We start from the raw sequence: 56,988 nt of genomic DNA on the forward strand, positions 1-56,988 counted from the left end.
CTGTGATGAAGGTCGTCGCCGCGATGTCGGGCGGCGTGGACTCCGCCGTCGCCGCGGCCCGCGCCGTCGAGGCCGGGCACGACGTGACGGGCGTCCACCTCGCGCTGAGCCGCAACCCGGCGTCGTACCGCTCGGGTGCGCGGGGCTGCTGCACGATCGAGGACAGCAACGATGCCCGGCGCGCGGCCGACGTGATCGGCATCCCGTTCTACGTGTGGGACCTCTCCGACCGCTTCCACGAGGACGTCGTCGAGGACTTCATGGACGAGTACGCCGCCGGCCGGACGCCGAACCCCTGCCTGCGCTGCAACGAGAAGATCAAGTTCGCCGCGGTCCTCGACCGGGCGCTCGCCCTCGGCTTCGACGCCGTCGCCACCGGCCACTACGCCCGGCTGCGCACCGGTGCCGACGGCCTCATCGAGATGCACCGCGCGACCGACCACGGCAAGGACCAGTCCTACGTCCTCGGCGTGCTCGACCAGGACCAGCTGCGGCACTCGCTGTTCCCGCTGGGTGACACGGCCAAGCCCGACGTGCGGCGCGAGGCGGAGGCGCGCGGCCTGCTCGTCGCGGGCAAGCCCGACTCGCACGACATCTGCTTCGTGGCGGACGGCGACAACGCCGGCTGGCTGCGCGAGAAGCTCGGTGACCGGGCGCCCAACCACGGCGGCGACATCGTCGACGTGACGACGGGGGAGACGGTCGGAAGGCACGAGGGCACGTACGGCTTCACCATCGGTCAGCGGCGCGGCCTCCGCCTGGGCGTGCCGGCCGCGGACGGCAAGCCTCGTTTCGTGCTCGACATCGAGCCGGTCAGCGGCACCGTCACCGTCGGCCCCCGCGAGCGGCTCGCGGTCGGGCACGTCTCGGGGATCCGGCCGCGGTGGTGCGGCACGGTCCCCCAGCGGGTCGACGGGACCGTCCAGCTGCGCGCGCACGGCGCCGAGCACCGCGCCACGGTGGTCGTTGACGGCGACCGGGTGGAGATCGACCTGCACGAGCCCGCCGAGGGCATCGCCCCCGGGCAGGCAGCGGTGATCTACGACGGCACGCGTGTCGTCGGGTCGGCCACGATCGAGGCGACCCGCCCCGTCGAGGTCGTCACCGCATGAACACCCCACGACGTTCCTCTCCTCCGCTGCGCTCCTCCGAGCAACGCCGCAGGGACCCCGCATGAGCGCCGCCACGGGCGTCGGGTCCTTGCCCGGCACGGACTTCGCCGAGGCCGTACGCCTCGTGCTGGGCGGGCTGCCCCACCTGCCGCACGTGCCCGAGCTGCCGGCGCGGGGGGTCACCGCCGCGATGACCGGCCGCGGCCTGGCCGTGCTCGACGGCCTCGCCGCCGACCTCCAGCCCGCCGGCTGGCGGCTCACCGACGTCAGTGGCGTCGACCACCGGCGCGCACGGTCGCTGCTCGCCCAGGACCTCGACACCGTCGAGGAGCAGGCGCAGGGCTACACCGGCGCCTTCAAGACCCAGGTCGCGGGCCCGTGGACGCTGGCCGCCACCGTGGAGAAGCCGCGCGGTGACAAGCTGCTCAGCGACCACGGCGCGCGCCGCGAGCTCACCCAGGCGCTCGCCGCCGGGTTGGGTGCCCATGTCGCCGACCTCCGGCGCCGTCTCGGCGGGGTGGACCGCCTGGTGGTGCAGGTCGACGAGCCCGCGCTGGCCGCCGTCGCCCACGCGCAGGTGCCGACCGCCAGCGGGTTCGGCCGGCACCGCCGCGTCGACCCGCCGGAGCTGTCCGCCCACCTGGAGTGGGTCGTCGCCGCCATCACCGAGGCCGGCGCGGAGGCATGGGTGCACTCCTGCGCCCCACGGACCCCGTGGGCGCTCGTCGCCGGCACCGGCGCTGCCGGGCTGTCGGCGGACCTGTCGATGCTCGGCCCCGAGGACCTCGACACCTTCGCGGAGGCGCTCGAGGGCGGTCGGACCGTCGCCTTCGGCATCGTGCCGTCGACCGACCCCGAGGCGCCCTTGTCGGACGTGTCCGACGCCCGGCTGACCGAGCGGGTGCAGCGGTGGTTCGACATGCTTGGGCTCGACCTCGAGGCGCTCGGCGGGTCGACCGTCGTCACCCCGACCTGTGGGTTGGCCGGGGCCACCCCGGAGTGGGCCGCGCGCGCCGTCCGCCTGTCGGCGACGGTGGCGCGCAACCTCTGACCCCCACGACGAGGCTCAGTGGTCCGGGAACAGGCTCCGGTCGAGCACGTCGAGGGTGGACTCGATGGCGACGTCGTGCCACCGCGCGGAGGCCGTGAGCATGTAGTGGCCGAGCGCCCCCATGTCGCGCAGGTCCGCGCTGTCGGCGACGGCCTGCGCCCGCTCGACGTAGCGGGCGGTCTCGCCGAACGAGGTGATGCGGTCGCGTCGCCCGTGGGCGGCGTGCAGCACGCGACCGGCCAGCGTGTCGACGGGGTCCTGCGCCGACCACCACGGTGCGAGCGCGACCACGCCGCGCACCGACGGGTCGTCGGCGACGTGCACCGCGACGCGGGCCCCCATCGAGTGGCCGAGGAGGACGACCGGCAGGTCGCCGTGCACGGCGCGGACCCGGTCGAGTGCCCAGCGGGCGTCCGCCAGCCGCGCGCCGGCGTTCCAGCCACGCTCGCGGTAGCGCACCAGCCAGACGCTGGCGCCCACCTCGTGCGCGCGGTGCGCGATGCTGCGCTGGAGCCACAGGGCGCGGCGCCACGACGCGCTCCGCCCGTCGACCGCCTGCCGCGAGCGGGGCTTGCCGCCGTGCAGGACGAGGACCACGGCGCGCGGGCTGCCCGGGGCGTCGTACGTCGTCAGGTGCGGGTCGCTCACGTGTCTCCTTCGGAGCGGGTCGGGGGACCGGATGGGAGGAGCCGGTCGGTGGATGCGCGGAAGGAGGACCTCCGTCTCCGGAGATCCTCCCTCGGCGTGGGTGGGGGCGGGCTCAGTGCACGCCCACGCCCTCGGGGGCCTCGTCGGTCGCGAGCTCGTCGTGGTGGACGTTGAGGAAGATCCACACGATGGCCGAGGCCACCAGCATCATGACCGAGCCGACCAGGAAGGCGTGGGTCGCGCCGTCGGCGAAGCCGACCAGACCGGCGATCGGACCGACCTGGTCCGGGGTGAGCTGGCCCTGAGCTGCGGCCCCCAGCTGGGGAGCGACCTCCTCGGCGCGGGCGCTGGAGAAGTGCAGCGCGACCGTGCTGAGCGTCGCCAGGCCGAGCGCGCCGCCGACCTGCTGCATCGTGTTGAGCACGCCGGAGCCGATGCCGGAGTCCTGGGCGCGGAGGCGGTGCACGGCGACCAGGGTCAGCGGGACGAAGTTGAGCCCCATGCCGAAGGCCATCAGGACGATGAACGGCAGGATGTGGGTCCAGTAGTTGACCCCGTCGCCGAGGTAGCCGCCGTTGGTGGCCGCCAGGATCGCGGACGCCTTGTCAGGCACGTCGAGCCGGCTGAAGCCGAAGAGCGCCGTCGCGGACAGGAGCGTGCCGATGCCGGAGAGGAAGCGCGGGTCGACGGTGCTGACCAGCTTGGACGCCGCCGTGGCGGAGATGATCATCGCGATCGAGAACGGCAGGAACGCGAAGCCGGTGTGCAGCGGGGAGTAGCCCACGACCAGCTGGATGAACAGCGAGAGGAAGAAGAACATCGCGAACATCGCCGCCGGGACGATCATCATCACGGCGAAGGCGGCCGCGCGGTTGCGGCTCGCGAAGATGCGGAACGGCAGCAGCGGGTGCTCGACGCGCGACTCGATGATCATGAACAGGGCCAGCAGGGCGACGCCGAGCGCGAGGCTGGTGATGGTGCTGGTGGCACCCCAGCCGTACTCCTCCTGGCCGGCGCGGCTCAGGCCGAAGACGATGGCGAGCAGGCCGGCGGTGCCGGTGATCGCACCCGGGACGTCGAGCTCGCCCTCGTGGCGCTCGGACTCGTCGAAGAAGCGCGGCGCGAAGAACGCGGCGGCCAGGCCGATCGGGACCACGATGAGGAACGTGTAGCGCCAGCCGGCGATGCCGAGCGGCGAGTCGAGACCGGTCAACCAGCCACCCAGGATCAGGCCGACGGCGGCACCCACGCCGGCCATCGCGGCGTAGACGGCGAAGGCGCGGTTGCGCTCCTTGCCGGCCGGGAAGGTGGTGGCGATCAGGGCGAGCGCGGCGGGCGAGGCCAGCGCGGCGCCGAGGCCCTGGAACGCACGGGAGCCGAGCAGCATCGCCTCGTTCTGGGCCATGCCGCCCACCAGTGAGGCGACGGCGAACAGCAGCACACCGGCCATGAAGATCAGGCGGCGGCCCATCAGGTCGGCCAGGCGGCCGCCCAGGAGCAGGAAGCCACCGAAGGTCAGGGCGTAGCCCGTGACGATCCACTGCAGGTTGGCCTGGTCGATGGACAGGTCGTTGCCGATGAACGGCAGGGCGATGTTGGCGATGGTGCTGTCGAGCACCACCATCAGCTGCGCCAGGGAGATGAGCACCAGTGCCCATCGCAGCCTCTTGTGCTGCTCGGGGGTCACCTCGTCGGCAACCGGAGCCAGGTCGGTCATGGGATTCCTCAGGAGTCGTGGGTCGGGTTCGAGTGAAGCTGAAGGGTCAGACAGTGGGTCAGGCAGTGGGATCGGCGCGCTGGTCACGCAGGGGTCCGCGGAGCGCGGCCGGCAGGATCACCTCGTCGAGGATCCGGCCGACCATCTCGGGCGTGACGACCTCGCCGAGCAGGAACGCCCGGTGCAGGACGATCCCGGCGAGGGACGGCGCGAGGATCGTGAGGTCGGCGTCGGGGTGGACCTCGCCGCGCTCGCGGGCGCGGTCGTAGATGGCGCGGGAGACGGCGACCTTGGGGCCGATGAAGTCGCGGCGGTAGACCTCCGCGAACTCCGGGTCGCGGCCCATGGCGGTGACGACGGCGGAGAGGACCGACTGGGCCAACGGGTCATCGAGGCCCCCGTTGGCGCCGCAATAGGCCGCGAGCAGGTCGCCGCGCAGCGAGCCCGTGTCGGGCACCACCGCGTCCCCCTTGTGGGCCATGATCGCGGCCACGACGAGCTCGGGCTTGCCCTTCCACCGGCGGTAGAGGGTCGCCTTGGAGGCCTTCGCACGGGTCGCGACAGCATCCATGGTGAGCAGGTCGTAGCCCACCTCGTCGAGCACCTCGAGGGTGGCCTGGAAGATCTCGAGCTCGCGCTCTCCCTCCACGCGGGGGCGGGTGCCGGCTTCGGTCGGGGTCATGCGTCCTCTCCGGTGACGTGTCGGAACGATGAAACGAAACGGTTTCGTTCCGTGCAACCCGAGGCTAGGCGCAGGTATTCCGATGGAACAAATGTGTTTCGTCCGGTCCAGACCTGTGGACGAGCACCGGTGCCGGGGCAGGGTGTCCGGCAGGTGTCGGAGGCGGGCGGCAGACTGTGCCCATGACTCCCGCCGACGAGCCCCAGGTCGCCAGCGCCACGCCGGAGGCGCGGGAGCGCCACCAGGAGCTCAGCGAGCAGGTGGAGGACGCGCGCTGGCGCTACTACGTCCTCGACGACCCGACCCTCTCCGACGCCGACTTCGACGTCCGGCTGCGCGAGCTCGAGGCCCTCGAGGAGAGCTATCCCGAGCTGCGCACGCCCGACTCGCCGACCCAGAAGGTCGGCGGCGCGGTGTCGACCGAGTTCACCGCCGTCGACCACCTCCAGCGGATGGAGAGCCTCGACAACGCCTTCTCCTACGACGAGCTCGAGGCCTGGCACGCCCGGCTCCAGCGCGAGGGGCTCGCGTCGCCGGCCCTGCTGTGTGAGCTCAAGGTCGACGGCCTGGCCATCAACCTCCTCTACGAGGACGGCCGGCTGGTCCGTGCGCTGACCCGCGGCGACGGGCGCACCGGCGAGGACGTCACCCCCAACGTCAAGACCATCGAGTCCGTGCCCCACCGCTTGAGCGGCACCGACGAGTTCCCCGTGCCGGCGCTCCTGGAGGTCCGGGGTGAGGTGTTCCTGCCGGTCGAGGCCTTCGAGCGCCTCAACCTCTCGATGACCGAGGCCGGCCGCCCGGCCTTCGCCAACCCGCGCAACGCCGCCGCCGGGTCGCTGCGGCAGAAGGACCCGCGGGTGACCGCCAGCCGCGCGCTCGGGATGGTCTGCCACGGGATCGGCGAGCGGCGCGGGTTCGAGCCGGTCGCGCAGTCCCACGCCTACGAGGCGCTGGCTGCGTGGGGGCTGCCGACCTCCGACCAGGTGCGGGTCGTCCCGACGCTGAAGGACGTCGAGGCCTACATCGAGAACGCCGGAGAGCACCGGCACTCGATCGTCCCCTACGAGATCGACGGCGTCGTGGTGAAGGTCGACGAGGTCACCCTGCAGCGCCGGATGGGCTCGACCTCGCGGGCCCCGCGCTGGGCCATCGCGTTCAAGTACCCGCCCGAGGAGGTCAACGCCAAGCTGCTCGACATCCGGGTCAACGTCGGCCGCACCGGCCGGGCCACCCCCTACGGCGTCATGGAGCCGACCAAGGTGGCCGGCTCGACCGTGGAGAACGCCACCCTCCACAACCGCTACGAGGTGGAGCGCAAGGACGTCCGGCCCGGCGACACGGTCGTGCTGCGCAAGGCCGGCGACGTGATCCCCGAGATCGTCGGGCCGGTGCTCGGGCTGCGTCCCGAGGGCCTCGAGAAGTGGGTGATGCCCGAGGACTGCCCGTCCTGCGGCACGCGGCTGGCCGAGCAGAAGGAGGGCGACAAGGACCTCCGCTGTCCCAACCACCAGCACTGTCCCGCGCAGGTGCGCGAGCGGGTCTTCCACGTGGCCGGACGCGGGGCCTTCGACATCGAGGGCCTCGGCTACGAAGCTGCCTCCGCCCTCCTCGACGCCGAGGTGATCGCCGACGAGGGCGACCTGTTCTCCCTCACCCGCGAGCAGCTGGTCAGGGCGCCCCTGTTCACGCGGGCGCCCAAGAAGGGCGAGGAGGGACCGCAGCTCTCGGCCAACGGCGAGCGGCTGGCCGCCAACCTCGACCGGGCCAAGCAGGTGCCGCTGTGGCGGGTGCTGGTCGCGCTGTCGATCCGGCACGTCGGTCCGACGGCCGCCCGCGCGCTGGCCCAGGAGTTCGAGTCGATGGCGGCCATCCGCGCCGCCAGCGAGGAGGAGCTCGCCGCGGCCGAGGGGGTGGGTCCGACGATCGCCGAGGCCGTCATCGCCTGGTTCGACGTCGACTGGCACCGCGCGATCGTCGACCGGTGGGAGGCCGACGGGGTCTCGATGGCCGACGAGCGTGACGCCTCGATCGCGCGCACCCTCGAGGGGCTCACCATCGTGGCCACCGGCTCGCTGCAGCACTACACCCGCGACTCGGTGAAGGAGGCGATCATCAGCCGTGGCGGCAAGGCGGCCGGCTCGGTGTCGAAGAACACCGACTACGTCGTCGTCGGCGAGAACGCCGGCTCCAAGGCCGACAAGGCCGAGCAGCTCGGTCTCCCGATCCTCGACGAGGACCAGTTCACCACGCTCCTCGACAAGGGCCCGGACGGCCTGGCGACCGAGTCGTGACCCGCGTGTGCGCGGGACCCGGCTGGCGCGCGGGGTTTGAGCGGCGCTGGATGCGGTAGGAGACCCAGAACGACTAATCCTTGGGAGTCAGCATGCGTCTCGTCCGATCATTCGTCCCTGCGCTCGTCGCCGCTGCCGGCCTGGCCGCCCCGGTGGCCATTGCGCCCCTCGCCCAGGCGGCCGCCCCCTCGTGTGCGGGCCTCAAGGCCACGATCGTGGACAACAACTTGGGCAACACGATCAACGGCACCCCGCAGCGCGACGTCATCGTCGCCCGCGGCGGCAACGACACCATCCGCGGCGGAAGCGGCAACGACGTGATCTGCGGGGGCGACGGCGCGGACGTCATCGTCGGCGGGGAGGGCAACGACCGGCTCTACGGCGGGGCGGACCTCGCCAAGGTCGACCAGTTCGGTCGCACGGTGATGAAGGGGGACACCATCTCCGGCGGCCTCGGCGACGACACGATCGACCTCGGCTTCGACTTCCGGCAGGCCAGCGAGGGGACGGTCCGGGTGCTCGACGGGGTCTCCTACGCCGATGCCCCGGCGCCGGTCGTCGTGGACTTCCGGGCCGCGTCCACCGTGGCGATCGCCGCCAACGGCAACGACACCGTCACCGGCTACAGCCACGGCATCCGGATCGCCGGCTCTGAGCTCGGCGACACCATCAAGGGCACCAACGGCGACGACGCGATCTACGCCCGCGGCGGCGACGACGCGATCTTCGGTCGGGGAGGCGACGACACGATCGTGGCCGACACCAGCAGCACGCTCGGCAACGACCGGCTCTACGGCGAGGCGGGCGACGACTCGCTCAGCGGCTCTGTCGGCTCCGACATCCTCGTCGGGGGCACGGGTGAGGACGCCCTGACCTCGACCTCCGAGCTGCACCAGGTGCTGCGCGGTGGCGGCGGCGTCGACACGATCACGTTCCCGATCCCGGTGGAGTCGGGCTTCGTGGCCAAGGGCTACGGCGGCCAGGACAAGCTGCGGCTGCTGCCGAGCTCCAACCCGGCCATCAAGCCCACGGTCCGCATCGACCAGCTCAAGAAGAGCACGGTCCGCGACCTCCAGCCCTACACGCTCGAGGGCAAGATCACCGGCTTCAGCGACATCGTCCTGCCGGCGCGCACCCTGTCGATCTTCAAGGGCAGCAACGACTCGGAGGTCATCACCGCCAACCCCGACTACCGCGTGGAGATCTACGGTCGCGGGGGCGCGGACGTGATGACCGGCTCGCGCCAGCCCGACCGCCTCGACGGCGGCAAGGGCTTCGACATCGCGCGCGGCCGTGGCGGCAACGACACCTGCAAGGCGGCGGAGAAGCGCTCCAGCTGCTGACGCCGCCGAGAAGGCTGGCCGGCGCTCCCACTTCCGCGGGCCTGTGCCGCGCGGGACGATGCCCCCATGTCCCGCACCGGCAGGCTGCTCGTGCTCGTTGCGGCCTGGGTGCTGCCGGTCGGCTGGCTGTTGCTCGCCCTCTCGGCCGGCCCGTCCGACGGCACCAGCCTGTCGTCGTCCTTGCTGCCCGACGGCACCCGGTCCACGGGGTCGGTCACGGTCGCGCGTACGTTCGGGTCGACGCCGTTGCTGCCCGGCGACGAGGTGCAGCAGGTGGACGGCCGCACGGTGGACGCCTGGCTGGCCGGGGGCGCCGCGGGGCGTGAGGTCGGCGACGTCCTTCGCTACGAGGTGCGGCGCTCCGGCGGTGCCCTCGACCGCATCCAGCAGGTCGACGTCACGCTCGTCGACTACCCCGTCGCGGCTGCGCTGCGAGCCGAGTGGCGCGCGGTCGCTGCCGCCGTCGCGGTCCTGCTGGTGGGCTCGGCGGTCTACTGGGCCCGGCCCCTGGCCGGGTCGGCGCGGGCGTTCCTCACCGCGGCCGCCCTGCTGCCGGCGGCCCTGACCTCGGCCCCGTTCGGCCCGGGCGTGGTCGACCTCGTGGGCTCGCGCGGGGTGTGGCCCGAGGCGCTCGGTGAGGCCCTGGCCGCCATCGGGCTGGTGGCCCTCGTGGTCGCCGTCGCCCTCCTGGTGCGCCTCCCCGGGGCCTCGCGCCGGTGGGTGCCGGCGTCCGCTTTGCTCGTGCCGGCCCTCGGGTACGCCGCCTGGCTGGGGCTCGCGCGGAGCGGTGCCGACTCCCGCCCAGAGCGGCAGGAGGTGCTGGCCACCGTCGCCGTACCGACGCTGTGGGCGACCGTGCCCGCCCTGTTCCTCGCTGCCACGCTCGTCCACGCGCGCGCCGAGCAGAGGGTCGACGTGCTGGCCACCCGGCTGGTGCTCCTCGGCCTCGGCGCCGGGCTCGGGACCTGGGTCCTCCTCGGCCAGGTGCCGCTCTGGCTGACCGGCGACTCACCGCTGCGATGGGACGTCCTGGCCACCCTGTCCGCAGGCGTCCCGCTGGCGTGCGTCGCCGCCGCGGCGGCGCACTTCCACCTCGACGAGATCGAGCCCCGGGTGCGGCGCGGGCTGGTCCAGGCGCTGGTGCTGGTCGTGGTGGGGGCGGCGTTCGTCGCACTGGTGCGCGCTGTCGATGCCGCCGCCGACATCTCGGTCGGCTCGATGCTGGTGGGCGGCCTGCTGGCCCTGCTCCTGCTCCCCGGCGCGGTCGCGGTGCAGCGCGTCGTGCGCCGGCTCGTCTACGGCGACCGGGTCTTCCCCGACCGGGTCGTGTCCGACCTGCGCCGCCTCGACCCGGTGACGGCCCCCGAGGACGTGCTCCGCGAGGCGCTCGAGCTGCTGGCCCGGCGGCTGCACCTGTCGTTCGCCGCGGTCGACGTGTTCGCGACGGCCGGCTCGGAGCCGATCGCCGCCTCGATCGGGACGTCGTACGGCACTCCGGCGACCGTCGACCTCGCCGTCGGCGGCACCGCGCTCGGCCGGCTCCGGGTGGAGGTCGACGTGGGCCGGGACCCGTTCGGCCCGGGCGACGCCCGCCTGCTCGAGGACGTCGGCAGCCAGGTGGGGGCGCTGGTCCAGGCGATGACCGCCAACCGCGAGCTGCAGGCGTCGCGCCAGCGGCTCGTCGCGGCCCGGGAGGAGGAGCGGCGGCGGCTGCGTCGCGACCTCCACGACGGGCTGGGGCCCTCGCTCGCGACCCTGGCGATGCGGCTGGAGTCTGCCTCGGACCTCATCCACGAGGACCCCGGCCAGGCCTCCGAGCTGGTCGCCCGGCTCTCGGACCAGGCCCGCGAGGAGATCGCGGAGGTACGCCGCCTCGTCGAGGGGCTCCGGCCGCCGGCGCTGGACCAGCTCGGTCTGGTCTCCGCGCTGCGCCACCGGGCCGCCGAGCACGCCACCGCGGGCGGTCCGGTCCGGGTGCCGTGGACGGTCGAGGCAGCCGACGACCTCGAGCCGCTGCCGGCGGCGGTCGAGGTGGCGGCCTACCGCGTCGTGACGGAGGCGGTGAACAACGTGCAGCGGCACAGCGGCGCCGACCGCTGCACGGTCGTGCTGGTCCGCGAGGACGGGGACCTGCGCGTCGAGGTCGCCGACACGGGCTCGGGTCTGGCCCCCGACCGGCGCGCGGGTGTAGGCCTGTCCTCGATGCGCGAGCGCGCCGAGGAGCTCGGCGGGTCGTTCGAGGTGGTGCCGCGACCGGGCGGCGGCACCGTCGTACGGGTCAGGCTCCCGCTCGGCGAGGGATGACCGGGGGATGACCGAGGGAATGGCCGGGGGAATGGCCGGGGGAGAGAGGTGCGGGCGATGGACACCCACCGCGTGCTGATCGCCGACGACCACGAGGAGTTCCGGCGGGGCCTCGAGGCGCTCCTGGCCGCCACGCCGGCGGTGGAGGTGGTGGGCACGGCCGGCGACGGAGCGATGGCGGTCGCGCTGGCCCTCGACCTGCAGCCCGACGTCGTGCTGATGGACCTCCACATGCCCCGCGTCAACGGCATCGACGCGACCGCGCAGATCGTCCAGTCCTCGCCGCACATCGGGGTGCTCGTGCTGACGATGATGGAGGACGAGGAGTCGGTCTTCGCGGCCGTCCGCGCCGGGGCCCGCGGCTACCTGCTCAAGGGTGCGCGACGCGGGGAGATCACCCGTGCGGTGCAGGCCGTGGGCGCGGGCGAGGTGATCTTCGGGCCGGGCATCGCCGACCGCGTGATGGGCTACTTCGCCGGTGCCCGCGGCCGCCCTGCCGGGGAGGCGTTCCCCGACCTCACCGACCGGGAGTGTGTCGTGCTCGGTCTCATCGCCGAGGGCAAGGAGAACGGCGAGATCGCCCGCCAGCTCGGGCTCTCGGTCAAGACCGTGCGCAACCATGCGAGCAACATCTTCACCAAGCTCCAGGTGGCGCACCGCGCCCAGGCGATCGTCAAGGCACGCGAGGCCGGCCTCGGCTGACGTGACGCCTCAGGAGCCGTCGCGACAGCCGCCCTGCAGGCGGGCGTCCTCCCGCGCGTCCGCGCCGACGGCGCGTGCCTGCTCCTCGTCCGGGTAGACGACGGCCGCCCCGCCCTCCACGCCGAAGGTGCCCCGGATGATGCACGCCGTCGTGCGGCGGGGGTCGATCGTGGTGAGCGCCTGGACGAGGCGGTAGACCTCGCTCGGACCCATGTCGGTCTGCAGCCCGGCGAGCGCGGAGAGGGCGACGCGCTCCATGAACCCCTCCTCGTCCTCGGCGCTGCGCAGCCGTTCGAGCACGCCGAGCAGGAGCCGTTGGTGGTTGGCGACCCGCTCGAAGTCGCTGCCGCCGGGGAGGGTCTGGCGGGTGCGGGCGTAGGAGAGCGCCTGCTCGGCGTCGAAGGTGTTGCGGCCGCGCCTCACCTGCACGCCCCCGTCCTCGGTGGTGAAGGCCAGCGGGGAGTCGACCCGGACCTCGCCGACCGTGTCCATCGTGGACACGAAGCCGTCGAAGCCGGTGACCAGCACGATGTCGGGCTGGATGCCGACCAGCTCATCGACCTCGCGGGCGACCCCCTCGGTGCCGTGGTCCCGGAGCGTGGTGTTGAGCCGTGCGGACCCCCCGGGCTGCTCGACCCAGAGGTCCCGGGGCAGGCCGATGGCCACGGCCCGGCCGGAGCTCGGCTGCACGCCGATGAGCTGGATGGCGTCGGTCAGGCCGCGCGTCACGTCCTCGCCGGCGGCCGCCTCCGAGCCGAGCGCCAGCACCCAGAGCACGTCGTCCCCGTTGCCGGCGTCGACCGCCTTGGCCGTGCCGATGGTCGTGAGGCTGATCGTGGTGGGGTGCACCGACCCCGTCGGGACGGCGAGCGCCACGCCGGCGAGCAGGGCCAGCCGGACGCAGACGCGTCGCAGCCACGTCACCGGCCCACCTCCGGCTCGGCGGCCGACTCCGCCTCGGCATCGGTCCCGACGCCGTCGTCGAACGACACGTCGTAGCCGAAGATCCGCCACGTGTCGGACTCGGCCTCCATCATGATCCGGCCGTCGAGGACCAGCTCCCGCGTCGACCCGTCGTCCATCGTGGCCTCGAAGGCGAAGTCCACCGCGGCCGTGCCGGCGTACGCCGTGCCGGAGCGGGTCAGGAACGAGAGGCGGGCGTCGAGCCGGGTGGCGCGCACCGCGGTGGCGTCGGCCGCGCTCGCTGCCGTGAGCCGGTCGATGTCGCGCGCTGCCGTGCGGGCGGCCTGGCTGGTGAAGGAGCCGAAGGACTGGACGAACTCCTCGCGCGGGAAGGGTCCGAGGAAGGCCTCGACGACGTAGTCGGACAGCACGTCGCCGACCGCTCCCTCGAGCTCGGTGCGGGTCTGCTCGTCGAGCCGCTCGGCCCCCGACACGGTCTCCACCCGCAGCGCCGCCGACTCGGCGTCCGGCGTCCCGTCGTCCTCCGGCGCCCCGGCCGTCGAGCACCCGCCGGCGAGCACCGCCACCCCCACCCACGCCCCGACCCGCGCCGCGACCACCGCGGCGGCCCGCACGGGGCGGGCCGGGAGGGCGTGGCGTGGTGGGTGGCCCATGTCGCTCATCATGGCCGACGGCGTCCCGTGCTGTCTCAGCTCGCAGGGACCGTGTTGACGCTGGAGAGGTCGAAGTCGGCGACGTTGTCCCGGGCGGGGTGGCGGGTCCCGACGGGGCCGCGGGCGAACTCCTGCAGCAGGGTGCCGGTCACCGTCCGGGTGAAGTCGGCAGTGGCGTCGCCGAGGGGACGCTCGCAGCGGTCGACCATCGCGCAGCCCCAGCGCAGCGTCCCGGCGTTGAAGACACCGGCGCCCGAGCGCGAGGTGTAGTAGACCGACTGGGTGGTCGTGGTGACGCCCCGGCAGGAGTACGGCGAGTGGCTGAGCACCTGCAGCGGGCGAGGGAGCCGGCCGTCCGGGTAGACGCGGTCGGCCTCGGGGCCGACCAGGCCGTGGACGTGGTCGCCGCGCCGCACGCCGGTGCCGCGGAAGCCCCACCAGCCGGGGCTGGCGATGACGTAGTCGGTGTCCACGGGGTAGCACTCGTACTGCATGCCCAGCAGGTCGTGCTCCGGCCGGGGGACCGGCGGCTCGCGGAACAGCCCGGTGGTGTCGACCGAGCCCTGCGCGTAGAGCGGGTCGAGGTGGGCGGAGTGCCGGTAGCCGACGACCACGCGCGCCGGGTCCTCGGCGCCGGCCTCGAGGCGGATCCGCCAGTACATGGTGTTCGCGCCGAGGAAGGCGAGGTTGGTGCCGGCGTCACGGGCGCCGAGCACGACGTCGCGCATCGTGTTGGTCCAGTACTCGTCGTGCCCCATCGAGACGTAGCCGCGCGCGCCCCGCAGCGCCGTCGGCGTGCTGTGCAGGTCGACGTTGGTGAAGTAGGACAGCGGCACGCCGGACTTCTCGGCGCGGACCACGATCGGGATGGCGGCGGTGCGGTAGTCGTTGGCGCCCGTGGCCCCGTTGTAGGGCCGGTCGAAGCTGACCGCCCGGCTGGGGGTGTCGCCGTTGGCGCCGGCGTACAGGCTGTAGCCGCCCCACTCGTTGTAGGCCTGCCAGGTGGTGACCGGCGCGACCAGGGCGACGGTGCCCCGCGCCGAGGGCGAGGTGACGACGTAGGGGACCTGCGTCTCGAACCCGGTGTCCGTGTGCAGCCGGAACACGTAGAACCCGGGCAGCCAGGTCGCGGTGTCGATGGTGAGGTCGCGCTGCCAGGGGGCGACCACCGTGCGCCGCTCGTACGACGAGTAGCGCGGGCCCGACTGCTCGCGACCGCGCCGGAACCCGGACTCCCAGACGAAGGCGCCGGTGCCGCCCGGGTAGGACCCGATCCGGTAGGCGGCGGCCTCCCAGCCGCCCTGGGTGGTCGAGACCTTGAGCCCCACGCGCGTGCCCGGGAGGCCGCTGGCGCGGGTGGTGTAGGCCGCGAGCTCGCCGTGCGTCCCGGACCGGCTGATCCGCCAGTCCTCCGAGCCGCGCGGCTCGGGTGCGGGCTCCTGCGCGCGGGCCGCCGCGGACGTCCGCGGCGCGGGGAGGACCGCCCCCACCTCCTGCCCCGCGTCGCGGACCGGGAGGTGTGACGCCGTCCCGCACCCCACCAGGAGCGGCGCCAGCACCAGTCCGAGTGCCCCGCCCCACGTCAGCGTCCGTGTGCCCATCGTGATCGCCTCGCCCTGTCGCCTGATCGGTGGCGACGGACCCTCCGACGCCGTGGCATCGACGATTCGCCGGAGGCGGGTCCCGGCACATGGGGCCGCGATCCCGGGCGCCCGGGACGCTCAGGACGCCGGTCCCGACCGGGCGCCTGTGCGGGTGAGACGTGCACCTAGGATTGCCCGCATGCCTGAGATCTCCCGGGACGAGGTGGCGCACCTCGCCACGCTCGCCCGCATCGACCTCTCCGACGCCGAGCTCGACCACCTGGCGCCCCAGCTGAGCGTCATCCTCGAGTCCGTCGCGTCCATCAACGGTGTCGCTGGGGACGACGTGCCGCCCACGTCGCACGCGATCCCGCTGACCAATGTGTTCCGCGAGGACGTCGTGGTGCCCAGCCTGACGCCGGAGGAGGCGCTCTCGGGCGCCCCGGCCGTGGAGGACCAGCGCTTCTCGGTCCCGCGCATCCTCGGCGAGGAGGCCTGATGAGCACCGTGCGCGACACCGCGGCCGACCTCGCTGCCGCCCTCGCCGGTGGCGAGACCACCAGTGTGGAGCTGACCCAGCTGCACCTCGACCGGATCGCCGAGGTCGACGAGCGGGTCCACGCGTTCCTCCACGTCGACGGCGAGGGCGCCCTCGCCGACGCTGCCGAGTCCGACGCCCGTCGCGCCCGCGGCGAGGCCCGCGGCCCGCTCGACGGCGTACCGATCGCGGTCAAGGACGTGCTGACCACCCGCGGCCTTCCGACCACGTGCGGCTCGAAGATCCTCGAGGGCTGGGTCCCGCCCTACGACGCGACGGTGGTCGCGCGGCTGCGCGAGGCCGGGCTGCCGATCCTGGGCAAGACCAACATGGACGAGTTCGCGATGGGCTCCTCCACCGAGCACTCCGCCTACGGCCCGACCCGCAACCCGTGGGACCTCGACCGGATCCCCGGCGGGTCCGGCGGTGGCTCCGCCGCCGCGGTGGCGGCCTTCGAGGCGCCACTGGCGATCGGCACCGACACGGGCGGTTCGATCCGCCAGCCCGGCGCCGTCACCGGCACCGTGGGCGTGAAGCCGACCTACGGCGGGGTCTCGCGCTACGGCCTGGTCGCCCTGGCCAACAGCCTCGACCAGGCCGGTCCGGTGACCCGCACCGTCCTCGACGCCGCGATGCTGCACGACGTGATCGGCGGGCACGACCCGCGCGACTCGACGTCCATCGACCAGGCGTGGCCCTCCTTCACCGAGGCGGCCCGTGCCGGAGCCACCGGCGACCTCACGGGCGTGAAGATCGGCGTGATCACCGAGCTCGCCGGCGAGGGCTGGCAGCCCGGCGTGATGGCCCGCTTCGACGAGTCGGTCCAGACCATGGTCGCGGCCGGCGCCGAGGTCGTCGAGGTCTCCTGCCCGTCCTTCGCGCACGCCCTCGCGGCCTACTACCTGATCCTGCCGGCCGAGGCGTCCAGCAACCTCGCCAAGTTCGACGCGATGCGCTACGGCCTGCGGGTCACCCCCGAAGGCAACCCGAGCGCCGAGGAGGTCATGCGGGCCACCCGCGACGCCGGCTTCGGCGACGAGGTCAAGCGCCGGATCATCCTCGGCACCTACGCCCTCTCGAGCGGCTACTACGACGCCTACTACGGCCAGGCCCAGAAGGTGCGCACCCTGATCAGCCGCGACTTCGACGCCGCGTTCGCGCAGGTCGACGTACTCGTCTCGCCGACCGCGCCGACGACGGCGTTCCGGCTGGGGGAGAAGCTCGACGACCCGATGGCGATGTACCTCAACGACCTCGCCACCATCCCGGCCAACCTCGCGGGCGTGCCCGGCATCTCGGTGCCCAACGGCCTCGCCGACGAGGACGGCCTCCCGGTCGGCCTCCAGGTCCTCGCCCCGGCGCTCGCCGACGACCGCGTCTACCGCGTCGGCGCGGCCGCCGAGGCGCTGCTCACCCGGGCGTGGGGCGGCCCGCTGCTCGACCAGGCCACTGGACTCACCTCCTCCGCGACCGAAGGGGTCACGCGATGACCGACATCCTCATGCCCTTCGACGAGGTGCTCGCCGCCTACGACCCGGCGCTGGGCCTGGAGGTCCACGTCGAGCTCAACACCGCCTCGAAGATGTTCTGCGGCTGCCCGGCTGTCTTCGGCGGCGAGCCCAACGCCGGCGTGTGCCCGACGTGCCTGGGCCTGCCCGGCGCGATGCCCGTGGTCAACGGCAAGGCCGTGGAGTCGGCGATCCGCATCGGCCTCGCGCTCAACTGCGACATCGCGGAGTGGTGCCGGTTCGCCCGGAAGAACTACTTCTACCCGGACATGCCGAAGAACTTCCAGACCTCCCAGTACGACGAGCCGATCTGCTTCGACGGCTGGATGGACGTCGACATCCAGAACGAGGCCGGGGAGACCGAGACCTTCAGGGTGGAGATCGAGCGGGCCCACATGGAGGAGGACACCGGCAAGTCGCTGCACGTCGGCGGCTCGACCGGTCGCATCCACGGCGCCGACTACTCCCTGGTCGACTACAACCGCGCCGGCATCCCGCTCATCGAGATCGTCACCCGCCCGATCGTGGGCGCCGGGGAGAAGGCGCCCGAGGTCGCGAAGGCCTACGTCGCACAGCTGCGCGAGCTGATCGTCGCGCTCGGCGTCTCCGAGGCACGGATGGACCAGGGCAACCTGCGTGCCGACGTGAACCTGTCGCTCGCGCCCAAGGGCAGCGGAGTGCTCGGCACCCGCACGGAGACCAAGAACGTCAACTCGTTCCGCTCGGTCGAGCGGGCCGTGCGCTACGAGATGCAGCGCCACGCCGCGATCCTCAGCGGCGGCGGCTCGATCCTGCAGGAGACCCGCCACTGGCACGAGGACACCGGCATCACCACGAGCGGACGCGAGAAGTCCGACGCCGAGGACTACCGCTACTTCCCGGAGCCCGACCTGGTGCCCGTCGCACCCAGTCGCGAGTGGGTCGAGGAGCTGCGCGGCACGCTGCCGGAGAACCCGACGGTGCGTCGTTCCCGCCTGCAGGCCGAGTGGGGCTTCACGGACATGGAGATGCGCGACACCGTCGGTGCCGGGGCGCTGGGGCTGGTCGAGGAGACGATCGCCCAGGGCGCCGCGCCGCAGGCCGCGCGCAAGTGGTGGCTCGGCGAGCTCGCCCGGCGCAGCAACGAGGACGGTGTCGACCTGGTCGACCTGCCCATCACGCCGGCCGACGTGGCGCGGATCCAGGCGCTGGTCGACGACAAGACGGTCAACGACAAGCTGGCCCGCCAGGTCTTCGAGGGCGTCCTCGCCGGCGAGGGCACCCCGGACGAGGTCGTGGAGAAGCGCGGGCTGGCCGTGGTCTCGGACGACGGGGCCCTGGGTGCGGCCGTCGACAACGCGATCGCCGCCAACCCGGACGTCGCCGACAAGATCCGCGACGGCAAGGTCGCCGCGGCCGGTGCGCTCATCGGCGCAGTGATGAAGGAGATGCGCGGCCAGGCCGACGCCGGCCGGGTGCGTGAGCTGATCCTGGAGAAGCTCACCTGATCCTTCCTCCCGCGCGGACCCCCTACTTTTGGCTGATTCGGGCCCCCGTGGCCCGGTCTAGACAACTTGTTATGGTCGACGCGAGTCACATTGGTCACATCACCAACCAACGCTCGCGCCACACGGGGGACTGACGGCTCTGCTGTCGTGGGGTCCCGGGGCGAGCGGGAAGGAAGTCATGCACCATCGCAATCGACCCATCCGATCGGCCGCGGTCGCTCTCTCGACCGTCGCACTGGGAGTCGGCGTGCTCGCGGCTCCGCCCGCATCGGCGGACCAGTCGTCTGCCCTCCGGAGCGCGAAGGCGGGCATCCAGACCGACAGCACCCCGTCCAACGTCGCCGCCGACTGGATCACCGGGGAGCTCGCCAACGGGCTCATGATCACCAACGGCAAGGCCGACTTCGGGCTGACGCTCGACACCGGTCTCGCGCTGCACAGCGTGCCTGGCCACGAGACCGGAGTCGCGGCGATCAACGCCGCGTTCGAGCCTCGCGTGGACGAGTACGTCGGTGACGGGGCCAAGGAATCCTACGCCGGAGCGCTCGGCAAGGCGGCCGCCTTCGCCCGCGCGGCCGGGGAGAACCCCATCGACTACGGCGGCAAGAACCTCGTCGCACGGCTCGAGGAGCGCACGGCCGACGTGCCGGCCGACCCCGCCAAGGAGCCGCAGGCCGCCGCCATCGCCGGCCGCATCTTCGACAAGTCGGAGTCCGGCAACCACGCCAACGTCGTCGGCCAGTCCTACGCCGTGCGCGAGCTGTCGCTGGCGCGGTCCACCGAGGCGGCCGCTGCACGCGACTTCCTGCTGAAGCAGCAGTGCACGTCGGGCTACTTCCGGCTCAGCTTCGACAACGCCGACCTGCCGAACCAGTCGTGCACCGAGGGTCTTTCCGGCAGCGAGGCTGACCCGGACGCCACCGCGCTCGTGATGATCAACCTGATCGAGTCGCACGACAGCTCCCCGGCGGTCAAGACCGCCCTCGACAGGGCCGGCGCCTGGCTGGTCGACCGGCAGCGCAACAGCGGTGCCATTCGCAGCTCCGGCGACAACGCGCAGATCAACACCAACACCACGGCCCTCGGCGGCTACGCGCTCGGCCTGATGCGCCAGTCCGACGCCGCGCAGAAGGCGGGGCTCTGGGTCCGCAAGAACCAGCCGGTCGACAAGTACAAGTGCCGCACGGCACTGACCAAGGACACCGGTGCCGTCGCCTTCCGCAAGGACCGGTCCAAGGCAGCCAAGGCCACCGGCATCCCTGCCGACGGTCGCGACGAGTGGCGCCGTGCCACGGCCCAGGGGATCCTCGGCCTGCAGTTCGCCCCGGCGAGCCAGGACACGTTCCGCATCGAGTCCGTGCGGCAGCAGGCCCGCGCCGGCGAGCGCGTCCAGTTCCGCGTCTACGGCATCGCTCCCGGCGAGAGCGCCTGCATGCAGGTCAAGGGTGACTTCCGCCGCGTGAAGGGCAAGACGAAGGGCACCAGGATCGTGCGCAAGCTCCAGCTGCCCACGGGCAACCAGCGTCGCGTCGGTCTGGTGAAGACCTCGGACGACGAGGCGCGTACGTGGATCCGAGTCCGCAACTGACCCAGTAGCACCACCGTCAGCACCACGTTCCGGCCCGGCGTCGCCAGACGCCGGGCCGGCGTGCGTCCCGGGCCGGCCCGGGGTTACGCTTCGCGGGCCGCACCCATCCGGGTCGGCACCACACACGCACGAGCTGGGGAAAGCCGGTCCAACGCCGGCGCTGACCCGCAACCGTGGGCACGGGAGCGATCCCGTGCGAGCCGGAACACCCGCCTCGACGCGTCTTGATCACCATCGCTGTCGAGGAATGCAGCGGGGTCGACGGGTCACACCGGCGCCCTCGCTGTGGCAGTGAGGGAAGGGACCATGAAGCTCCTCTCCGGGCTGGCCGCCGTCGCGCTGGCCACCACCACGTTCGTGCCGGCGCTCACGCAGCCGGCGTCCGCCGCGCCGCTGCCGGGCAGCCCGACGGCCGACCGCGCCGTCCAGGCCGGCGCCACCTGGCTCACCGGTCAGCTGACCGACGGGGTCGTGCACAACGACGAGTACGACTTCGACGACCTCGGGCTCTCCGCCGACGTCGCTTTCGCGCTGAAGGCCGTGGGCAAGGACTCTGCCGCCTCGGGCATCGCCGACGCCGTCGAGCCGCTCTCGGAGTCGTGGGTCGCCGGCTTCACCCCGGGGCGCGTGTACGCCGGCAGCCTGGCCAAGCTGGTGACCCTGGCGCAGGCGACGGATCACGACGCGACCGCCTTCAACGGCACCGACCAGGTCGCCCGCCTCGAGGGCCTGGTCTCCTCCTCGGCCCCGCTGACCGGCCGCCTGGAGGACGCAGGCGTCGACACGAGCGACCCCTACGATGCCGACTTCGTCAACGTGATCGGCCAGTCGTTCGCGGCCCGCGCGCTGACCACCGCAGGCTCGCCCCGGGCGGCGGACACGACCGCCTTCCTGCTCGCCCAGCAGTGCGACGCCGGCTTCTTCCGCGCCCAGCTGAACGGCGACAAGGCCGACTCGCAGCAGGGGTGCACGAGCGCCGACACCGGCAGCGTGGACACGACTGCGCTGGCCGTCGTCAACATCCTCGACACGGAGGGCGCCTCGAAGACAGCCCGTGGTGCAGCCGCCCTCGCCGCAGACTGGCTGAAGGGCCAGCAGGCCGCCGACGGCTCGTTCAGCGCGGGTGCGACGGAGGGCTACAACGCCAACACCACCGGTCTCGCCGGCTGGGCCCTGGCCCGCGCGGGCGAGACGGCTGCAGCGGCGAAGGCCGCCACCTGGCTCCGGGCCGTGCAGGTCGCGGACCTCGCGCCCTGCGCCACCACGCTCGCCGCCGACAACGGTGCCGTCGCGTACCAGCCGGGCATCCTGGCTACGGCCCGGACGTCCGGCATCACGCTCGGCGCTCGCGACCAGTACCGACGCACGACCGCCCAGGCCCTTCCGGCCCTTGCGAGCGCCCCGGCCGCGGACGCCGCGCTCCGCATCTCCGCCCCGGCCACCGCGGTCGAGAAGAGCACCGTCACGGTCACCGTGCTCGGTCTGGGCGCGGGCGAGGCGGCCTGCGTCAGCACCGGGAACGCCTCCAAGTCGATCACGGGGACCGGCGGCTCGGTGAAGGTGACCTTCGACCTGCCCGCGGGCGCCTCGACCCACACCTTCCGGATGACCACGCTCGCGGGCAGCTCGACGGCCGCGACCGTCGCGACCGTCACCCCTCCGGTCCCGGCGCCGGCTCCCACCGTGGGCGAGCTCGACGCGGCCAAGGTCGAGAAGGTCCGGAAGAACCGCTTCAGGCTGGCGGTGTCGTGCGACTCGACCGTCGCCTGTGCGGGCACCCTCACCGTCCGCACCGCCGGCAAGGTCAGGGTCCCCGGGAAGGTCCGCAAGAAGGTCGTGACGGTCTCCGAACGCGCCTACACCGTGGCCCCCGGCGGCGAGAAGCGCCTGGTCCTCAAGGTCACGAAGACCGCGCGTGCCCTCCTGGCCGGCGGCCCGCTCAAGGTCCGTGCGGTGCAGAGGGCCACGGGCGCGCAGCGAGCGGTCACGACGTTCCGGCTCAAGGCCGCCAAGGGTTGATCGGTCGATGAGCTCCTCCTGGATGCGGTCCCTCGCTCGCGCGCTGGCACTCGCCGTGGTGGGCGGGGGATCGGTCCTGCTCGCACCGACGGCGTACCTCGCAGCAGCCGGGGCCGCCACGTGCACCTCGGCCGGCGGCGTGAGCGTCATCGTCGACTACCGCGAGCTGGGCGGCAGCACCGTCACCGCGTGTGCACCGGACGGCGGCGGGAAGAGCGCGGCCGCCGTCTTCGACTCGGTCGGCGTGAGCATCTCCTACGCCACCCGCCAGCCGGGCTTCGTGTGCCGGGTCAACGGCGTGCCTGCGAGCGACCCGTGCGTCAACGCGTCGCCGGCCGACGCCTACTGGGGCCTGTGGTGGTCCGACGGCACGACCGGCACCTGGACCTACGCGTCGTCCGGCGTGGGCGGCCAGACCGTCCCCGCGGGTGGCTCGATCGGCTGGTCCTGGCAGCAGGACCGCCCCAGCGGCTCGACGGTCCCGCCGTCGGTCGCCCCGCCCGTCGCGCCGGCGGCCACCCCGACCCCGTCGCCCACGACCTCGACGCCGTCCCCGACGTCCTCGCCGACGCCCACCGGCGGCAGCGGTGGCTCGGGCGGCGGGTCGGGCGGTGGCGGCGGCTCGAACGGCGGGTCCGGCGGTGGCACGGGTGGCGGCAAGGCTGGCGGCAAGAGCGGGGGCACCTCGCCGTCGGCCACGCCCACCCCGACGACCTCGGGATCGCCCGCGGCGTCCCCGTCCGGCACGCCGAGCAGCAGTCCGTCCGAGTCGTCCCTCGACGCTGAGTCTCCCAGCGACTCAGCATCGAGCAAGCCCTCGAAGACGCCCGCTGTCCGCCCTGAGTCTCCCAGCGACTCACCGTCCAGCGAGCCCTCCGAGGACCCCACGGTGGGCAGTGAGTCGCCCAGCGACTCAGCGTCCAGCGCGGCGCCGGGAGCGGGCGAGGCCGCCCCCGACGAGCCGGCCCGGATCCCGGCCGTCGTCACCTGGGGCGTCGTCGGTCTGCTCGCGATCGCGATCGTGTCCAGCGCGGTGGTGGCGCGCCGGCGACGGGGGTCCGGCACGCCGTGACCGGACCGGTGCCGTCCCTGCGGGGACTGCCGCGTGACCTGCACCCGATCGCCTGGTGGACCTGGGCGGTCGGGCTGGCCACGGCAGCCTCGCTGACCACCAACCCGCTGCTGCTGCTCCTCGTCATGGGGTCGGCCACGGTGGTGGTCATGGCCCGCAGGTCCGGGCACCCGTTCGGCCGCTCCTTCCGGCTCTACGCGCTGCTCGCCGCCGTGACGGTGGTCGCGCGCGTGGTGTTCCGCATCCTCTTCGGTGGCCAGGAGGTCGGGCACGTGCTCCTCGACCTGCCTGAGGTCCCGCTCCCGGACTGGGCGGCCGGGATCCGGTTGCTGGGCCCGGTCACGAGTGAGGCACTGCTCGCCGGGCTGTACGACGGCCTCCGGCTCGCCGCGATCATCCTGTGCGTCGGCGCCGCCAACTCGCTCGCCAACCCCAAGCGTCTGCTCGCCTCGGTGCCGCCGGCGTTGTACGAGATCGGCACGGCGATGGTCGTCGCGGTCACGATCTTCCCTCAGCTCGCCGACAGCGCCCGCCGGGTCCGCGCCGCCCAAGCCCTGCGCGGCGGCACCACGACGGGCGTGGGCCGGCTGCGCCGCTTCCTGGTCCCGGTCCTCGAGGACTCGCTCGAGCGCTCCCTGGCCCTGGCGGCGGGGATGGACACCCGGGGCTACGGCCGCTCCGGCGGAGCGACACCGCGCGAGCGCTGGGTCACCGGATCGCTGCTGCTTCTCGCGCTCACCGGCATCTGCGTCGGCACCTACGCCTGGCTCGACCCCACGGCCCCGCGGGTCCTCGCACTCCCGATGCTGGCCGCCGGCGTGGTCGTGGCCGTGCTCGGACTGGTCAGCGCCGGTCGCCGGGTCGAGCGCACCCGCTACCGGCCGGACCCGTGGCGCGCGGCCGAGCTGGTCACGGTCGCCACCGGCCTCGCGGTCGCCGTCCTCGGCTGGTGGTTCGCCCGCGAGCAGGCGGCCGTGGCCTATCCCGGCGTCGACGTGGCGCCGTACCTCTCCCCGCTCGCCCTCGTCGTGGGCCTGGTCGGCCTGCTGCCCGCCGTGGCCACGCCGCTGCCGTCCACCGCGCTCTCGCGTGAGGTGGCCGCATGATCGAGCTGCGCGGGATCGGCTTCCGCTACGACCGCCACCAGGTGCTCCGCGACGTGGACCTGACGCTCGAGGAGGGTGAGCTGGTCCTGGTCTCCGGGCGCACCGGCGTCGGCAAGTCGACGCTCCTCGGCGTGGTCACCGGCCTGGTGCCGCGCTTCACCGGGGGAGTCCTCACCGGCGACGTCCTCCTCGACGGCGCCAGCATCGTCGACCAGCCACCCCGGGAGCGGGCGCACCTCGTCGGCTACGTCGGCCAGGACCCGCTGGCCGGGTTCGTGACCGACACCGTCGAGGAGGAGCTCGCCTACGGCATGGAGCAGCTCGGGATCGCGCCGGAGACCATGCGCCGCCGGGTGGAGGAGACCCTCGACCTGCTCGGCATCGCCGACCTGCGGGCGCGCGACCTGCGGACCCTGTCCGGGGGCCAGCAGCAGCGCGTCGCCATCGGGTCGGTCCTCACCACGCACCCGCGGGTGCTGGTGCTCGACGAGCCGACCTCGGCGCTCGACCCGAACGCGGCCGAGGACGTGCTGGCCACGATCACCCGCCTCGTCCACGACCTCGGCCTCACGGTGCTGCTCGCGGAGCACCGGCTCGAGCGCGTGGTGCCGTTCGCCGACCGGATCTGCCTGGTCACCGGCGACGGCGGCATCCGCGTGGACCGTCCCGAGGCGGTGCTCGCCGACTCGCCGGTCGCCCCGCCGCTCGTCGAGCTCGGCCGGCTCGCCGGCTGGGACCCGCTGCCGCTCACGGTCCGCGACGCCCGGCGGCACGCCCGGTCGCTGCCCGGGCTGACCCCGCCGGCGCAGCCGCCCGCCGCCGAGCAGGCCGCCGTCCTCACCGGGCGGGGGATCACCGTCGTCCACGGCGCGACCGTCGCCGTCCGCGAGGTCGACCTGACGCTCGCCGCGGGACGCGTCACGGTGCTGATGGGCCGCAACGGCTCCGGCAAGTCGAGCCTGATCTGGGCGCTCCAGGGCTCCGGGCGGCGACGCTCCGGCTCGCTCGCCGTGCGAGGCGACGACCCGGCCACGCTGACGCCCGCCCAACGGCGTACGCACGTCGGGCTGGTGCCGCAGACCGCCGCAGACCTGCTCTACCTCGAGACCGTCTCCGACGAGTGCGCCGCTGCCGACAGCGGCGCCGATGCGCACCGGGGAACCTGCCGCGACCTGCTCGACCGGCTCGTGCCCGGGATCGACGGCACCACCCACCCCCGCGACCTCTCCGAGGGCCAGCGGCTCGCACTGGCGCTGGCGATCGTGCTGACGGCTCGGCCTCCCGTCGTCCTCCTCGACGAGCCGACCCGCGGGCTCGACTACGCCGGCAAGGGCGAGCTGGCCCGCATCGTCGCCGACCTCGCCGCCGAGGGGCACGCGGTCCTGCTGGCCACCCACGACGTCGAGTTCGCCGCGCACGTCGCCGACGAGGTCGTCGTGATGGCCGAGGGCGAGGTCGTCTCGAGCGGGCCGCCGCGCCGGGTGCTCGCCGAGTCGCCGTCGTTCGCCCCGCAGGTCACCAAGGTCCTCGGGCCGCCGTGGCTCGTGGTCGAGGAAGTGGCCGAGGCCTTGGGTCGGTCACGGCGCGAGGCCGGTCGATGAGCACCCCCGTCGCCCTGCCGATCGGCCGCCGCACGGCGCTCGTGCTCGCCCTCGCCTCGGCGGCCGGCCTGATGATGCTCTGCTGGCCGCTGCTCCTCGACGCCCAGCCCGGCCAGCGGGTGGAGCCGCCGTTCCTGTTCCTCGCGCTGCTGCCGCTCGTGATGGTCGTGGTGCTCGCCGAGATGGGGGAGGGCGGCATGGACTCGCGCGTCCTGGCCGTCCTCGGTGTGCTGTCGGCCATCAACGCGGTGCTGCGCGGCCTCGGCGCGGGCACGGCCGGCATCGAGCTGGTGTTCTTCCTGCTGGTGCTGGCGGGCCGGGTGTTCGGTGCGGGCTTCGGCTTCGCCCTCGGCTGCACGTCGCTCTTCGCCTCGGCGCTCCTCACGGCCGGCGTCGGTCCGTGGCTGCCGTTCCAGATGATCTGCTCGGCCTGGGTCGGGATGGGTGCGGGGCTCCTGCCCCGCCGCGTCGGCGGACGGGCAGAGATCGCGATGCTCGTCGGCTACGCCGTGCTGGCGTCGTACCTCTACGGGCTGCTGATGAACCTCAGCTCGTGGCCGTTCACCCTCGGCATCGTGGTGCCGGGGCACGAGGGCTCACTGGCGTACGTCGCCGGGGCGCCGGTGCTCGAGAACGCCCACCGGTTCCTGGTCTACTCGCTGCTCACCTCGACCGGAGGCTGGGACACCGGGCGTGCCATCACCACCGCGGTCGCGATCGTCGTGCTCGGCCCGGCCATCCTGACCACGCTGCGCCGCGCGGCCCGCCGCGCTGTGGTCAGGGCTGGATGACGATGATGCGGTCGTCGTCGTCCGTCGGGGTGCCGCGGCCGTCGCGGTTGGAGGTCGTGACCCAGACCGTCCCGTCCGGGGCTGCGGCCACGGTCCGCAGCCGGCCGTAGTCGCCGGTGAAGAACGCGCGCGGGTCCGACGCCCTCCCGTCGGCCGAGACGTCGATGCGCCACAGCCGCTGACCGCGCAGGCCCGCCATCCACAGGTGGCCGTCCACCCACGCGAGCCCGCTGGGGGAGGCCTCCTCGACGGGCCACACCAGCTGCGGGTCAATGAAGTCGCTGCCGCCGCTGCGCCCCTCGAACCGGGGCCAGCCGTAGTTGCCCCCCTTCTCGACCAGGTTGAGCTCGTCCCACGAGGAGTCGCCGAACTCCGAGGCCCAGAGCCGGCCCTGGTCGTCCCACGCCAGGCCCTGCACGTTGCGGTGGCCGAGCGACCAGACGGGGGACTCGGGGTCGGGGTTGCCGGGGGCGGGCTCGCCGTCGGTGGTGATCCGCAGGATCTTGCCGGCGAGGCTGGCGGGGTCCTGGGCCAGGTCGGGATTGCCGGTCTCGCCCGTGGTGACGTAGAGGTAGCCGTCGGGTCCGAACGCCAGCCGCCCACCGTCGTGGATGAACCCCTTCGGGATCCCGTCCAGGACCACGGCCGGCTCGCCGAGGGTGTCGCCGTCGAGCTCGGCCGCGACCACGCGGTTGTCGCTCTCGGTGGTGAGGTAGAAGTAGAGAGTCCGGTCGCTGGCGAAGTCCGGGGACACCGCGACGCCCAGCAGCCCGGCCTCGCCCTCGGCGACGGACCCGGCGATCTCGCCGACCTCGCTCGAGGCGCCGTCCTCGCCGACGCGCAGCACGCGGCCCGACATCCGCTCGGTGACGACCGCGTCGCCGTCGGGGAGGGAGGCGACGCCCCACGGCACCTCGAGCCGGTCGACCAGGACGCCCTCGACCTCCGGTGAGGTGCTCGCGGCGCCGCCGGCCGACTCGCTCCTGCTCGGCGTCGGCTGGCTCGGCAGGTCGGTCGGCTGCGTCGTGGAGGGGATCGGGTCGGCGGTGTCGCCCGCGCACCCGGTCGCGGCCGCCAGCGTCAGGGCGAGCGCGCCGACAGTGAGTCCCGGTCGCCTGGCCGCGCTCGTCATGTCGCCAGTGTGCCGGGTGCCGCCGAATGCTCGGACGGGTGCTCGCCGGGCGCCGAGCCCGACCGCGTGGCCCCGATGGAGGCGACGACCACGCAGCCGATGGCGAGCCACTGGACCGGTGCGAGGGTCTCGTGGAGCACCACGATCGCGGCGAGCGCGGCTGCCGCCGGCTCGAGGCTCATCAGGATCCCGAACACGGCGGGGCGCAGGCTGCGCAGGGCGACGAGCTCGCAGCTGTAGGGGATGACCGAGCTCAGCAGGCCGACCAGGGCGCCGATGAGGAGGATCCGGGCGTCCCACAGGCCGGAGCCGGCGGTGAGGAGCGCGGGCAGCGTCATCCCGGCGGCGGCGACGAGACTGGCGACCGCGAGGCCGTCGAAGCCCGCCCAGCGACGCCCGGTGCTCGCGCTGAGCAGGATGTACGCCGCCCACGCGGCGCCGGCGAGCAGGGCGTACGCGACGCCGAGCACGTCGAGGTCGGTCCGCTCGAGCCCGAGGAGGGCGACGCCCGCCCCGGCCAGCAGCACCCACACGACGTCGCGGGCGTGGCGCGACCCGAGCACGGCCAGCGTCAGCGGCCCGATGAACTCGATCGTCACCGCGATTCCCAGCGGGATGCGCGAGAAGGACTGGTAGATCGCCCAGTTCATCGTGGCCAGGCTGAGGCCGAACCCGACGACGACCACCCAGTCGGCGCGGGAGCGCCCGACGAGCCTCGGCCGCGCGACCGCCGCGAGGACCAGCGCGCTCGTGACGAGGCGGAGCCAGACCATCGCGGTCGGCGAGATCTCGCCGAAGAGGCCCTTGGCGATGGCGGCGCCCAGCTGCACCGAGAGGATGCCGACCAGGACCAGCCCGACCGGTCCGAGCAGCGAGCGGCTCGGTCGATCGGTCACCGGGGCAGCCTATGCAGTCGCCTCGTCCGGATCCGCGTCGGTCTCACCGAGGCTGTCCAGCGCGCGACGTGCGTGCCGGGACTCGGCGGCGAAGTAGTCCAGGCCCCAGTCGGCGACCAGCGAAGGGAAGCGGAACGGGTCGCCGGGCTGGTCGGCGCCGCGCAGCGCCTCGCGCACCTCGCCGAGGTCCGCGCGCGCCGCGTCGAGCTCGGCCAGGTAGTCGTGCAGCATCGCCCGGGTCTGCTCGGGCTCGGTCGCGTGCCCGATGAGCAGCCGGAGCAGCACGGTGTGCTTGAGGACCGGGAACCCGGCCGGCGTGCCGTCCATCCACGCCCGCAGCGCCGCCTGTCCGTCCTCCGTGATGGCGTACGACGTCACCTCGCGGCCGCCCTCCTGACGGGCGTCGGCCCGCACCAGGCCGTGGTCGGTGAGCCGGCGCAGCTCGGTGTAGATCTGGCTCATGGCGGGGGAGACCCAGTAGAAGCGCAGCGTGACGTCGGCGCGCTGCTTGATCTCGTACCCCGTCAGCTCGTCGCCGAAGGTGAGGAGGCCGAGGATCGCATATCCGGTCACCGGGATGTCTTGACTCATCTCGTCACGAGAGTAGTGTTCCTAATCGGAATAGTCACGTAGGCGGTGACGACGCAGTGGACGCCGAGCAGGGGGAGACTCAGTGGCGCACGATCACGCGATCGAGGCGATCGACCTCGTCAAGGAGTTCGGCGAGACGAGGGCCGTCGACGGTGTCAGCTTCGCGGTGCCGCCGGGGTCCGTGCTCGGCCTCCTGGGGCCCAACGGTGCCGGCAAGACGACCACGGTCAGGATGATGACGACCCTGACCCGACCAACCCGTGGCACCGCGCGGGTCGCCGGGCACGACGTGCTCGACGACCCGGCAGCCGTCCGCCGGTCGATGGGGCTGACCGGCCAGTCGGCCACCGTCGACGAGCTGCTCACCGGACGTGAGAACCTCTGGCTCATCGGCAGCCTCTACGGGCTCGACCGGCGCACGATCGACCGGGTCGCCGGCGAGCTGCTCGAGCGCTTCTCGCTCACGGAGGCCGCCAACCGGGTGGTGAAGACCTACTCCGGCGGCATGCGCCGCCGGCTCGACCTCGCGGTGAGCCTGGTGGCCACGCCGCCGGTGCTCTTCCTCGACGAGCCGACGACCGGCCTCGACCCACGCAGCCGGGTCGAGCTCTGGGACGTGCTGCGCGACCTCGTCGAGGACGGCACGACGCTCCTCCTGACCACGCAATACCTCGAGGAGGCCGACCAGCTCGCCGACGACATCGTCGTGATCGACCGGGGCACCGTCATCGCGCAGGGCACACCGCTGCAGCTCAAGGACGCCTCGGGCAAGGCCGCGCTCGTCGTCACCGTCTCCCGCCCCGACGACCTGGCGGCCGCGGTCGAGCGGGTGCGCGGCGCGGGTCTCGAGGCGCACGTCGAGGAGGCGGCACGGCGGATCACCGCTCCGGCCGACGGCCTCTCGGACGTCACCCGGATCGCGGCGCTCTTCGACGGCGGCGGCATCGAGATCGACGACCTCGGCCTGCAGCGGCCCAGCCTCGACGACGTGTTCCTCCACCTCACCGGGCACCGGGCCGACGACGTCGCCCTCGATCCCGACTCCGATCCCGGCTCCGATCCCCGCCAGGACCCGTCGCGCGCGGAGGTGCGCGCATGAGCCACACGACCCACGGTGCGATCGAGCGCCCGGAGATCCGGCACACCTCGCTGTGGCACCAGTCGGTGACGATCTTCCGGCGCAACCTGATCCACATCAAGCGGATGCCGGAGATGCTGCTCGACGTCACCATCCAGCCCGTGATGTTCGTCCTGCTGTTCGCCTACGTCTTCGGCGGGGCGATCGCGGTCTCGGCGCCGACGGGCTACCGCGAGTGGCTGCTCGGCGGGATCATGGGCCAGACGATCGCCTTCGCCTCGTTCGTCGTGGCGATAGGCCTCACCGCCGACATCGACAAGGGCATCGTGGACCGGTTCCGGTCGCTGCCGATCAACCCCGCCGCGATCCTCGTCGGGCGCAGCATGTCGAGCATCACCCACTCGTTCATCGGCATCATCGTGATGTCGCTGACCGGCCTGGTCGTCGGCTGGCGCATCCGCGGCTCGGTCCTCGACGCTCTGGCGGCCTACGGGCTCCTGCTGCTCTGGGGCTTCGCGATGGTCTGGGTCGGCATCCTCGTCGGCTCGGCGATGCGCTCGGTCGAGGCGGTGAACGGCGTCATGTTCACCACGATGTTCCCGCTGACGTTCCTCTCCAACGCCTTCGCCCCGCCGGAGGCGATGGGGCCGGTGCTGCGTGCGATCGCGGAGTGGAACCCGATCTCGGCGCTCGTGCAGGCCGTCCGCGAGCTGTGGGGCAACACCGGCCCGGCACCGGCCGACGCCCACCTGCCGATGCAGCACCCGGCGCTGTTCACCGTGCTGTGGACGGTGGCGATCACCGCCGTCGTCGCGCCGCTCGCACTGAAGGTGTTCCGGAACCGCACGATGCAATGACCAGCCGTTGGTCGACCAGATCCGAAGGAGCTCTCATGTCGCGCACGCTGCTGATGGTCGGGACCCGCAAGGGCATGTGGCTCGGGACCTCCGACGAGGCCCGCACCACCTGGGAGTGGACGGGCCCGCACTTCCCGATGGAGGAGGTCTACTCCGTCATGATCGACACCCGCGGCGACTCTCCGCGGCTGCTCGCCGGCGCCTCGTCGAGCTGGCTCGGCCCGCAGGTGTGGCGCTCGGACGACCTGGGCGCGACCTGGGACGAGACCCCCAACGGCGCTGCGCGCTTCCCCGAGGACACCGGCGCGACGCTCGCCCGGGTGTGGCAGCTGCAGCCCGGCTTCGAGGACGACGTGGTGTGGGCGGGCACCGAGCCGGGTGCGATCTTCCGCTCGACCGACCGCGGCGAGACCTTCGAGCTCGTCCGTGGCCTGTGGGACCACCCGCACCGGCCGGAGTGGAACGAGGGCTTCGGCGGCCAGGCCTTCCACACGATCCTGCCCGACCCCCGCGACGGCGAGCGCGTGCTCGCCGCCCTCTCGACCGGCGGGGTGTACGCCACCTCCGACGGGGGTGCGTCGTGGGCCCCGTCCAACTCGGGGGTGAAGGCGGAGTTCTTCCCCGGCGAGCGCAACTACCCCGAGTTCGGCCAGTGCGTGCACAAGGTCGCCCGCGACTCGGCCGACCCCGACCGGCTCTACCTCCAGAACCACGGCGGGGTCTACCGCTCCGACGACGGCGGCGCCAGCTGGCAGGACATCGCTCCCGGGCTGCCGACCGAGTTCGGCTTCGCGATGGTCGCCCACCCGCACCGGGCCGACACGGCCTACAACTTCCCCATCACCGGCGCCGAGGCCCGGTGGCCGGTCGATGGCAAGGCCCGCGTCTACCGCACCACCGACGCCGGCTCGTCGTGGGAGCCGCTCGGCGACGGCGCGCTGCCCGACGGCTACTTCACCGCGGTGATGCGCGACGCGATGTGCGTCGACGACCACGAGCAGGTGGGGCTCTACTTCGGCGGGCGCAACGGTGGCGTGTGGGCCTCGCCCGACGAGGGCGGCTCGTGGCAGGAGATCCACAAGGACCTGCCGGACGTGCTCGTCGTACGCGCCGCGCAGATCCCCTGACGGTCCCCGGACCGGGGTCTACGCTCGGTGACATGGCCGGCTTCTCGCTCTCGCGCAGCATCCGCATCGAGGCGGCGCCCGGTCGTGTCCACCCCCTCCTCGACGACTTCCGCGAGTGGCAGAAGTGGTCGCCCTGGGAGGGTCTCGACCCGGACATGAGCCGCGAGTACACCGGCCCGGACCACGGCGTCGGCTCGACCTACCGGTGGTCGGGCAACAAGAAGGCCGGCGAGGGCGAGATGCACATCAGGGAGTCCACCCCGGCCTCCGTCGTGGTCGACCTCGAGTTCCTCAAGCCGTTCAGGGCGACGAACGTGACCACGTTCGCCCTCGCGCCCGCCACCTACGCCGGCGACTCCACCGACGTGACCTGGACGATGACCGGCGAGCGCAGCGCAATCATGTCCGTGATGGGCAGGTTGTTCTTCGACAAGTCGATCGGCAGCGACTTCGACAGGGGCCTCGTCGCCCTCAAGCGCGAGGCCGAGCGCGCCTGAGCCGCCGGCACTGGCCGTTGAGTCTCGGGGAGACTCAAGGTCCATGCGTGGTGCAGCGATCTCGATGCGGTTGTCGGCACGGCCTTCTCGCTTGCCCTTGAGTCTCGGGGAGACTCAAGGGCAAGGGTCGAACATCGCCAGGCAAGGACGTACCCGTCCGGGTGGGATCGTGGGCCGCGAAGTGTCCACAGGGACCGTCGGCGCAGGCGTGCGGCCGGTCCCTGTGGAGGGGCGGCTCGGGGTGTCGGTCGAGGGGGCTGGGATGGCGGTACCAGCGCTCCGGCAGGCGGGCGCATCCGACCGACGCGGGAGGCCACCGATGACGACCACCGAGACTCACAGAAACCATGCGGCTGCGGGATCCGACGACGAAGCGTACGGCGGGCCGCTGGTCCAGGTGTCGGAGCGGCACTACCCGGACATGGAGGAGATGGAGCGATGGACGGGCGCGGAGATGCGCTGGTGGTCGATCGGGCCGTTCGCCGGTGAGATCCCCGGTCTGGTTCGCCGCATCCGGCGGATCCTGGATGTCTCACAGCGCGGCTTGGCAGCTCTGCTCGGGGTCTCCCAGTCGGTGGTCGCCCGGTGGGAGACCGGTCGCACCAGCCCCCGGGCCAGCGTGCTCCATCGCCTGCTCGACCTGGCCAACGTGGCGGTCGGGTTCCGGGACAAGGAGACCGGTGTCGCGGTCGAGCCGATGCGTGACGACGGCGCGCGCAATCGGGCCGGCAGCAGGTTCCCCGCGCACGCCGACCTGAAGGCCAAGGGGTGGTGGATCCCGCGGCACCTGCGGACGTGGACCACGAACGACGCCTACCGGTGGCAGCGGCGGTCACGCCTCGCCGAGCAGCCCTCGATCGGCTATCGGGCATCACGGTTCTGGAAGCGCCTCGAACGGGAGGTGTGGGGCACCCCGATCGACCATCCCGCGCGCCACCAGGTCGTCGCCGAGCTCCACGCCCGTGACGAGCAGCGCGAGGACCTCGGCAGACACGCTGCGTGAAGCCCGTGGCGATGAGACACGCAGAACGGCGCGGCTGAGCGCCCACTAGCCTGACGGCATGACCCACGCAGCCGATGCACCCGACCTCAAGCCCCGGAGCCGTGCCGTCACCGACGGCCTCGAGGCGACCGCGTCGCGAGGGATGCTCCGGGCCGTCGGCATGGGCGACGACGACTGGCAGAAGCCGCAGATCGGCGTCGCGTCGAGCTGGAACGAGATCACCCCCTGCAACCTCAGCCTCGACCGGCTCGCGAAGGCCGTGAAGAACGGCGTCCACGCGGGCGGTGGGTTCCCCCTGGAGTTCGGCACGATCTCCGTCTCCGACGGCATCTCCATGGGCCACGAGGGCATGCACTTCTCCCTCGTCAGCCGTGAGGTCATCGCCGACTCGGTGGAGACCGTGATGATGGCCGAGCGCCTCGACGGATCCGTCCTGCTGGCCGGCTGCGACAAGTCGCTGCCGGGCATGCTGATGGCCGCCGCCCGGCTCGACCTCGCCAGCGTGTTCCTCTACGCCGGCACGATCATGCCCGGCCAGGTCGACGGCCGCGACGTCACCATCATCGACGCCTTCGAGGCCGTCGGCGCGTGCCTCGCGGGCAAGATCTCGCGCGAGAAGGTCGACGAGATCGAGCGCGCGATCTGCCCGGGCGAGGGTGCCTGCGGTGGCGCGTACACCGCCAACACGATGGCCAGCGTGGCCGAGGCGATCGGCATGTCGCTGCCGGGCAGCTCCGCGCCGCCGGCCGTGGACCGCCGTCGCGACGGGTTCGCGCACAAGTCCGGCGAGGCCGTCGTCAACATGCTCCGCCAAGGCATCACCGCCCGCCAGATCATGACCCGCCCGGCCTTCGAGAACGCGATCGCGATGGCCATGGCCCTCGGCGGCTCGACCAACGCGGTGCTGCACCTCCTCGCGATCGCCCGCGAGGCCGAGGTCGACCTGACGCTCGACGACTTCACACGCATCGGCAAGAAGGTCCCGCACCTCGCCGACATGAAGCCGTTCGGCCGCTTCGTGTGGACCGACTTCGACCGCGTCGGCGGCATCCCGGTGCTCCTCAAGGCGCTGCTCGACGCGGGCCACCTGCACGGCGACGTGCTCACCTGCACCGGCAAGACCATGGCGGAGAATCTCGCCGAGCTCGACCCCAAGCCCCTCGACGGCGAGATCCTGCGCCAGCTCGACAAGCCGATCCACGCCACCGGCGGCCTGACCATCCTCAAGGGCTCGCTCGCCCCCGAGGGCGCGGTCGTCAAGAGCGCGGGGTTCGACGACTCGACCTTCACCGGCACCGCCCGGGTGTTCGACGGCGAGCGGAAGGCCCTCGACGCACTGGCGGAGGGCACGATCACGGCTGGCGACGTCGTGGTGATCCGCTACGAAGGCCCCAAGGGCGGCCCGGGCATGCGCGAGATGCTGGCCATCACGGGCGCGATCAAGGGGGCGGGCCTCGGCAAGGACGTCCTGCTGATCACGGACGGTCGCTTCTCCGGCGGCACGACCGGCCTCTGCGTCGGCCACATCGCCCCCGAGGCGAGCGACGGGGGGCCGATCGCGTTCCTGCAGGACGGCGACCAGATCACCCTCGACGTCTCCAACATGACCCTCGACGTCCACGTCGACGAGGCCGAGCTGGCCAGGCGGGCCGAGGGCTGGGAGCCGCTCCCGCCGAAGTACACCCGTGGCGTGCTCGGCAAGTACCGCAAGGTCGTGCAGTCCGCGGCCCACGGAGCGGTCTGCTACTGACCCGGCGCCCGCGCCCGACGACGTACGCCGGATAGGTTGCGGAGGTGAGCACCTCCACCTCCGCAGCCGCGCTCGACGCGGCCGATCCCCTGGCCGGGTTCCGCGACCGGTTCGTCGGCGCCGCGAGCGATCTCGTCTACTTCGACGGCAACTCCCTCGGCCGGCCCGTCGCGGCCGCGGTCGAGCGCCTCGCCGACTTCGTGGAGCACGAGTGGGGCGGACGGCTGATCCGCGGCTGGGACGAGCGCTGGATGGACCTGCCCACCACCCTCGGCGACGACCTGGGCCGGATCTGCCTCGGCTCGGCCGCCGGACAGACCGCGGTGGGCGACTCGACGACCGTCTGGCTCTACAAGCTGATGCGGGCCGCGGTCGACCACGCCGTGCGCACCGATCACGCCCGCACCGAGATCGTCATCGACACCGACAACTTCCCCACCGACCGCTACGTCGCGGAGGGCATCGCCGCCGAGCGTGGCCTGACGCTGCACTGGATCGAGGTCGACACCTCCGCCGGCGTCACCGCCGACCAGCTGCGCGAGGCCGTGGGGGAGCGCACCGCCCTCGTGGTGCTCAACCACGTCGCCTACCGCTCGGCCTGGCTCGCCGACGCGGCCGAGCTCACCCGGATCGCCCACGACGCCGGCGCGCTGGTGCTGTGGGACCTGTGCCACTCCGCCGGCGCCGTCGCGGTCGACCTCGATGCATGGGACGCCGACCTCGCCGTGGGCTGCAGCTACAAGTACCTCAACGGCGGTCCCGGCTCGCCCGCCTTCGGCTACGTCGCGCAGCGGCTCCAGGGCGAGCTGACCCAGCCGATCCAGGGGTGGATGGGCCACGCCGACCCGTTCCTCATGGGCCCGGGCTACACACCCGCTGCGGGCATCCGCCGCTTCATCTCCGGCACCCCGCCGATCCTCGGCATGGTCGCGATGCAGAGCATGCTCGAGCTGGTCGAGGAGGCCGGCATCGAGGCGATCCGCGCGAAGTCCGTCGCCCTCACGTCGTACGCCGTCGAGCTCGCCGACGCGACGCTGCCCCAGGTCACCCTCGCGTCCCCACGCGACCCCGCCCGGCGTGGCGGTCACGTGACGCTCCACCACGAGCGGATGCGCGAGGTCACCGCACGGCTGTGGGAGCGCGACGTCATCCCGGACTACCGCGACCCGGGCGGACTGCGGATCGGCCTCTCGCCGCTGTCGACGTCGTTCGACGAGGTCGAGCGAGGCATCGCGGCCGTCGCGGAGGCGCTGCGATGAGCGGGCCCGTGGGGGTGCGGCTCTCGGCGACGCGGACCAGGAGCACCAACGACCACGGCCAGCCGCTCGGACGCCCGGTGGAGTGGTCGGGCGCGAGGCCGCCAGCGAAGGACGTCGTCCTCGAGGGGCGCGGCGTCCGGCTCGAGCCGATCGGCGACCACCACGTCGACGACCTCCTGCGCGCGCTGTGCCGTCCCGACGACGAGCCGACGTGGACCTACCTGTTCTGGGAGCGTCCCCGCGACCGCGTCGCGATGGCGGCGATCGTCGAGCACGGCGCGGCGGACCCCGGACAGGTCATGTACGCCATCGTCCCGGTCGAGACCGGCCGGGCGGCCGGCTTCTGCTCGCTGATGCGCATCGACCCGGCCATGGGCTCGATCGAGGTGGGCGGCATCGCGTTCGGCCGCCAGCTCCAGCGCAGCCGCGCCGCCACCGAGGCGATGGCGCTGCTCATGCGCCACGCCTTCGACGCCCTCGGCAACCGGCGCTACGAGTGGAAGTGCGACAGCCTCAACGCCGCGTCGCGGCGCGCCGCGCTGCGGCTCGGCTTCATCTGGGAGGGCCGCTTCCGCAACGCGGTCGTCTACAAGGGCCGCAACCGCGACACGGACTGGTTCTCGATCACCGACCTCGAGTGGCCCCGCGTGCGGGCGGCCCTCGACGCCTGGCTCGACGACGCCAACTTCGACGACGCCGGTCGCCAGCGCGCCCGGCTCGCGGCCCGGCCGGCGCCGGCCGACCGTCCTGAGCAGGAGGACTGAGATGGACCAGCGGGTCAGCTTCATCACCCTCGTCGTGACCGACCTCGACGCCACGCGGCGCTTCTACGTCGACGGCCTCGGCTGGGAGCCCGAGCTCGACGTGCCCGGCGAGGTGCTGATGTTCAGGGTGGCCGAGAAGGTCGTGCTCAGCCTGTGGGTGGAGGACGGGTTCGTCGCCGAGGTCGGGCACGCGCCGGCGCGCGGCGGCGTACCTCCGATCACGCTGTCGCACAACCTCGCCACCACCCAGGGGGTCGACACCGTCCTGGAGCAGGCGCGGGTGGCCGGCGCCTCGCAGGTGGGTGCGGCCACCCAGCGCGACTGGGGCGGCTACAGCGGCTACTTCGCCGACCCCGACGGCTTCCGGTGGGAAGTCGCCTGCAACCCGGGCGAGATCGGGCAGTCTGTGCTTCCGTGAGCGACCACCTCGAGCCGACCGCCGTCCCCGGCTGGGACGACTACTTCCTCGGCATCGCCGCCGCCGTCTCCGCGCGCGCCAAGTGCACCCGTCGCCGGGTCGGCGCCGTGCTGACCATCGACCACCGCATCATCGCCACCGGCTACAACGGAGCCGCGCCCGGCGAGGACGACTGCCTGATGGGCGCCTGCCCGCGCGGCCAGCTGGGCTACGACGACGTGCCGGGGCTCGGCGACTACGACCGTCCCGGCACGGCCGGGTTCTGCATCGCCATCCACGCCGAGGTCAACGCACTGCTGTTCGCCACCCGCGACACCAAGGGCGCGACCGCCTACATCACCGACCCGCCGTGCCCGGGCTGCCGCAAGGCGCTCGCCGCGGCCGGCGTCGTGCGCGCCGTGTGGCCCGAGGGCGAGCACGACCGCGCCGGCCTCACCGCCTGGTGATCAGTGCGGCTTGATCCAGATCAGCTCGTCGGACTCCCACTTCTCCAGCGCCACCGGCACGAGGAGCGCCATCGCGTCGGCGGTGGAGAGCGTCTTCAGCTCCTCGGCGTGCGCCAGGCCGTGCTGCTGCCCGACGCCGTTGTTGTGCTCGTCGACGCGTGAGTCACGCGCGGCGGGCGTCCCCTGCTCCTGCGCCAGGGCGATCGTGGCGGCCGCCGATCGCCCGAACCGCGCGGTCAGCAGCGCCTGCCACATGAAGTGCCGCATCGCGTTCGTGCGGCCCGGCACCCCCCGTCCCTGGGCGGCCGCGGCGCGCAGCGCGGCCTGGGAGATCCGCAGCACCTCGAACGCGCCGGCGGGGCCGAGACCCGCCTTCAGGCCGGCGGTGTAGAGGCGCGGCACCCCGGTCGCGGCGTGGATGGCCTGGTCGAGGAATCCCATGGACACACCCTGACAGACTCGTCCCATGAGCCCGTCGCCGCGATTTCCGCCTCCGCTCCGCCACGGTGACCGGATCGGGGTGACCTCGCCGTCCGCGGGCGTCGCGGGCGCCGCGGCCGCTCGGATCGAGTTCTGCGTGGACTGGCTGCGCGGCCGCGGGTACGACGTCGTGGTGGGGGAGTGCATGGACGGGACCGGGCTGACCTCGGCCCCCGCGCAGGAGCGCGCCGACGAGCTGACCCGGATGCTGGCCGATCCGGAGATCCGCTGCGTCCTGCCGCCGTGGGGCGGTGAGACCGCGATCGACCTGGTCGACCTCGTGGACTGGGACGCCCTCGCCTCCGCGGAGCCGACGTGGCTGGTCGGCTACTCGGACATGTCGACCGTGCTGCTGCCGATCACGACCCGGCTCGGGTGGGCGACCCTGCACGGCGACAACCTCGCGGACACGCCCTACGTCGTCCCCGACGGCCTGCTCCACTGGCTCGACCTCGTCAGCGGGGAGGGCCCGTTCGTGCAGCGCGACCCGGGGGTGGTCACCGACTGGGTGCGCTTCGAGGAGGACCCCCGCGCCACGCAGTGGAAGACCGTCGGCCCGGGCACCTGGGAGGTCCAGGGTGGCGGCAGCCTCGACGTCTCCGGGAGGCTCGTCGGCGGGTGCGTGGAGACGATCGCCAACCTCGCCGGCACGCCCTACGGCGACGTGCGTGCGTGGGCGGAGACGTTCGACGAGCCGACGATCGTCTACGTCGAGGCGTGCGAGGAGCACGCGGTGAACATCTGCCGCTACCTCCACGCCCTGCGGCTCGCGGGCTGGTTCGACCGGGCCGCCGCGGTGCTGGTCGGTCGCACGAACGCCCCCGACCACCCCGAGATGACGCAGCGCGAGGCGGTCCTCGACGCGCTCGGCCGCCTCGACCTGCCGGTCGTGTGGGACCTCGAGATCGGGCACGTGCCGCCGCACCTGCCGCTGGTCAACGGGGCCCTCGCGCGCGTCGTCGTCGACGGCGATACCCGGGAGATCACCCAGACGCTCGGCTGAGCGCGGCCGCGCCACCGAAGCGTCCGACCCGAGGGGTGGTCGCTGTCGGCGGACAGTGGCAGGGTCGCGGTATGAGCGACCCGAAGCAGAAGCTGACCGCAGACGAGGTCCGCGAGGCGAGCGGCCTCGACGACTGGCGCCACCTCCTGACGGGCATCCGCGCCCGCTTCCACACCGGCGACTTCGCCACCGGCCTCGCCCTGGTCGACCGCATCGGTGCGGCCGCCGAGGAGGCCGACCACCACCCCGACATCTCCCTCACCTACCCCGAGGTGATCGTGACCCTGTCGAGCCACGACGTCGGCGGCATCACCAGCCGCGACCTCGACCTCGCCCGCACGATCAGCGGCTTCGCGGCCGAGGCAGGGGTTCGGGCCGACACGTCCGGGCTCACCCAGGTCGAGCCCGGCCTCGACGCGGCGGCGCCCGAGCAGCTCGGTGCGTTCTACGCCGCGCTCCTCGGCGGGAAGGTCAACGACCAGGGCGAGCCGGTGGACCCCAGCGGCCAGGTCCCCGGACTGTGGTTCCAGCGGTCCGAGCCGGGGGAGTCGTCCCTGCCGGCCCAGGAGCCCGCCCAGCGCTGGCACCTCGACGTCTGGGTGCCGCACGACGAGGGCGAGCAGCGCCTCCGGGCCGTCCTCGACGCAGGCGGGCGACTCGTGAGCGACGCAGAGGCCCCGAGCTTCTGGGTCGTCGAGGACGCCGAGGGCAACCGTTCCTGCATCTGCACCCGGCTCGACCGATGACGTGCGATCCTCCGTCACGACCCCGCCCTGGCCGGGACTGAGCGTGCGGCAGCGGCCACATCGCGAGACCGCCGTTCCAGATGCTGGGACGAGTGTCACACTTGCTTGACGCCGGACAGCCCCGGCGGCGACGGTTGTCGCATGCGCACCGAGATTCTTGTACGCACGCGACGCGTGAGCTGAGGCCCTCCGGCCGAACGCACGCGCGTCACCCCTCGTCGCCCACCGGGCCGAGGGGCTTTTTTATGGGCTCACAGTTGTTGGGCAGGCACCGCACACCGAACCAGGAAGAAGATCCATGAGCGAGCAGAGCGGACAGGTCACCGGAGCGCAGAGCCTCGTGACGTCCCTCGAGGCGGCCGGCGTCACCGACATCTTCGGCATCCCGGGCGGCGCGATCCTCCCGGCCTACGACCCCCTGATGGACTCCACCCGCATCCGCCACATCCTCGTCCGTCACGAGCAGGGTGCGGGGCACGCGGCCCAGGGCTATGCCGCGGCGACCGGCCGGGTCGGCGTGTGCATGGCGACGTCGGGCCCGGGTGCGACCAACCTGGTCACTCCGCTGGCCGACGCCCACATGGACTCGGTGCCGCTCGTCGCGGTCACCGGGCAGGTCGGCGCCGCGATGATCGGCACGGACGCCTTCCAGGAGGCCGACATCCGCGGCATCACGATGCCCATCACCAAGCACAACTTCCTGGTCACCGACCCCGCCGACATCCCCAGCACGATCGCGGAGGCCTTCCACATCGCCTCGACCGGTCGACCCGGTCCGGTGCTCGTCGACGTGGCGAAGTCGGCGCTGCAGGCGCAGACCACCTTCGCGTGGCCCGACGAGCTGCACCTGCCGGGCTACCGCCCGGTGACCACGCCGCACGCCAAGCAGATCAAGGAGGCGGTGCGCCTCATCCGCGAGGCGAAGCGCCCCGTGCTCTACGTCGGTGGTGGCGTCATCCGCGCCCGCGCCTCCCGCGAGCTCGCCCAGCTGGCCGCGCTGACCGGCATCCCGGTCGTGACCACGCTGATGGCCCGCGGCGCCTTCCCCGACAGCCACCCGCAGCACCTCGGCATGCCGGGCATGCACGGCACCGTGGCCGCCGTCGCCGGACTCCAGAAGAGCGACCTGATCATCAGCCTGGGTGCCCGCTTCGACGACCGCGTCACCGGAAACCTCGACTCCTTCGCCCCCAACGCCCTGGTCATCCACGCCGACATCGACCCGGCCGAGATCGGCAAGAACCGCCACGCCGACGTGCCGATCGTCGGCGACTGCAAGGAGGTCATCGCCCAGCTGGTGGCGGTCCTCCAGGCCGAGGGCGCCGACGGCGACTACGAGTCGTGGGTGGCGTTCCTGTCCGGTGTGAAGCAGACCTACCCGCTCGGCTACGACGCGCCGGCCGACGGCTCGCTCGCCCCGCAGTACGTCATCGAGCGGCTCGGTGCGATCGCCGGTCCCGAGGCGATCTACGCCTCGGGGGTCGGCCAGCACCAGATGTGGGCCGCGCACTTCGTCGGCTACGAGAACCCCAACACGTGGATCAACTCCGGCGGCCTGGGCACGATGGGCTTCTCCGTCCCGGCCGCGATGGGCGCCAAGGTCGGCATGCCGGACACCACGGTGTGGGCCATCGACGGCGACGGCTGCTTCCAGATGACCAACCAGGAGCTGGCCACCTGCGCGATCAACGACATCCCGATCAAGGTCGCGATCATCAACAACGAGTCGCTCGGCATGGTGCGCCAGTGGCAGACGCTCTTCTACAACGAGCGCTACTCCAACACCGACCTGCACTCCAAGCGGATCCCCGACTTCGTCAAGCTCGCCGACGCCTACGGCTGCGTGGGCCTGGCGTGCGAGTCTCCCGACGAGGTCGACGCCACCATCGAGAAGGCCATGTCGATCGACGACCAGCCGGTCGTGGTGGACTTCCGGGTGCACCGCGACGCGATGGTGTGGCCGATGGTCGCCGCCGGCACCAGCAACGACGAGATCAAGTACGCGCGCGACCTCGCGCCCCAGTTCGACGAGGACGACATCTGATGAGCAGCAAGCACACCCTGTCGGTCCTGGTCGAGAACAAGCCGGGCGTCCTGGCCCGCATCGCCGGGCTGTTCTCGCGGCGTGGGTTCAACATCGACAGCCTCGCGGTGGGCCCGACCGAGCACCCCGAGGTGTCCCGGATGACGATCGTCGTCAACGTCGAGGACTCCCCGCTGGAGCAGGTCACCAAGCAGCTCAACAAGCTCGTGGAGGTGATCAAGATCGTCGAGCTCGACGGTCCGGGGTCGGTCAACCGCGAGCTGCTGCTGGTCAAGGTCCGCGCCGATGCCGCGACCCGCGGCGCCGTGCTCGACGCCGTCCAGCTCTTCCGCGCCAAGGTCGTCGACGTCTCGCCCGAGGCGGTCACGGTCCAGGCGGTCGGCAACGCCGACAAGCTCGCCGACCTGCTGCGGGTGCTCGAGCCCTTCGGCATCCGCGAGCTCGTCCAGTCCGGCATGGTCGCCATCGGCCGCGGCTCCCGCTCCATCAGCGAGCGGGCCCAGCGCCCGGTCGCCGTCCCCGCCCCCGTCTCCGCCCTGAAGTCCCCCGCCTCAGCCACCGCTGGTTGAGCAGGCCGCGTGGCGACCGTCACGACACCCCACCCTGTTTCCGCAGCACCCACACGAAGGAGAGCCCCCAGTGGCTGAGATGTTCTACGACGACGACGCCGACCTGAGCCTGATCCAGGGCAAGAACGTCGCGGTGATCGGCTACGGCAGCCAGGGCCACGCCCACGCGCTGTCCCTGCGCGACTCCGGCGTCGACGTCCGGATCGGCCTGCAGCCCGGGTCGAAGAGCCGCGACAAGGCCGAGGCCGAGGGCCTGCGCGTCCTCACCCCTCGCGAGGCGGCGGAGGAGTCCGACCTGATCGTGATCCTCGCCCCCGACCAGCACCAGCGCAAGCTCTACGCCGAGGAGATCGCCCCGGCGCTCACGCCCGGCGACACGCTCGTCTTCGGCCACGGCTTCAACATCCGCTTCGGCTACATCACCCCGCCCGACGGCGTCGACGTGTTCATGGTCGCCCCCAAGGGCCCCGGCCACCTGGTCCGTCGCGAGTACGTCGACGGCCGCGGCGTCCCGGTGCTGGTCGCGGTGGAGAAGGACGAGTCCGGCAAGGCCTGGGACGTCGCGCTGTCCTACGCCAAGGCCATCGGCGGCCTCCGTGCCGGCGGCATCAAGACCACCTTCACCGAGGAGACCGAGACCGACCTGTTCGGCGAGCAGGCCGTGCTCTGCGGCGGCGCCTCGCAGCTGGTGATGTACGGCTTCGAGGTCCTCACCGAGGCCGGCTACCAGCCCGAGGTCGCCTACTTCGAGTGCCTCCACGAGCTGAAGCTCATCGTCGACCTGATGTACGAGGGCGGCATCGCCAAGCAGCGCTGGTCGGTCTCCGACACCGCCGAGTTCGGCGACTACGTCTCCGGGCCGCGGGTCATCACGCCCGAGGTGAAGAAGAACATGGAGGACGTGCTCGCCGACATCAAGAGCGGCGCGTTCGCCGAGCGCTTCATCACCGACATGGACAACGGCTCGCCCGAGTTCACCGAGTTCCGCAAGAAGGGCGAGTCGCACCCGATCGAGCAGACCGGCCGCGAGCTGCGCAAGCTGATGGCCTGGGTGAAGTCGCACGACTCCGACTACACCGAGGGCACCTCCGCCCGCTGATCGGCGGACCCGCCCCCGCACGACGACCGGATGACCACCGCATGACCACCTACACCCACGGTCACGCCGAGGCCGTCCTGCGCTCGCACCGCTGGCGCAGGGCGGCCAACTCGGCGGCGTACCTCCTGCCCCACCTCGGCGACGGGCAGCGCCTGCTCGACGTGGGGTCCGGTCCCGGCACCATCACCGCCGACCTGGCCCGCCTGGTGGGGGAGGTGGTCGCGCTGGAGGTCACCGAGGAGGCCGCCGAGCTCACCCGTGCGGAGCTCGAGCGTCAGGGCATCGCCAACGCGAGCGTCGTCGTGGGCGACGTGCACGCCCTCGACCTGGCGGACGGCTCCTTCGACGTCGTCCACGCCCACCAGGTCCTGCAGCACGTGGCCGACCCGGTCGCCGCGCTGCGCGAGATGCGGCGGGTGACCCGTCCCGGCGGGCTCGTCGCTGCTCGCGACAGCGACTACGGCCACTTCTCGTGGCACCCGGCGTCGGCCGGGCTCGACCGCTGGCTCGAGCTCTACCTCGCCGCCGCCCGCGCCAACGGGGGAGAGCCCCACGCCGGCCGGATGCTCCTGGCGTGGGCGCACGCCGCCGGCGCGACGGACGTCGTCGCCGGGTCGTCGACCTGGTGCTACGCCGACCCCGAGGACCGGGCGTGGTGGGGTGGGCTCTGGGCCGACCGGATCACGTCGACCGCCCTCGCCCGCCAGCTGGTGGACCAGGACCTCGCGACGGCCGAGGAGCTCGCGGACGTCGCGGCCGCGTGGCGTGCCTGGGCCGTGGACCCGGACGGCTGGTTCTCGGTGCTGCACGGAGAGGTCCTCATCACGACCTGATGATGAGGGTTGCCTAACCTAAGGTGTATCCTCCGGCTGTGCTGGCCAACTACCTGATCGGGCTGCGCGAGGGCCTGGAGGCGGCCCTCGTCGTGAGCATCCTGGTCGCCTACCTCGTGAAGACCGACCGCCGGCACCTGCTGCCGCGGATCTGGGCCGGCGTGGGTCTCGCGGTCGCTGTCAGCCTCGCGTTCGGCGCCACGCTGACCTTCGGACCCCGCGGCCTCACCTTCGGGGCGCAGGAGCTCATCGGCGGCAGCCTCTCGATCGTCGCGGTCGGCTTCGTGACCTGGATGATCTTCTGGATGGCTCGTGCCGCGCGCGGGCTCGCGGGCGAGCTCCGCGGCCGGATCGACGACGCGGCCGACGGTGGACGCTGGTCGCTGGTGGTGGTGGCCGTCCTGGCCGTGGGCCGGGAGGGCCTGGAGACCGCACTCTTCCTCTGGGCGGCCACCCAGGCCGGCACCCGCTCGGCCAACGGCATCTCCACGCCGACCTGGGAACCCCTGACCGGGGCGGCCCTCGGCCTGGCGACCGCGGTGCTGCTCGGCTACCTGATCTACCGCGGCGCGGTGAGCATCAACCTCACGAAGTTCTTCACGTGGACGGGTGCGTTCCTCATCGTCGTCGCCGCGGGCGTCCTGGCCTACGGCATCCACGACCTCCAGGAGGCGCGCTTCCTCCCCGGCCTGGGCGACCTCGCCTTCGACGTCTCCGACACCATCGACGCCAACAGCTGGTACGGCGCGGTCCTCAAGGGCGTCTTCAACTTCTCCCCGGCCACCACCAAGCTCGAGGCCGCCGCGTGGCTGGTCTACGCGATCCCGGTCATGACCTTGTTCCTGCTCCGCATCCGCCGGCGCCCGGGCACGCCCGCGGTGGCCCGCACGGGCGAGGCGTCCGTGACGTCCGCACCCGCGGCCTGACCCTCCCTCCTCACGCGAAAGACACCTCCATGCGCAAGACGACCGCTGTCGCCCCGGTGACCGCACTCCTCCTGGCGTCGCCGTTCCTCGCCGCCTGCACCGAGAACGCCGACCCGGGATCCGGCGCGGCCGGGGCACAGGGCGACCCGCGGGCGCTGAGCGTGGAGTCCTCCTCCGACGCCTGCACGCTGTCGGCGGACGAGGCCCCCGCCGGGACGCTGACCTTCGACGTCACCAACTCCGGCGACCAGGTCACCGAGTTCTACCTGCTGGGCGACGACGGCCTCCGCATCGTCGCCGAGGTGGAGAACGTCGGCCCGAGCATCACCCGCGCGCTGACCGTCAACGCCCCCGCGGGGTCCTACGTCACCGCCTGCAAGCCCGGCATGACCGGCGAGGGCATCCGCGCCGACTTCACCGTCACCGAGTCCGACGAGCAGGTCGCCGTCGAGGAGGACGAGGCCCAGCTCGTCGAAGAGGCGCAGACCAACTACGCCGCCTACGTCGAGGACCAGTCGGCGCAGCTGCTCGAGAAGACCCGCGAGTTCGTCGGGCTCTACGAGGCCGGCGACGACGACGAGGCCCGCGCCCTCTACCCGGTGGCCCGCACGCACTGGGAGCGCATCGAGACGGTCGCGGAGTCCTTCGGCGACCTCGACCCGATGATGGACGCCCGCGAGGCCGACCTCGAGCCGGGACAGAAGTGGACCGGGTGGCACCTGATCGAGAAGGACCTGTGGCCGCAGCGCGCGGACGACTACACGCCGCTGACCGCCCGGCAGCGGGCGACCTACGGCGACGACCTGCTCGCCAACACTGAGGAGCTCGACTCCCGCGTGCAGGAGCTGACCTACACCGTCGACGCCATCGCCAACGGCTCGCGCGGCCTGCTCGAGGAGGTCGCGACCGGCAAGGTCACCGGCGAGGAGGAGTACTGGTCGCGCACCGACCTGTGGGACTTCCAGGCCAACGTCGACGGCGCGCGCGTCGGCTTCGAGGGCGTGCAGCCGATCCTCGAGGAGAAGGACCCCGAGCTCTCCGAGCAGCTCACCACCCGCTTCGATGAGCTCCAGCAGCTCCTCGACGCCCAGCGCGAGGGTGACGGCTTCGTCTCCTACGACGACCTCACCCCCGACGAGGTCAAGGACCTCTCCGACGCGGTGAACGCGCTCTCCGAGCCGCTCTCGCACCTCACCGCGGCGGTCCTGTCCTGAGCGAGCAGCCCGCGCCCCGCACGGGTGGACGGCTCAGCAGGCGCGGCCTTCTGGGTGGTGGGGCCGCGGTCGCGGGCGCCGCGGGCGCCTTCGCGGCAGGGCGTACGACGGCCCACGCCGGGACCGTCGACCCGGCGCCCGCCGCGGGCGGACGGGCGGCGACGTACGCGTTCCGGGGCGCGCACCAGGCGGGCATCACGACCCCGGCCCAGGACCGGCTGCACTTCGCGGCCTTCGACGTGCTCACCGACTCGCGCGACGAGCTCGTCGACCTGCTGCAGAAGTGGACCCTCGCCGCCGAGCAGATGACCACCGGGGAGCCGGCGGGGTCCGGCGCCGTCGGAGGAGACGTGCGACTTCCCCCCGACGACACGGGGGAGGCCCTGGACCTGCCGGCCAGCGGCCTCACGGTCACGTTCGGGTTCGGCCCGTCGCTGTTCCGCGACGCCTCCGGCAAGGACCGCTTCGGCATCGCCGACCGGCAGCCGGCGGCGCTGCGCGAGCTGCCGCACTTCCCGGGCGACGTGCTCGACCCCGCCCGGTCGGGCGGCGACCTGTGCATCCAGGCCTGCGCCGACGACCCGCAGGTCGCGGTGCACGCGATCCGCAACCTCGCCCGCATCGGGTTCGGCACGGTCTCGGTGCGGTGGTCCCAGCTCGGCTTCGGCCGCACCTCGACCACGTCGACGAGCCAGTCCACCCCGCGCAACCTGTTCGGCTTCAAGGACGGGACCGCCAACGTCAAGGCCGAGGAGTCCGCGGCGCTCGACGAGCACGTGTGGGTCGGCGCCGACGACGACGCAGCCGGTGCGTGGCTGGCCGGGGGCTCCTACCTCGTGGCGCGCCGCATCAACATGACGATCGAGGTCTGGGACCGCCAGCCGCTCGGCGACCAGGAGATGTTCGTCGGGCGCACCAAGGACACCGGCGCCCCGCTGTCCGGCGGCAGCGAGCACACCGAGCCCGACTTCGACATGCCCGGCAGCAACGACCAACCGGTCATCCCGGTCGACGCGCACGTGCGCGTCGTGCACCCCGACCAGCACGGGGGTGTCCGCATGCTCCGCCGCGGCTACAACTTCGTCGACGGGTCGAACGCCCTCGGTGGGCTCGACGCCGGGCTCTTCTTCATCGCCTACGTCCGCGACCCCGGCACCCACTTCGTGCCGCTGCAGCTCGCGATGTCGAAGGCCGACGCGCTCGTCGAGTACCTGAAGTTCACCGGCTCCGCGCTGTTCGCGGTGCCGCCCGGCGTCGGTGCCGGGGAGCACGTCGGCCAGGCCCTGTTCGCCTGACCGGCCGGGTCGCGCCCCTCGACGTCGTACTGCCCTCGCCGCTGAGGGGGAGGCGGTGCTTCCACCGGGCCGCCCCGTGCGCGACGATGCGCACATGAGTGAGACAGCGACCCCCGACTCGGGGCTCGAGCAGACCCGTCGCCTCGGCGTCGAGACCACCGGCATCGAGATCATCGAGGAGTCCGAGCGCACCGCGCGGCCGAAGGACCTGTTCTGGCCCTGGTTCGCGGCGAACGTGTCCGTGTTCGGGATCAGCTACGGCTCGTTCGTCCTCGGATTCGGGATCTCGTTCTGGCAGGCGGCTGTCGTCACCGTGGTCGGGATCGTGGTCTCATTCGCGCTGTGCGGCGTCATCGCCATCGCCGGCAAGCGCGGCTCGGCACCGACGATGATCCTGAGCCGAGCAGCGTTCGGCGTCGACGGGCAGAAGGTCCCCGGCGTCGTGTCGTGGCTGGTGTCCATCGGCTGGGAGACGTTCCTCGCGATCCTCGCCGTCCTGGCGACGGCCACGATCTTCGACCAGCTCGGCTGGTCCGGTGGCACGACGACCAAGGTCGTCGCCACTGTCGTCGTGGCCCTGTTGATCGTGTCGGCCAGCGTCGCCGGCTACCACATCATCATGCGGATGCAGTCGGTGCTCACGTGGATCACCGGCATCGCGACGGTGGTCTACGTCGCGCTCACTCTCGACGAGATCGACTGGACGGCCGTGAGCGACCTCCCGAGCGGCAGCGTTCAGCAGATGGTGGGTGCGCTGGTCATGGTGATGACCGGGTTCGGGCTCGGTTGGATCAACATCGCCGCGGACTGGTCGCGCTACCAGCACCGCGACGCCACGGGATCGGCCATCGTCGGGTGGAACACCTTCGGTGGTGCGATCGCACCGGTGCTGCTGGTGGTGTTCGGTCTGATGCTCGCCGGCTCGTCGGAGGACCTGTCCGCCGGCATCGTGGCCGACCCGATCGGCACTCTCGGCACTCTGCTGCCGACCTGGTTCCTGGTGCCGTTCCTGGTCGCTGCCATCCTCGCCCTGGTCAGCGGAGCCGTGCTGGGCATCTACTCCAGCGGCCTGACGCTGCTCAGCCTCGGCGTCCGGATCCCGCGGCCCGCGGCAGCCCTCGTCGACGGAGTCATCCTGACGCTGGGCACGATCTACGTCGTCTTCTTCTCGACCAGCTTCCTCGAGCCCTTCCAGAGCTTCCTGATCACGCTCGGGGTGCCGCTCGCGGCGTGGGCGGGGATCATGATCGCCGACATCGCCCTGCGCAAGCGCGACTACGACGACGAGGCGCTCTTCGACTCCTCCGGCCGCTACGGGGCGTTCGACTGGGTCTCGATCGCCACGATGGTCGTCGCCTCCGTGCTGGGCTGGGGCCTGGTCGTCAACAACTTCGCCACCTCGGCCTCGTGGAACAACTGGCAGGGCTACCTCCTCGAGCCGCTCGGCCTGGGCACCTGGATGGAGGCCGACGGCTACTGGGACGGCAACTGGCCCTACGCCAACCTCGGTGTGCTGCTCGCGCTGGTGCTCGGCTTCGCGGTGACGTACGTCGCCCGTCGTGCGAAGGTGCAGCGCCAGGAGGCGTGACCCGCCCCGCTGCACCCTGAGTCTCCAGGAGACTCACCGCACAGGGTGCGCGGGAACACGCAGGTCACCCCGCGTGTTGGGCCGCACGTGAAGATCGAGATCTGGTCCGACGTCGTCTGCCCCTGGTGCTACATCGGCAAGCGCCGCATCGAGAGCGCCCTCGCCGAGTTCGGCCACGCCGACGAGGTGGAGGTGCACTGGCGCTCGTTCCAGCTCGACCCCGGTGCGCCGACCGAGCCCACGGAGAAGACCGCCTCCATGCTGGCGCGCAAGTACGGCCAGTCGGCCGCCGGTGCCCAGCAGATGCAGGACCGCGTCGAGGCCGTCGCCGCTGAGGAGGGCCTGGTCTACCGGCTGTCCGAGACCCTGCACCTCAACACCGTCGACTCGCACCGGGTGATCCACCTCGCGCACGAGCAGGGCGGCAACGAGCTCCAGGGCGCGGTCAAGGAGGCGCTGCTGCAGGCCTACTTCACCGAGGGCCGCAACCTCGCCGACCACGCGGTCCTGCGCGAGGTCGCGGTCGAGGCCGGGCTGGACGCGGCTCGCGTCGACGAGGTCCTCGGGTCCCGTGAGTTCGAGCAGGACGTGTGGGCCGACATCGAGCAGGCGCAGGCCTACGGCGCGAGCGGCGTGCCGTTCTTCGTGATCGACCAGAAGTACGGCGTCTCCGGCGCGCAGCCGACCGAGGTCTTCACCCAGGTGCTCGAGCGCGCCTGGTCCGAGACCCACCCGGCCATCGAGGTGCTCGCGAGCGGCGACGGTGCCGAGGCCTGCGGCCCCGACGGCTGCGCCATCTGACGCGGGACGTCACTGCGACTTCTCGCCGCGGGCGGCCTTCTCGGCCGTCGTCCCGACCCGCGTGGCGCGGGTCGCGGGACGCTTGGCGAGCACGATCCACGTCAGGATCAGCTTCTGTGCGGAGGGCGACCACGACTCCCAGTGCTCGCGCGAGCCCGGGTGGCGGTCGAACGCCTCGGCGAGGTCGTCGGGCACGACCAGGTCCTCGACGGCGTCCATGAGCGTCCACATCCCGGTGTCATGGGCGAGGGCGACGGCCGCGGCGCCTGCCGGCTCCATCAGCCCGGCCTCCTCGAGGCGGGCGACGCGCCCCTTGTTGATCCGGGTCCACATGCTGCCCGCGCGACGGGGCGCGAACCACTGCATCGAGCGGACCTCGTCGACGGGCTTCACCGTCGAGTCGACCCAGCCGTAGCGCAGCGCCTGCATCACTGCCTCCTCGTAGGAGAAGGCGCGCTCGGCGGCCTTGCGCGGGCTCACCAGCCACACGCCCTGCGGTTGCGTGTGGTGCTCGCGCAGCCAGGCGCTCCACTCCTCGACGGTGGTCGGCTCGAGCCGTTCCGCGTCGTCCATCGCGCCCATGGCGGCATCCTAGGAGCGAGCACCGACAGCGCCCGCGGACCGGCGTACGACCCACAGTCTGGGACGTCCGCCGGCTCGAGCGGGCCGCGGGTAGGGTGGGCGGAGCACAGCGTCGTGCAGCCCCGGACCCACCCTTGAACCACACGAGGACCCCGCTGTGAGCGCACCCGCCAAGCCTGTCGTACTCATCGCCGAAGAGCTGAGCCCCGCCACCATCGAGGCACTGGGCCCGGACTTCGAGATCCGCACCTGCAACGGCGCCGACCGCGCCGAGCTGATCCCCGCGATCGCCGACGTCGACGCGATCCTGGTGCGCTCCGCGACCAAGGTCGACGCCGAGGCACTGGCCGCTGCCCACCGCCTCAAGGTCGTCGCGCGCGCGGGCGTCGGCCTCGACAACGTCGACGTCAGGGCCGCCACCCAGGCCGGTGTGATGGTCGTGAACGCCCCGACCTCCAACATCGTCAGCGCGGCCGAGCTCGCCGTCGCCCTGATGCTGGCCGCCGCCCGCCACATCAGCCCGGCCCACGCCGCGCTGCGCAACGGCGAGTGGAAGCGCTCGAAGTACACCGGCATCGAGCTCTACGAGAAGACCGTCGGCATCGTCGGCCTGGGCCGGATCGGCGTGCTCGTCGCGCAGCGCCTCAGCGCGTTCGGCATGAAGGTCATCGCCTACGACCCCTACGTCCAGGCCGGTCGTGCTGCGCAGATGGGCGTGCGCCTCGTCGACCTCGACACGCTCCTGGGCGAGTCCGACTTCATGAGCGTGCACCTGCCGAAGACGCCGGAGACCGTCGGCCTGATCGGCGCCGACCAGCTGGCACGCGCCAAGCAGAGCCTGGTGCTGGTCAACGCCGCCCGTGGCGGCATCGTCGACGAGGCCGCCCTCTTCGACGCCCTCAAGACCGGCCAGGTCGCGGCCGCCGGCCTCGACGTGTTCGCCAGCGAGCCGTGCACCGACAGCCCGCTCTTCGAGCTGGAGAACGTCGTCGCCACCCCGCACCTCGGTGCCTCGACCGACGAGGCGCAGGAGAAGGCCGGCATCGCCGTGGCTCGCTCCGTGCGGCTCGCGCTCGGCGGCGAGCTCGTGCCCGACGCCGTCAACGTGCAGGGCGGCGTCATCGCCGAGGACGTGCGTCCCGGCATCCCGCTCACCGAGAAGCTCGGCCGGGTCTTCACCGCCCTCGCGGGGGAGGTCGCCCAGCAGATCGACGTCGAGGTCCGCGGCGAGATCACCGAGTTCGACGTCAAGGTGCTCGAGCTGGCCGCCCTCAAGGGCGTCTTCGCCGACATCGTCGAGGAGCAGGTCTCCTACGTCAACGCGCCGCTGCTCGCAGCCGAGCGCGGCACGGAGGTGCGCCTGGTCACCGAGGCCGAGAGCCCCGACCACCGCAACCTCATCACCATCCGCGGCACCCTCGCCGACGGCACCCAGGTGTCGGTCAGCGGCACCCTGGTCGGCATCGCGCAGAAGGAGCGCCTGGTCGAGGTCAACGGCTTCGACGTCGACCTCGAGCCCACCACCCACCTGGCGTTCCTCACCTACGAGGACCGTCCCGGCATGGTCGGCACCGTCGGCGGGATCCTGGGCGACGCAGCGGTCAACATCGCCGGCATGCAGGTCTCGCGGCAGGACAAGGGTGGCTCCGCCCTCGTCGCGCTGAGCGTGGACTCGGCCATTCCCGCCGGCACGCTCGCGGAGATCGAGGAGGCCATCAAGGCGGCCTCCGTGCGTGCGGTCGACCTGACCTGACGCCCACCCGCCGGCCACCGCCGACCGGTTGGGGTGGACCAGACCAAGGTCACGATCCGGTAACGATGGGGTCCATTCGCCTGCGCCGACGTTCCCTGTGAGCCAGCTCACAGCACAGGATCGCGTCCGGGTGCCCGCAACCGTGGGAAGCCACCCGCTTGGCGCAGGCATCGACTCGGGACGCACGATTGCGCGTGCTCGGCCGGACCTGCCGGAAGAATTCCGAGGGAACCGTGACTCATCACCCCCGCAAGGCTCGGCGCCTTGCTGTGGCGGTGGCGGCCGCCGGCCTGCTGACCGCAGGTACCGCCGTAGCCGCTCCGAGCACAGCGCAGCCGTCGACGCCGACGAACAAGTCCGCGAGCACTTCCACCTCCGACGACCAGGCAATGGAGCGCCCCGGCGCCGGCCACGAGCCGGAGCACCCCCTGGCCATCGCACACAAGCGCGACGAGCAGCTCGCTGCCGCCCTCGAGCGCAAGGCGGAGGGCAAGAACCCGTTCCGCGGCGGCCATGGCCACGGCCAGAACCAGGAGGTGCCGCTCGAGCGCGAGGGCACCGACCGGATCTTCGTGGTCCTCGCCGAGTTCGGCGACCAGCGCTACGAGACCGCGACCGACAAGCGCTTCGTCGACCCGCCCAACAACGGCTTCCCGCTCCCCGCCCCGCAGCCGCAGACGTTCGACGGCCCCCTGCACAACCAGATCCCCGAGCCCGACCGGGCCACGGACAACACCACGATCTGGCAGGACGACTTCGACCGTGCGCACTACGAGGACATGTACTTCAACCGGATGGCGGACTACTACGAGCGCCAGTCCTCGGGGCGGTACTCCGTCGAGGGTGACGTGACCGAGTGGGTCAAGGTCCCCTACAACGAGGCGCTCTACGGCCGCGGCTTCTGCGGCGTGCCGCCGGGCACCCCGGTGACCACCTGTGCCTCGACAAAGGCACTGATCCGCGACGCGCTCGCGGTGTGGGTCAAGGACCAGCTCGACAGTGGCCAGACGATGGCCCAGATCACCGACTACCTCAAGACCTTCGACCTCCAGGACCGTTACGACATCGACGGCGACGGCAACTTCCAGGAGCCCGACGGCTTCATCGACCACTTCCAGATCGTCCACGCGGGCGGCGACGAGGCGGCCGGTGACCCGATCTACGGCTCGGACGCCATCTGGAGCCACCGCTGGTACTCCAACCTCCAGGCCGGCGGCCCCGGTGGCCTGACCGGCGTCAACATCGGCTCCAACGGTGGCGCCTACGGCCTCGGCGCCAACCCCGCCAACCCGGTGCCCAACAACCCGACCGGCGTGTGGGTCGGTGACTACACGATCCAGCCCGAGAACGGCGGCCTCGGCGTCTTCGCCCACGAGTTCGGCCACGACCTCGGTCTCCCCGACCTCTACGACACCTCGGGCAACACCGGCGGGGCGGAGAACTCCACGGCGTTCTGGAGCCTGATGTCGTCGGGCGCCAACATCGGTGACGGCGGCGACACGATCGGCGACGCCCCGACCGACCTCGGTGCCTGGGAGCTCTTCCAGCTCGGCTGGCTCGACGCGCAGGGTGACCAGGGCCCGTTCTACTCGGTCGTCCAGCCCGGGCAGAAGGCCACCGAGAAGCTCGGTGCCAACGTGCCGGCCACCAAGAACAACCAGCAGGCGGTCTTCGCGGTCCTGCCCGACAAGGAGGTCCCGCTGGAGCTGGGCGGACCCGCGCCGGGCTCGGGGGCGAGGTTCTTCTGGTCGACCCAGGGCGACAACCTCAACACCACGATGACGAGGTCGGGCATCTCCGGCACCGCCCTCACGGCCAAGGTCAACTATCAGATCGAGGCCGAGTGGGACTACGCGTTCCTCGAGGCGTCGACCGACGGCGGCACCACGTGGAGCCAGGTGATGACCAACCTGTCGGACTCGGCCACCCACGCCGGTCACAACCAGAGCGGCTTCAACACCAGCGGCGCCGGCCTCACCGGCACCACGGCCGGCTGGGTGTCCCTGACGGCGACCCTCCCGGCGGGCACCACCGCGGTCCGGTTCCGCTACCAGACCGACGGCGCGGCGGCCGAGAGCGGCTTCCGGGCCGACGACATCGCCATCGACGGGACGGTCATCGGCACGGCCGAGACCGAGACCGAGGGCTGGACCCTCGACGGGTTCCGCACCACCACCGGCTCGGAGGTCGAGACGTTCTTCAACGCCTACATCGCCGAGAACCGCCAGTACGACGGCTACGACGCATCGCTGCAGTCGGCGTACAACTTCTCCTACCCGTTCACCAAGCCCGACTGGGTGGAGCACTACCCCTACCAGGACGGCATGCTGGTGACCTACTGGGACTCCTCCCAGGGGGACAACAACGTCGGCGACCACCCCGGTGAGGGCCTGATCCTGCCGGTGGACGCGAACCCCCAGCTCACCCACTGGGCCGACGGCACCTTGATGCGTCCGCGCATCCTGTCCTACGACTCGACCTTCGGGCTCGAGCGGACGGACGCGATCACCCTGCATCGGGAGGTCGACCTCAACGGTGACGGCACGATCAGCGGCGCCGAGACCCAGACCGGGAGGATCCCGAGCAAGCGGGCCGTGTCGACCTTCGACGACACGCAGACCTGGTGGTACGGGTCCGACGGCGACGAGGTCCTCGTGGACCACGACAACAACCCGGCGACTCCCAAGGTGCTGCGGCACCCGGGTCGCTACCAGCCGGGCTGGTACAGCGTGGACGTGCCCAAGACGGGCACCCTCATCCGGGTGCTCGACGAGAAGCACGGCTACCTCAAGATCCGGGTGGAGCCCAAGAAGCGGCGCTGACCCGCAACGGCACACGAGCCCGTCCCCGCAGCCGCGGGGGCGGGCTCGTTGCGTGTGCGGGCAGGCGCAGGTCAGGCGACGAGCACCCGGTTGGGCCGGCCGTGGCGCGGACCGCCGTGCGCGGCCACCACGCCCCAGGCCGCCGCGAGCCGTCGCGCTGCCTCGACCAGCTGGTCGGCGCTCGCGGTCCACGGGATCCGGACGAACCGGTCGAGACCGCCCTCGACGGCGAAGACCGGGCCGGGCGCGACCACCACGCCGTGGCGTGACGCCTCCTCGGTGAGCGCCGTGCCGAGCGGGGCGGGGAGCTCGCACCAGAGCGCGAGCCCGCCGTCGGGCACCCGGAAGCGCCAGTCGGGGAGGTGCTCGGTGACCGCTGCGACCAGCGCGTCGCGTCCGGCGACCAGCCGCTCGCGGTGGACGGGCAGCACCTCGTCGGCACGCGCCATCAGGTCGGCCAGCACGAGCTGCTCGAAGACCGGGGCGCCGAGGTCGAGCCCGATGCGGGCCTGGAGCAGCCGCTCCATCTCGGACAGCGGGGCGCGCACCCAGCCGAGCCGCAGGCCGCCCCAGTAGGACTTGCTGGCGCTGCCGATGGTGATGGTGTCCGGGGCGTGGAAGGCCAGCGGCCGTGGCATGTCGTCGGCCAGCCCGGGGCGCAGCGCGAGCGCCTGGTGGGCCTCGTCGGCCAC

51 protein-coding genes (2 of these 51 running past the window's edge) are annotated in these 56,988 nt (G+C 72.5%); 39 read left to right on the top strand and 12 right to left on the bottom strand.

Features of this window, described 5'->3' with window-relative positions; translation table 11 throughout:
• The 3 genes from ASC64_RS16530 to ASC64_RS22565 form a co-directional block, all read left to right on the top strand.
• Positions 1-6, top strand: the 3' end of a protein-coding gene (locus ASC64_RS16530) for a cysteine desulfurase family protein (protein ID WP_200937847.1). Its footprint begins 1,176 nt before the window's first position; only the last 6 of its 1,182 coding nucleotides appear in the window; the start codon falls outside the window, past its left edge; the stop codon is at positions 4-6.
• Positions 6-1,112: a tRNA 2-thiouridine(34) synthase MnmA gene (mnmA, locus tag ASC64_RS16535; protein ID WP_056908632.1), complete on the top strand. Its 1,107-nt coding sequence runs from the start codon at positions 6-8 to the stop codon at positions 1,110-1,112. Before ASC64_RS16530 ends, mnmA begins: the two co-directional genes overlap by 1 nt.
• Positions 1,113-1,173: 61 nt before the next feature.
• Positions 1,174-2,163: a methionine synthase gene (locus tag ASC64_RS22565; RefSeq protein WP_056908633.1), complete on the top strand. Its 990-nt coding sequence runs from the start codon at positions 1,174-1,176 to the stop codon at positions 2,161-2,163.
• 15 nt (positions 2,164-2,178) lie between these two features.
• On the opposite strand, the gene ASC64_RS16545 is transcribed toward ASC64_RS22565, so the two are convergent.
• The 3 genes from ASC64_RS16545 to ASC64_RS16555 form a co-directional block, all read right to left on the bottom strand.
• Entirely contained in the window at positions 2,179-2,811 is a 633-nt protein-coding gene (locus ASC64_RS16545) for an alpha/beta hydrolase (protein WP_056908634.1), read from the bottom strand.
• Between the two features lie 112 nt (positions 2,812-2,923).
• Positions 2,924-4,528, bottom strand: coding sequence for an MFS transporter (locus tag ASC64_RS16550; RefSeq protein ID WP_056908635.1), 1,605 nt, complete (start codon positions 4,526-4,528; stop codon positions 2,924-2,926).
• Between the two features lie 58 nt (positions 4,529-4,586).
• Positions 4,587-5,210 carry a TetR/AcrR family transcriptional regulator gene (locus ASC64_RS16555; RefSeq protein WP_056908636.1) on the bottom strand — a complete coding sequence of 208 codons (624 nt, stop codon included), beginning with the start codon at positions 5,208-5,210 and terminating at the stop codon, positions 4,587-4,589.
• A gap of 182 nt (positions 5,211-5,392) precedes the next feature.
• On the opposite strand from ASC64_RS16555, the gene ligA reads away from it, so the two are divergent.
• From ligA to ASC64_RS16575, 4 genes are all read left to right on the top strand, one after another.
• Complete coding sequence (ligA, locus tag ASC64_RS16560) at positions 5,393-7,504, top strand: NAD-dependent DNA ligase LigA (protein WP_056908637.1); 2,112 nt, start codon at positions 5,393-5,395, stop codon at positions 7,502-7,504.
• 92 nt (positions 7,505-7,596) lie between these two features.
• Positions 7,597-8,847, top strand: coding sequence for a calcium-binding protein (locus ASC64_RS23030; RefSeq protein ID WP_056908638.1), 1,251 nt, complete (start codon positions 7,597-7,599; stop codon positions 8,845-8,847).
• A gap of 66 nt (positions 8,848-8,913) precedes the next feature.
• A complete protein-coding gene (locus ASC64_RS16570) occupies positions 8,914-11,151 on the top strand; it encodes a sensor histidine kinase (RefSeq protein WP_056908639.1) in 2,238 nt (745 codons plus the stop codon).
• A gap of 57 nt (positions 11,152-11,208) precedes the next feature.
• Positions 11,209-11,853 (top strand): response regulator transcription factor, encoded by a 645-nt coding sequence (locus ASC64_RS16575; protein ID WP_056908640.1) that lies wholly within the window; start codon positions 11,209-11,211, stop codon positions 11,851-11,853.
• Between the two features lie 9 nt (positions 11,854-11,862).
• Here the strand turns inward: ASC64_RS16575 and ASC64_RS22390 are convergent, their stop codons facing one another.
• From ASC64_RS22390 to ASC64_RS16590, 3 genes are read right to left on the bottom strand one after another with little or no spacing between them, the layout of a single operon-like run.
• Positions 11,863-12,777 (bottom strand): LCP family protein, encoded by a 915-nt coding sequence (locus ASC64_RS22390; RefSeq protein WP_056908641.1) that lies wholly within the window; start codon positions 12,775-12,777, stop codon positions 11,863-11,865.
• Positions 12,774-13,430 carry a hypothetical protein gene (locus ASC64_RS22395; RefSeq protein ID WP_162245820.1) on the bottom strand — a complete coding sequence of 219 codons (657 nt, stop codon included), beginning with the start codon at positions 13,428-13,430 and terminating at the stop codon, positions 12,774-12,776. The genes ASC64_RS22390 and ASC64_RS22395 overlap by 4 nt, the downstream gene beginning before the upstream one ends.
• Before the next feature lie 35 nt (positions 13,431-13,465).
• On the bottom strand, positions 13,466-15,031 hold the full coding sequence (locus tag ASC64_RS16590; protein WP_056908643.1) for a N,N-dimethylformamidase beta subunit family domain-containing protein: 1,566 nt from the start codon (positions 15,029-15,031) through the stop codon (positions 13,466-13,468).
• A 181-nt stretch (positions 15,032-15,212) separates the two neighbouring features.
• Here ASC64_RS16590 and gatC point away from each other — a divergent pair, with 181 nt between their 5' ends.
• The 9 genes from gatC to ASC64_RS16635 all read left to right on the top strand — a co-directional run bounded on the left by gatC (position 15,213) and on the right by ASC64_RS16635 (position 26,723).
• The gene (gatC, locus tag ASC64_RS16595; RefSeq protein ID WP_056908644.1) at positions 15,213-15,512 is read left to right on the top strand and encodes an Asp-tRNA(Asn)/Glu-tRNA(Gln) amidotransferase subunit GatC; all 300 of its coding nucleotides are present in this window, start codon (positions 15,213-15,215) and stop codon (positions 15,510-15,512) included.
• On the top strand, positions 15,512-17,041 hold the full coding sequence (gene gatA, locus ASC64_RS16600; protein WP_056908645.1) for an Asp-tRNA(Asn)/Glu-tRNA(Gln) amidotransferase subunit GatA: 1,530 nt from the start codon (positions 15,512-15,514) through the stop codon (positions 17,039-17,041). Before gatC ends, gatA begins: the two co-directional genes overlap by 1 nt.
• A complete protein-coding gene (gatB, locus tag ASC64_RS16605) occupies positions 17,038-18,546 on the top strand; it encodes an Asp-tRNA(Asn)/Glu-tRNA(Gln) amidotransferase subunit GatB (protein ID WP_056908646.1) in 1,509 nt (502 codons plus the stop codon). The genes gatA and gatB overlap by 4 nt, the downstream gene beginning before the upstream one ends.
• Positions 18,547-18,724: 178 nt before the next feature.
• The gene (locus tag ASC64_RS16610; RefSeq protein WP_056908647.1) at positions 18,725-20,134 is read left to right on the top strand and encodes a hypothetical protein; all 1,410 of its coding nucleotides are present in this window, start codon (positions 18,725-18,727) and stop codon (positions 20,132-20,134) included.
• A 306-nt stretch (positions 20,135-20,440) separates the two neighbouring features.
• Positions 20,441-22,153: a hypothetical protein gene (locus ASC64_RS16615; protein WP_056908648.1), complete on the top strand. Its 1,713-nt coding sequence runs from the start codon at positions 20,441-20,443 to the stop codon at positions 22,151-22,153.
• A gap of 7 nt (positions 22,154-22,160) precedes the next feature.
• Complete coding sequence (locus tag ASC64_RS22195) at positions 22,161-23,225, top strand: hypothetical protein (RefSeq protein WP_056908649.1); 1,065 nt, start codon at positions 22,161-22,163, stop codon at positions 23,223-23,225.
• Positions 23,222-24,331: an energy-coupling factor transporter transmembrane component T gene (locus ASC64_RS16625; protein WP_200937848.1), complete on the top strand. Its 1,110-nt coding sequence runs from the start codon at positions 23,222-23,224 to the stop codon at positions 24,329-24,331. Before ASC64_RS22195 ends, ASC64_RS16625 begins: the two co-directional genes overlap by 4 nt.
• Positions 24,328-25,932 (top strand): ABC transporter ATP-binding protein, encoded by a 1,605-nt coding sequence (locus ASC64_RS16630; RefSeq protein WP_056908650.1) that lies wholly within the window; start codon positions 24,328-24,330, stop codon positions 25,930-25,932. The genes ASC64_RS16625 and ASC64_RS16630 overlap by 4 nt, the downstream gene beginning before the upstream one ends.
• Entirely contained in the window at positions 25,929-26,723 is a 795-nt protein-coding gene (locus ASC64_RS16635) for an ECF transporter S component (RefSeq protein ID WP_056908651.1), read from the top strand. The genes ASC64_RS16630 and ASC64_RS16635 overlap by 4 nt, the downstream gene beginning before the upstream one ends.
• Here ASC64_RS16635 and ASC64_RS16640 read toward each other — a convergent pair.
• The 3 genes from ASC64_RS16640 to ASC64_RS16650 are packed head-to-tail and all read right to left on the bottom strand — an operon-like array spanning position 26,710 to position 29,342.
• Positions 26,710-27,855 (bottom strand): PQQ-dependent sugar dehydrogenase, encoded by a 1,146-nt coding sequence (locus ASC64_RS16640; protein WP_082550571.1) that lies wholly within the window; start codon positions 27,853-27,855, stop codon positions 26,710-26,712. The genes ASC64_RS16635 and ASC64_RS16640 overlap by 14 nt on opposite strands.
• Positions 27,852-28,751 carry an EamA family transporter gene (locus tag ASC64_RS16645; protein WP_056908652.1) on the bottom strand — a complete coding sequence of 300 codons (900 nt, stop codon included), beginning with the start codon at positions 28,749-28,751 and terminating at the stop codon, positions 27,852-27,854. The genes ASC64_RS16640 and ASC64_RS16645 overlap by 4 nt, the downstream gene beginning before the upstream one ends.
• Positions 28,752-28,760: 9 nt before the next feature.
• Positions 28,761-29,342, bottom strand: a complete 582-nt coding sequence (locus ASC64_RS16650; RefSeq protein ID WP_082550572.1) for a PadR family transcriptional regulator — start codon at positions 29,340-29,342, stop codon at positions 28,761-28,763.
• Positions 29,343-29,424: 82 nt separating this feature from the next.
• Here ASC64_RS16650 and ASC64_RS16655 point away from each other — a divergent pair, with 82 nt between their 5' ends.
• From ASC64_RS16655 to ASC64_RS16700, 10 genes are all read left to right on the top strand, one after another.
• Positions 29,425-30,441, top strand: coding sequence for an ATP-binding cassette domain-containing protein (locus tag ASC64_RS16655; RefSeq protein ID WP_056908654.1), 1,017 nt, complete (start codon positions 29,425-29,427; stop codon positions 30,439-30,441).
• The gene (locus ASC64_RS16660; protein WP_056908655.1) at positions 30,438-31,277 is read left to right on the top strand and encodes an ABC transporter permease; all 840 of its coding nucleotides are present in this window, start codon (positions 30,438-30,440) and stop codon (positions 31,275-31,277) included. The genes ASC64_RS16655 and ASC64_RS16660 overlap by 4 nt, the downstream gene beginning before the upstream one ends.
• 35 nt (positions 31,278-31,312) lie before the next feature.
• Positions 31,313-32,404 (top strand): WD40/YVTN/BNR-like repeat-containing protein, encoded by a 1,092-nt coding sequence (locus tag ASC64_RS16665; RefSeq protein WP_056908656.1) that lies wholly within the window; start codon positions 31,313-31,315, stop codon positions 32,402-32,404.
• A 32-nt stretch (positions 32,405-32,436) separates the two neighbouring features.
• Positions 32,437-32,901 (top strand): SRPBCC family protein, encoded by a 465-nt coding sequence (locus ASC64_RS16670; RefSeq protein ID WP_056908657.1) that lies wholly within the window; start codon positions 32,437-32,439, stop codon positions 32,899-32,901.
• A 421-nt stretch (positions 32,902-33,322) separates the two neighbouring features.
• Complete coding sequence (locus tag ASC64_RS22400; RefSeq protein ID WP_235563792.1) at positions 33,323-33,904, top strand: helix-turn-helix domain-containing protein; 582 nt, start codon at positions 33,323-33,325, stop codon at positions 33,902-33,904.
• 58 nt (positions 33,905-33,962) lie between these two features.
• Positions 33,963-35,654 carry a dihydroxy-acid dehydratase gene (gene ilvD / locus ASC64_RS16680; protein ID WP_056908659.1) on the top strand — a complete coding sequence of 564 codons (1,692 nt, stop codon included), beginning with the start codon at positions 33,963-33,965 and terminating at the stop codon, positions 35,652-35,654.
• A 44-nt stretch (positions 35,655-35,698) separates the two neighbouring features.
• Entirely contained in the window at positions 35,699-36,913 is a 1,215-nt protein-coding gene (locus tag ASC64_RS16685; RefSeq protein ID WP_056908660.1) for a kynureninase, read from the top strand.
• On the top strand, positions 36,910-37,677 hold the full coding sequence (locus ASC64_RS16690; protein ID WP_056908661.1) for a GNAT family N-acetyltransferase: 768 nt from the start codon (positions 36,910-36,912) through the stop codon (positions 37,675-37,677). Before ASC64_RS16685 ends, ASC64_RS16690 begins: the two co-directional genes overlap by 4 nt.
• Position 37,678: 1 nt before the next feature.
• Positions 37,679-38,095, top strand: coding sequence for a VOC family protein (locus ASC64_RS16695; RefSeq protein WP_056908662.1), 417 nt, complete (start codon positions 37,679-37,681; stop codon positions 38,093-38,095).
• The gene (locus tag ASC64_RS16700; RefSeq protein WP_056908663.1) at positions 38,092-38,541 is read left to right on the top strand and encodes a deoxycytidylate deaminase; all 450 of its coding nucleotides are present in this window, start codon (positions 38,092-38,094) and stop codon (positions 38,539-38,541) included. Before ASC64_RS16695 ends, ASC64_RS16700 begins: the two co-directional genes overlap by 4 nt.
• On the opposite strand, the gene ASC64_RS16705 is transcribed toward ASC64_RS16700, so the two are convergent.
• Positions 38,542-38,982 (bottom strand): DUF6973 domain-containing protein, encoded by a 441-nt coding sequence (locus ASC64_RS16705; protein WP_056908664.1) that lies wholly within the window; start codon positions 38,980-38,982, stop codon positions 38,542-38,544. It lies immediately after the preceding gene.
• Positions 38,983-39,007: 25 nt separating this feature from the next.
• Here ASC64_RS16705 and ASC64_RS16710 point away from each other — a divergent pair, with 25 nt between their 5' ends.
• The 11 genes from ASC64_RS16710 to ASC64_RS16760 all read left to right on the top strand — a co-directional run bounded on the left by ASC64_RS16710 (position 39,008) and on the right by ASC64_RS16760 (position 51,139).
• Positions 39,008-40,024: a S66 family peptidase gene (locus ASC64_RS16710; protein ID WP_056908665.1), complete on the top strand. Its 1,017-nt coding sequence runs from the start codon at positions 39,008-39,010 to the stop codon at positions 40,022-40,024.
• Between the two features lie 71 nt (positions 40,025-40,095).
• On the top strand, positions 40,096-40,770 hold the full coding sequence (locus ASC64_RS16715) for a 4a-hydroxytetrahydrobiopterin dehydratase (protein ID WP_056908666.1): 675 nt from the start codon (positions 40,096-40,098) through the stop codon (positions 40,768-40,770).
• A gap of 298 nt (positions 40,771-41,068) precedes the next feature.
• A complete protein-coding gene (locus ASC64_RS16720) occupies positions 41,069-42,814 on the top strand; it encodes an acetolactate synthase large subunit (protein WP_056908667.1) in 1,746 nt (581 codons plus the stop codon).
• A complete protein-coding gene (gene ilvN, locus ASC64_RS16725) occupies positions 42,814-43,383 on the top strand; it encodes an acetolactate synthase small subunit (RefSeq protein WP_056908668.1) in 570 nt (189 codons plus the stop codon). The genes ASC64_RS16720 and ilvN overlap by 1 nt, the downstream gene beginning before the upstream one ends.
• 70 nt (positions 43,384-43,453) lie before the next feature.
• A complete protein-coding gene (gene ilvC, locus ASC64_RS16730) occupies positions 43,454-44,482 on the top strand; it encodes a ketol-acid reductoisomerase (protein ID WP_056908669.1) in 1,029 nt (342 codons plus the stop codon).
• A 41-nt stretch (positions 44,483-44,523) separates the two neighbouring features.
• Entirely contained in the window at positions 44,524-45,315 is a 792-nt protein-coding gene (locus tag ASC64_RS16735) for a class I SAM-dependent methyltransferase (RefSeq protein ID WP_056908670.1), read from the top strand.
• A 38-nt stretch (positions 45,316-45,353) separates the two neighbouring features.
• A complete protein-coding gene (efeU, locus tag ASC64_RS16740) occupies positions 45,354-46,241 on the top strand; it encodes an iron uptake transporter permease EfeU (RefSeq protein WP_056908671.1) in 888 nt (295 codons plus the stop codon).
• Positions 46,242-46,270: 29 nt separating this feature from the next.
• Complete coding sequence (gene efeO, locus ASC64_RS16745) at positions 46,271-47,455, top strand: iron uptake system protein EfeO (RefSeq protein WP_056908672.1); 1,185 nt, start codon at positions 46,271-46,273, stop codon at positions 47,453-47,455.
• Positions 47,452-48,750, top strand: a complete 1,299-nt coding sequence (gene efeB, locus ASC64_RS16750) for an iron uptake transporter deferrochelatase/peroxidase subunit (protein WP_056908673.1) — start codon at positions 47,452-47,454, stop codon at positions 48,748-48,750. The genes efeO and efeB overlap by 4 nt, the downstream gene beginning before the upstream one ends.
• Before the next feature lie 94 nt (positions 48,751-48,844).
• Positions 48,845-50,338: a purine-cytosine permease family protein gene (locus ASC64_RS16755; RefSeq protein WP_056908674.1), complete on the top strand. Its 1,494-nt coding sequence runs from the start codon at positions 48,845-48,847 to the stop codon at positions 50,336-50,338.
• An 87-nt stretch (positions 50,339-50,425) separates the two neighbouring features.
• Complete coding sequence (locus ASC64_RS16760; protein ID WP_056908675.1) at positions 50,426-51,139, top strand: DsbA family oxidoreductase; 714 nt, start codon at positions 50,426-50,428, stop codon at positions 51,137-51,139.
• A gap of 9 nt (positions 51,140-51,148) precedes the next feature.
• On the opposite strand, the gene ASC64_RS16765 is transcribed toward ASC64_RS16760, so the two are convergent.
• On the bottom strand, positions 51,149-51,721 hold the full coding sequence (locus ASC64_RS16765) for a YdeI/OmpD-associated family protein (protein ID WP_056908676.1): 573 nt from the start codon (positions 51,719-51,721) through the stop codon (positions 51,149-51,151).
• Positions 51,722-51,878: 157 nt separating this feature from the next.
• Here ASC64_RS16765 and serA point away from each other — a divergent pair, with 157 nt between their 5' ends.
• Entirely contained in the window at positions 51,879-53,474 is a 1,596-nt protein-coding gene (gene serA, locus ASC64_RS16770; protein WP_056908677.1) for a phosphoglycerate dehydrogenase, read from the top strand.
• A 389-nt stretch (positions 53,475-53,863) separates the two neighbouring features.
• Positions 53,864-56,296 carry an immune inhibitor A domain-containing protein gene (locus tag ASC64_RS16775; RefSeq protein ID WP_082550574.1) on the top strand — a complete coding sequence of 811 codons (2,433 nt, stop codon included), beginning with the start codon at positions 53,864-53,866 and terminating at the stop codon, positions 56,294-56,296.
• A 71-nt stretch (positions 56,297-56,367) separates the two neighbouring features.
• On the opposite strand, the gene yczR is transcribed toward ASC64_RS16775, so the two are convergent.
• A protein-coding gene (gene yczR, locus ASC64_RS16780) for a MocR-like transcription factor YczR (protein WP_056908679.1) crosses the window boundary here: on the bottom strand, positions 56,368-56,988 show its end. 825 nt of this gene lie beyond the right edge of the window; the window shows 621 of its 1,446 coding nt (coding positions 826-1,446); its start codon lies off the right edge, out of view — the gene reads right to left on this strand; its stop codon occupies positions 56,368-56,370.

This window comes from Nocardioides sp. Root122, from assembly GCF_001425025.1.
GTDB lineage: Bacteria > Actinomycetota > Actinomycetes > Propionibacteriales > Nocardioidaceae > Nocardioides.

Excerpts from the sequence above, each read along its gene's own strand:
- mnmA (WP_056908632.1), top strand. The coding sequence starts at position 6 with ATGAAGGTCGTCGCCGCGATGTCGGGCGGCGTGGACTCCGCCGTCGCC.
- ASC64_RS22565 (WP_056908633.1), top strand. The coding sequence starts at position 1,174 with ATGAGCGCCGCCACGGGCGTCGGGTCCTTGCCCGGCACGGACTTCGCC.
- ASC64_RS16550 (WP_056908635.1), bottom strand. The coding sequence starts at position 4,528 with ATGACCGACCTGGCTCCGGTTGCCGACGAGGTGACCCCCGAGCAGCAC.
- ASC64_RS16555 (WP_056908636.1), bottom strand. The coding sequence starts at position 5,210 with ATGACCCCGACCGAAGCCGGCACCCGCCCCCGCGTGGAGGGAGAGCGC.
- ligA (WP_056908637.1), top strand. The coding sequence starts at position 5,393 with ATGACTCCCGCCGACGAGCCCCAGGTCGCCAGCGCCACGCCGGAGGCG.
- ASC64_RS23030 (WP_056908638.1), top strand. The coding sequence starts at position 7,597 with ATGCGTCTCGTCCGATCATTCGTCCCTGCGCTCGTCGCCGCTGCCGGC.
- ASC64_RS16570 (WP_056908639.1), top strand. The coding sequence starts at position 8,914 with ATGTCCCGCACCGGCAGGCTGCTCGTGCTCGTTGCGGCCTGGGTGCTG.
- ASC64_RS16575 (WP_056908640.1), top strand. The coding sequence starts at position 11,209 with ATGGACACCCACCGCGTGCTGATCGCCGACGACCACGAGGAGTTCCGG.
- ASC64_RS22395 (WP_162245820.1), bottom strand. The coding sequence starts at position 13,430 with ATGGGCCACCCACCACGCCACGCCCTCCCGGCCCGCCCCGTGCGGGCC.
- ASC64_RS16590 (WP_056908643.1), bottom strand. The coding sequence starts at position 15,031 with ATGGGCACACGGACGCTGACGTGGGGCGGGGCACTCGGACTGGTGCTG.
- gatC (WP_056908644.1), top strand. The coding sequence starts at position 15,213 with ATGCCTGAGATCTCCCGGGACGAGGTGGCGCACCTCGCCACGCTCGCC.
- gatA (WP_056908645.1), top strand. The coding sequence starts at position 15,512 with ATGAGCACCGTGCGCGACACCGCGGCCGACCTCGCTGCCGCCCTCGCC.
- gatB (WP_056908646.1), top strand. The coding sequence starts at position 17,038 with ATGACCGACATCCTCATGCCCTTCGACGAGGTGCTCGCCGCCTACGAC.
- ASC64_RS16610 (WP_056908647.1), top strand. The coding sequence starts at position 18,725 with ATGCACCATCGCAATCGACCCATCCGATCGGCCGCGGTCGCTCTCTCG.
- ASC64_RS16615 (WP_056908648.1), top strand. The coding sequence starts at position 20,441 with ATGAAGCTCCTCTCCGGGCTGGCCGCCGTCGCGCTGGCCACCACCACG.
- ASC64_RS22195 (WP_056908649.1), top strand. The coding sequence starts at position 22,161 with ATGAGCTCCTCCTGGATGCGGTCCCTCGCTCGCGCGCTGGCACTCGCC.
- ASC64_RS16630 (WP_056908650.1), top strand. The coding sequence starts at position 24,328 with ATGATCGAGCTGCGCGGGATCGGCTTCCGCTACGACCGCCACCAGGTG.
- ASC64_RS16635 (WP_056908651.1), top strand. The coding sequence starts at position 25,929 with ATGAGCACCCCCGTCGCCCTGCCGATCGGCCGCCGCACGGCGCTCGTG.
- ASC64_RS16640 (WP_082550571.1), bottom strand. The coding sequence starts at position 27,855 with ATGACGAGCGCGGCCAGGCGACCGGGACTCACTGTCGGCGCGCTCGCC.
- ASC64_RS16650 (WP_082550572.1), bottom strand. The coding sequence starts at position 29,342 with ATGAGTCAAGACATCCCGGTGACCGGATATGCGATCCTCGGCCTCCTC.
- ASC64_RS16660 (WP_056908655.1), top strand. The coding sequence starts at position 30,438 with ATGAGCCACACGACCCACGGTGCGATCGAGCGCCCGGAGATCCGGCAC.
- ASC64_RS16665 (WP_056908656.1), top strand. The coding sequence starts at position 31,313 with ATGTCGCGCACGCTGCTGATGGTCGGGACCCGCAAGGGCATGTGGCTC.
- ASC64_RS16670 (WP_056908657.1), top strand. The coding sequence starts at position 32,437 with ATGGCCGGCTTCTCGCTCTCGCGCAGCATCCGCATCGAGGCGGCGCCC.
- ASC64_RS22400 (WP_235563792.1), top strand. The coding sequence starts at position 33,323 with ATGGAGGAGATGGAGCGATGGACGGGCGCGGAGATGCGCTGGTGGTCG.
- ilvD (WP_056908659.1), top strand. The coding sequence starts at position 33,963 with ATGACCCACGCAGCCGATGCACCCGACCTCAAGCCCCGGAGCCGTGCC.
- ASC64_RS16690 (WP_056908661.1), top strand. The coding sequence starts at position 36,910 with ATGAGCGGGCCCGTGGGGGTGCGGCTCTCGGCGACGCGGACCAGGAGC.
- ASC64_RS16695 (WP_056908662.1), top strand. The coding sequence starts at position 37,679 with ATGGACCAGCGGGTCAGCTTCATCACCCTCGTCGTGACCGACCTCGAC.
- ASC64_RS16705 (WP_056908664.1), bottom strand. The coding sequence starts at position 38,982 with ATGGGATTCCTCGACCAGGCCATCCACGCCGCGACCGGGGTGCCGCGC.
- ASC64_RS16710 (WP_056908665.1), top strand. The coding sequence starts at position 39,008 with ATGAGCCCGTCGCCGCGATTTCCGCCTCCGCTCCGCCACGGTGACCGG.
- ASC64_RS16715 (WP_056908666.1), top strand. The coding sequence starts at position 40,096 with ATGAGCGACCCGAAGCAGAAGCTGACCGCAGACGAGGTCCGCGAGGCG.
- ASC64_RS16720 (WP_056908667.1), top strand. The coding sequence starts at position 41,069 with ATGAGCGAGCAGAGCGGACAGGTCACCGGAGCGCAGAGCCTCGTGACG.
- ilvN (WP_056908668.1), top strand. The coding sequence starts at position 42,814 with ATGAGCAGCAAGCACACCCTGTCGGTCCTGGTCGAGAACAAGCCGGGC.
- ASC64_RS16735 (WP_056908670.1), top strand. The coding sequence starts at position 44,524 with ATGACCACCTACACCCACGGTCACGCCGAGGCCGTCCTGCGCTCGCAC.
- efeO (WP_056908672.1), top strand. The coding sequence starts at position 46,271 with ATGCGCAAGACGACCGCTGTCGCCCCGGTGACCGCACTCCTCCTGGCG.
- ASC64_RS16755 (WP_056908674.1), top strand. The coding sequence starts at position 48,845 with ATGAGTGAGACAGCGACCCCCGACTCGGGGCTCGAGCAGACCCGTCGC.
- ASC64_RS16765 (WP_056908676.1), bottom strand. The coding sequence starts at position 51,721 with ATGGGCGCGATGGACGACGCGGAACGGCTCGAGCCGACCACCGTCGAG.
- ASC64_RS16775 (WP_082550574.1), top strand. The coding sequence starts at position 53,864 with ATGGAGCGCCCCGGCGCCGGCCACGAGCCGGAGCACCCCCTGGCCATC.